This window comes from Brevibacillus parabrevis (genome assembly GCF_003710905.1).
In the GTDB taxonomy this organism is placed as follows: Bacteria; Bacillota; Bacilli; order Brevibacillales; family Brevibacillaceae; genus Brevibacillus; species Brevibacillus parabrevis.
Window position 1 is genome coordinate 510171 of sequence record NZ_RHHV01000012.1, and the last position, 56813, is coordinate 566983.

62 protein-coding genes (2 of these 62 cut by a window edge) are annotated in these 56813 nt (G+C 50.0%); 46 read left to right on the forward strand and 16 right to left on the reverse strand.

From position 1 onward, the window contains the following. From EDM60_RS18390 to EDM60_RS18435, 10 genes are all read left to right on the forward strand, one after another. A protein-coding gene (locus EDM60_RS18390) for a competence/damage-inducible protein A (RefSeq protein WP_122965254.1) crosses the window boundary here: on the forward strand, positions 1-703 show its 3' portion. The gene continues 542 nt to the left of window position 1, outside the view; only the last 703 of its 1245 coding nucleotides appear in the window; its start codon lies off the left edge, out of view; it ends in the stop codon at positions 701-703. A 7-nt stretch (positions 704-710) separates the two neighbouring features. Continuing rightward, positions 711-2300: a DEAD/DEAH box helicase gene (locus tag EDM60_RS18395; RefSeq protein ID WP_122965255.1), complete on the forward strand. Its 1590-nt coding sequence runs from the start codon at positions 711-713 to the stop codon at positions 2298-2300. Between the two features lie 166 nt (positions 2301-2466). Beyond that, positions 2467-3525 carry a recombinase RecA gene (recA, locus tag EDM60_RS18400; RefSeq protein ID WP_122965256.1) on the forward strand — a complete coding sequence of 353 codons (1059 nt, stop codon included), beginning with the start codon at positions 2467-2469 and terminating at the stop codon, positions 3523-3525. A gap of 117 nt (positions 3526-3642) precedes the next feature. Further along, entirely contained in the window at positions 3643-4290 is a 648-nt protein-coding gene (locus tag EDM60_RS18405) for a regulatory protein RecX (RefSeq protein ID WP_122965257.1), read from the forward strand. Positions 4291-4567: 277 nt separating this feature from the next. Further along, positions 4568-6109, forward strand: coding sequence for a ribonuclease Y (rny, locus tag EDM60_RS18410; RefSeq protein WP_122965258.1), 1542 nt, complete (start codon positions 4568-4570; stop codon positions 6107-6109). A gap of 73 nt (positions 6110-6182) precedes the next feature. After that, positions 6183-6977 (forward strand): TIGR00282 family metallophosphoesterase, encoded by a 795-nt coding sequence (locus tag EDM60_RS18415; protein WP_122965259.1) that lies wholly within the window; start codon positions 6183-6185, stop codon positions 6975-6977. A 118-nt stretch (positions 6978-7095) separates the two neighbouring features. Beyond that, on the forward strand, positions 7096-7356 hold the full coding sequence (gene spoVS / locus EDM60_RS18420; protein ID WP_003385776.1) for a stage V sporulation protein SpoVS: 261 nt from the start codon (positions 7096-7098) through the stop codon (positions 7354-7356). 93 nt (positions 7357-7449) lie between these two features. Beyond that, on the forward strand, positions 7450-8388 hold the full coding sequence (locus tag EDM60_RS18425; protein ID WP_122965260.1) for a dipeptidase: 939 nt from the start codon (positions 7450-7452) through the stop codon (positions 8386-8388). A gap of 191 nt (positions 8389-8579) precedes the next feature. Next, positions 8580-10358, forward strand: a complete 1779-nt coding sequence (locus EDM60_RS18430) for a 2-oxoacid:acceptor oxidoreductase subunit alpha (RefSeq protein ID WP_122965261.1) — start codon at positions 8580-8582, stop codon at positions 10356-10358. After that, positions 10330-11196: a 2-oxoacid:ferredoxin oxidoreductase subunit beta gene (locus EDM60_RS18435; RefSeq protein WP_122965262.1), complete on the forward strand. Its 867-nt coding sequence runs from the start codon at positions 10330-10332 to the stop codon at positions 11194-11196. The genes EDM60_RS18430 and EDM60_RS18435 overlap by 29 nt, the downstream gene beginning before the upstream one ends. Positions 11197-11245: 49 nt before the next feature. Here the strand turns inward: EDM60_RS18435 and EDM60_RS18440 are convergent, their stop codons facing one another. Then, positions 11246-12283, reverse strand: coding sequence for a YkvI family membrane protein (locus tag EDM60_RS18440; RefSeq protein ID WP_122965263.1), 1038 nt, complete (start codon positions 12281-12283; stop codon positions 11246-11248). Positions 12284-12336: 53 nt separating this feature from the next. Here EDM60_RS18440 and EDM60_RS18445 point away from each other — a divergent pair, with 53 nt between their 5' ends. From EDM60_RS18445 to EDM60_RS18460, 4 genes are all read left to right on the forward strand, one after another. Continuing rightward, positions 12337-13086 (forward strand): MBL fold metallo-hydrolase, encoded by a 750-nt coding sequence (locus EDM60_RS18445; protein ID WP_122965264.1) that lies wholly within the window; start codon positions 12337-12339, stop codon positions 13084-13086. A gap of 35 nt (positions 13087-13121) precedes the next feature. Further along, complete coding sequence (mnmM, locus tag EDM60_RS18450) at positions 13122-13682, forward strand: tRNA 5-(aminomethyl)-2-thiouridylate-methyltransferase MnmM (RefSeq protein ID WP_063227550.1); 561 nt, start codon at positions 13122-13124, stop codon at positions 13680-13682. A 163-nt stretch (positions 13683-13845) separates the two neighbouring features. Beyond that, complete coding sequence (locus EDM60_RS18455; RefSeq protein ID WP_122965265.1) at positions 13846-14946, forward strand: YheC/YheD family endospore coat-associated protein; 1101 nt, start codon at positions 13846-13848, stop codon at positions 14944-14946. Positions 14947-15074: 128 nt separating this feature from the next. Beyond that, positions 15075-15422, forward strand: a complete 348-nt coding sequence (locus EDM60_RS18460; RefSeq protein WP_122965266.1) for a DUF3139 domain-containing protein — start codon at positions 15075-15077, stop codon at positions 15420-15422. A 64-nt stretch (positions 15423-15486) separates the two neighbouring features. Here EDM60_RS18460 and cbpB read toward each other — a convergent pair whose 3' ends face one another. The 4 genes from cbpB to EDM60_RS18480 form a co-directional block, all read right to left on the reverse strand. Continuing rightward, complete coding sequence (gene cbpB / locus EDM60_RS18465) at positions 15487-15960, reverse strand: cyclic-di-AMP-binding protein CbpB (RefSeq protein ID WP_122965267.1); 474 nt, start codon at positions 15958-15960, stop codon at positions 15487-15489. A gap of 220 nt (positions 15961-16180) precedes the next feature. Further along, on the reverse strand, positions 16181-17320 hold the full coding sequence (locus tag EDM60_RS18470) for an acyltransferase (protein WP_122965268.1): 1140 nt from the start codon (positions 17318-17320) through the stop codon (positions 16181-16183). Positions 17321-17374: 54 nt separating this feature from the next. Further along, positions 17375-18217 carry a lipoate--protein ligase family protein gene (locus EDM60_RS18475; protein ID WP_122965269.1) on the reverse strand — a complete coding sequence of 281 codons (843 nt, stop codon included), beginning with the start codon at positions 18215-18217 and terminating at the stop codon, positions 17375-17377. A gap of 163 nt (positions 18218-18380) precedes the next feature. After that, positions 18381-19607: an S-layer homology domain-containing protein gene (locus EDM60_RS18480; RefSeq protein WP_122965270.1), complete on the reverse strand. Its 1227-nt coding sequence runs from the start codon at positions 19605-19607 to the stop codon at positions 18381-18383. Positions 19608-20066: 459 nt separating this feature from the next. Here EDM60_RS18480 and miaB point away from each other — a divergent pair, with 459 nt between their 5' ends. The 10 genes from miaB (at position 20067) to hfq (ending at position 31798) form a co-directional block, all read left to right on the forward strand. Then, positions 20067-21578, forward strand: coding sequence for a tRNA (N6-isopentenyl adenosine(37)-C2)-methylthiotransferase MiaB (miaB, locus tag EDM60_RS18485; RefSeq protein WP_122965271.1), 1512 nt, complete (start codon positions 20067-20069; stop codon positions 21576-21578). A gap of 3 nt (positions 21579-21581) precedes the next feature. After that, positions 21582-22025 carry a YlbF/YmcA family competence regulator gene (locus tag EDM60_RS18490; protein ID WP_063227542.1) on the forward strand — a complete coding sequence of 148 codons (444 nt, stop codon included), beginning with the start codon at positions 21582-21584 and terminating at the stop codon, positions 22023-22025. Positions 22026-22160: 135 nt separating this feature from the next. Beyond that, on the forward strand, positions 22161-22721 hold the full coding sequence (gene cotE / locus EDM60_RS18495) for an outer spore coat protein CotE (RefSeq protein WP_063227541.1): 561 nt from the start codon (positions 22161-22163) through the stop codon (positions 22719-22721). Between the two features lie 122 nt (positions 22722-22843). Continuing rightward, complete coding sequence (locus EDM60_RS18500) at positions 22844-24130, forward strand: putative amidoligase domain-containing protein (protein WP_122965272.1); 1287 nt, start codon at positions 22844-22846, stop codon at positions 24128-24130. 85 nt (positions 24131-24215) lie between these two features. Next, the gene (mutS, locus tag EDM60_RS18505) at positions 24216-26789 is read left to right on the forward strand and encodes a DNA mismatch repair protein MutS (protein WP_122965273.1); all 2574 of its coding nucleotides are present in this window, start codon (positions 24216-24218) and stop codon (positions 26787-26789) included. Positions 26790-26813: 24 nt separating this feature from the next. Continuing rightward, positions 26814-28970, forward strand: a complete 2157-nt coding sequence (mutL, locus tag EDM60_RS18510; RefSeq protein ID WP_122965274.1) for a DNA mismatch repair endonuclease MutL — start codon at positions 26814-26816, stop codon at positions 28968-28970. Between the two features lie 142 nt (positions 28971-29112). Next, positions 29113-29532: a hypothetical protein gene (locus tag EDM60_RS18515; RefSeq protein ID WP_122965275.1), complete on the forward strand. Its 420-nt coding sequence runs from the start codon at positions 29113-29115 to the stop codon at positions 29530-29532. Positions 29533-29787: 255 nt separating this feature from the next. Continuing rightward, entirely contained in the window at positions 29788-30573 is a 786-nt protein-coding gene (locus EDM60_RS18520; protein WP_122965276.1) for a class I SAM-dependent methyltransferase, read from the forward strand. After that, positions 30570-31529 carry a tRNA (adenosine(37)-N6)-dimethylallyltransferase MiaA gene (gene miaA, locus EDM60_RS18525; protein ID WP_122965277.1) on the forward strand — a complete coding sequence of 320 codons (960 nt, stop codon included), beginning with the start codon at positions 30570-30572 and terminating at the stop codon, positions 31527-31529. The genes EDM60_RS18520 and miaA overlap by 4 nt, the downstream gene beginning before the upstream one ends. 29 nt (positions 31530-31558) lie before the next feature. Then, the gene (gene hfq / locus EDM60_RS18530; protein ID WP_063227534.1) at positions 31559-31798 is read left to right on the forward strand and encodes an RNA chaperone Hfq; all 240 of its coding nucleotides are present in this window, start codon (positions 31559-31561) and stop codon (positions 31796-31798) included. Between the two features lie 145 nt (positions 31799-31943). Here hfq and EDM60_RS29205 read toward each other — a convergent pair whose 3' ends face one another. From EDM60_RS29205 to EDM60_RS18545, 3 genes are all read right to left on the reverse strand, one after another. Further along, positions 31944-32963: a vWA domain-containing protein gene (locus EDM60_RS29205; RefSeq protein WP_122965278.1), complete on the reverse strand. Its 1020-nt coding sequence runs from the start codon at positions 32961-32963 to the stop codon at positions 31944-31946. Between the two features lie 74 nt (positions 32964-33037). After that, positions 33038-34159 (reverse strand): AAA family ATPase, encoded by a 1122-nt coding sequence (locus EDM60_RS29210; protein WP_122965482.1) that lies wholly within the window; start codon positions 34157-34159, stop codon positions 33038-33040. 222 nt (positions 34160-34381) lie between these two features. Next, the gene (locus tag EDM60_RS18545) at positions 34382-34861 is read right to left on the reverse strand and encodes a DUF6530 family protein (protein ID WP_122965279.1); all 480 of its coding nucleotides are present in this window, start codon (positions 34859-34861) and stop codon (positions 34382-34384) included. Positions 34862-35133: 272 nt separating this feature from the next. Between EDM60_RS18545 and EDM60_RS18550 the strand changes: the two genes are divergently transcribed. After that, positions 35134-35490, forward strand: a complete 357-nt coding sequence (locus tag EDM60_RS18550) for a GIY-YIG nuclease family protein (RefSeq protein WP_122965280.1) — start codon at positions 35134-35136, stop codon at positions 35488-35490. A gap of 146 nt (positions 35491-35636) precedes the next feature. Here EDM60_RS18550 and EDM60_RS18555 read toward each other — a convergent pair whose 3' ends face one another. The 3 genes from EDM60_RS18555 to EDM60_RS18565 form a co-directional block, all read right to left on the reverse strand. Then, on the reverse strand, positions 35637-36062 hold the full coding sequence (locus tag EDM60_RS18555) for a VOC family protein (RefSeq protein WP_122965281.1): 426 nt from the start codon (positions 36060-36062) through the stop codon (positions 35637-35639). A gap of 192 nt (positions 36063-36254) precedes the next feature. Further along, on the reverse strand, positions 36255-37481 hold the full coding sequence (locus tag EDM60_RS18560) for a multidrug effflux MFS transporter (RefSeq protein ID WP_122965483.1): 1227 nt from the start codon (positions 37479-37481) through the stop codon (positions 36255-36257). Between the two features lie 48 nt (positions 37482-37529). After that, a complete protein-coding gene (locus tag EDM60_RS18565; protein ID WP_122965282.1) occupies positions 37530-38000 on the reverse strand; it encodes a MarR family winged helix-turn-helix transcriptional regulator in 471 nt (156 codons plus the stop codon). 201 nt (positions 38001-38201) lie between these two features. Between EDM60_RS18565 and infC the strand changes: the two genes are divergently transcribed. Together infC and EDM60_RS18575 are read left to right on the forward strand one after the other, a co-directional pair. Continuing rightward, the gene (gene infC, locus EDM60_RS18570) at positions 38202-38687 is read left to right on the forward strand and encodes a translation initiation factor IF-3 (protein ID WP_063227528.1); all 486 of its coding nucleotides are present in this window, start codon (positions 38202-38204) and stop codon (positions 38685-38687) included. Positions 38688-38704: 17 nt separating this feature from the next. Beyond that, positions 38705-39487, forward strand: coding sequence for a DUF4184 family protein (locus tag EDM60_RS18575; RefSeq protein WP_122965283.1), 783 nt, complete (start codon positions 38705-38707; stop codon positions 39485-39487). A gap of 76 nt (positions 39488-39563) precedes the next feature. Here EDM60_RS18575 and EDM60_RS18580 read toward each other — a convergent pair whose 3' ends face one another. Then, positions 39564-40514: an AAA family ATPase gene (locus tag EDM60_RS18580; protein ID WP_122965284.1), complete on the reverse strand. Its 951-nt coding sequence runs from the start codon at positions 40512-40514 to the stop codon at positions 39564-39566. A 225-nt stretch (positions 40515-40739) separates the two neighbouring features. Between EDM60_RS18580 and EDM60_RS18585 the strand changes: the two genes are divergently transcribed. The 5 genes from EDM60_RS18585 to glnA all read left to right on the forward strand — a co-directional run bounded on the left by EDM60_RS18585 (position 40740) and on the right by glnA (position 46129). Then, the gene (locus tag EDM60_RS18585; protein WP_122965285.1) at positions 40740-41357 is read left to right on the forward strand and encodes a hypothetical protein; all 618 of its coding nucleotides are present in this window, start codon (positions 40740-40742) and stop codon (positions 41355-41357) included. 162 nt (positions 41358-41519) lie between these two features. Then, on the forward strand, positions 41520-42812 hold the full coding sequence (hflX, locus tag EDM60_RS18590; protein ID WP_122965286.1) for a GTPase HflX: 1293 nt from the start codon (positions 41520-41522) through the stop codon (positions 42810-42812). An 8-nt stretch (positions 42813-42820) separates the two neighbouring features. After that, positions 42821-44098: a methionine gamma-lyase family protein gene (locus EDM60_RS18595; RefSeq protein ID WP_122965287.1), complete on the forward strand. Its 1278-nt coding sequence runs from the start codon at positions 42821-42823 to the stop codon at positions 44096-44098. Between the two features lie 251 nt (positions 44099-44349). Continuing rightward, positions 44350-44760, forward strand: coding sequence for a MerR family transcriptional regulator (locus tag EDM60_RS18600; RefSeq protein ID WP_122965288.1), 411 nt, complete (start codon positions 44350-44352; stop codon positions 44758-44760). A 34-nt stretch (positions 44761-44794) separates the two neighbouring features. Beyond that, entirely contained in the window at positions 44795-46129 is a 1335-nt protein-coding gene (gene glnA / locus EDM60_RS18605) for a type I glutamate--ammonia ligase (protein ID WP_122965289.1), read from the forward strand. A gap of 40 nt (positions 46130-46169) precedes the next feature. On the opposite strand, the gene EDM60_RS18610 is transcribed toward glnA, so the two are convergent. Next, entirely contained in the window at positions 46170-47375 is a 1206-nt protein-coding gene (locus EDM60_RS18610) for a site-specific integrase (RefSeq protein WP_122965290.1), read from the reverse strand. Positions 47376-47427: 52 nt separating this feature from the next. Then, positions 47428-47607: a helix-turn-helix domain-containing protein gene (locus EDM60_RS18615; protein ID WP_307723382.1), complete on the reverse strand. Its 180-nt coding sequence runs from the start codon at positions 47605-47607 to the stop codon at positions 47428-47430. Between the two features lie 267 nt (positions 47608-47874). On the opposite strand from EDM60_RS18615, the gene EDM60_RS18620 reads away from it, so the two are divergent. The 4 genes from EDM60_RS18620 (at position 47875) to EDM60_RS28740 (ending at position 50807) form a co-directional block, all read left to right on the forward strand. Then, positions 47875-48672: a helix-turn-helix domain-containing protein gene (locus EDM60_RS18620; RefSeq protein WP_167470330.1), complete on the forward strand. Its 798-nt coding sequence runs from the start codon at positions 47875-47877 to the stop codon at positions 48670-48672. A 321-nt stretch (positions 48673-48993) separates the two neighbouring features. Further along, positions 48994-50220 (forward strand): helix-turn-helix domain-containing protein, encoded by a 1227-nt coding sequence (locus tag EDM60_RS18625; RefSeq protein WP_122965292.1) that lies wholly within the window; start codon positions 48994-48996, stop codon positions 50218-50220. Between the two features lie 25 nt (positions 50221-50245). Next, on the forward strand, positions 50246-50443 hold the full coding sequence (locus EDM60_RS18630; RefSeq protein ID WP_122965293.1) for a hypothetical protein: 198 nt from the start codon (positions 50246-50248) through the stop codon (positions 50441-50443). A 208-nt stretch (positions 50444-50651) separates the two neighbouring features. Next, a complete protein-coding gene (locus EDM60_RS28740) occupies positions 50652-50807 on the forward strand; it encodes a hypothetical protein (protein ID WP_167470331.1) in 156 nt (51 codons plus the stop codon). A 12-nt stretch (positions 50808-50819) separates the two neighbouring features. Here EDM60_RS28740 and EDM60_RS18635 read toward each other — a convergent pair whose 3' ends face one another. Further along, positions 50820-51194, reverse strand: a complete 375-nt coding sequence (locus EDM60_RS18635; RefSeq protein ID WP_167470332.1) for a helix-turn-helix domain-containing protein — start codon at positions 51192-51194, stop codon at positions 50820-50822. Between the two features lie 220 nt (positions 51195-51414). Here EDM60_RS18635 and EDM60_RS18640 point away from each other — a divergent pair, with 220 nt between their 5' ends. From EDM60_RS18640 to EDM60_RS18665, 6 genes are read left to right on the forward strand one after another with little or no spacing between them, the layout of a single operon-like run. After that, positions 51415-51675 carry a helix-turn-helix transcriptional regulator gene (locus tag EDM60_RS18640; RefSeq protein WP_233454187.1) on the forward strand — a complete coding sequence of 87 codons (261 nt, stop codon included), beginning with the start codon at positions 51415-51417 and terminating at the stop codon, positions 51673-51675. After that, positions 51602-51919 carry a DNA-entry nuclease gene (locus tag EDM60_RS18645; protein ID WP_233454188.1) on the forward strand — a complete coding sequence of 106 codons (318 nt, stop codon included), beginning with the start codon at positions 51602-51604 and terminating at the stop codon, positions 51917-51919. The genes EDM60_RS18640 and EDM60_RS18645 overlap by 74 nt, the downstream gene beginning before the upstream one ends. 26 nt (positions 51920-51945) lie before the next feature. Beyond that, positions 51946-52215 (forward strand): group-specific protein, encoded by a 270-nt coding sequence (locus EDM60_RS18650; protein ID WP_122965485.1) that lies wholly within the window; start codon positions 51946-51948, stop codon positions 52213-52215. A gap of 49 nt (positions 52216-52264) precedes the next feature. Continuing rightward, entirely contained in the window at positions 52265-52534 is a 270-nt protein-coding gene (locus tag EDM60_RS18655; protein WP_122965297.1) for a hypothetical protein, read from the forward strand. A 36-nt stretch (positions 52535-52570) separates the two neighbouring features. Then, entirely contained in the window at positions 52571-52876 is a 306-nt protein-coding gene (locus EDM60_RS18660) for a DNA-entry nuclease (protein ID WP_233454189.1), read from the forward strand. After that, the gene (locus EDM60_RS18665; RefSeq protein ID WP_122965298.1) at positions 52873-53370 is read left to right on the forward strand and encodes a hypothetical protein; all 498 of its coding nucleotides are present in this window, start codon (positions 52873-52875) and stop codon (positions 53368-53370) included. Before EDM60_RS18660 ends, EDM60_RS18665 begins: the two co-directional genes overlap by 4 nt. 246 nt (positions 53371-53616) lie before the next feature. On the opposite strand, the gene EDM60_RS18670 is transcribed toward EDM60_RS18665, so the two are convergent. Continuing rightward, positions 53617-53949, reverse strand: coding sequence for a hypothetical protein (locus tag EDM60_RS18670; RefSeq protein WP_122965299.1), 333 nt, complete (start codon positions 53947-53949; stop codon positions 53617-53619). Positions 53950-54123: 174 nt separating this feature from the next. Between EDM60_RS18670 and EDM60_RS18675 the strand changes: the two genes are divergently transcribed. The 4 genes in view from EDM60_RS18675 to EDM60_RS18690 are tightly spaced (at most 4 nt apart) and all read left to right on the forward strand, a layout consistent with a single transcriptional unit that may run on beyond the window. Next, the gene (locus EDM60_RS18675) at positions 54124-54633 is read left to right on the forward strand and encodes a hypothetical protein (RefSeq protein ID WP_122965300.1); all 510 of its coding nucleotides are present in this window, start codon (positions 54124-54126) and stop codon (positions 54631-54633) included. After that, positions 54630-55826 (forward strand): DUF2800 domain-containing protein, encoded by a 1197-nt coding sequence (locus EDM60_RS18680; protein ID WP_122965301.1) that lies wholly within the window; start codon positions 54630-54632, stop codon positions 55824-55826. The genes EDM60_RS18675 and EDM60_RS18680 overlap by 4 nt, the downstream gene beginning before the upstream one ends. After that, positions 55819-56634: a DUF2815 family protein gene (locus EDM60_RS18685; RefSeq protein ID WP_122965302.1), complete on the forward strand. Its 816-nt coding sequence runs from the start codon at positions 55819-55821 to the stop codon at positions 56632-56634. The genes EDM60_RS18680 and EDM60_RS18685 overlap by 8 nt, the downstream gene beginning before the upstream one ends. A gap of 4 nt (positions 56635-56638) precedes the next feature. Then, positions 56639-56813, forward strand: the 5' portion of a protein-coding gene (locus EDM60_RS18690) for a DNA polymerase (protein WP_122965303.1). Its footprint extends 1799 nt past the window's final position; 175 of the gene's 1974 nt are visible here — the first part of the coding sequence; its start codon is at positions 56639-56641; its stop codon lies beyond the right edge, outside the window.

Here is a 56813-nt window from a genome sequence, read left to right on the forward strand (position 1 = left end):
TGTGCTGCGCTTCTACGGGATCGGTGAGTCTGCTCTGGAGGAGCGGTTGCTGGATCTGATTGAAAAACAGGACAACCCGACGATTGCTCCGTATGCAAAAGAATTTGAAGTAACGCTGCGGATTACGGCGAGGGCCTCAACGGCAGAAGAAGGAGAAGCCTTGATTTTGCCGGTCGAGGAGGAGATTCGCAAGCGCGTTGGCGAGTACGTGTACGGGATGGGGGAGGATTCTTCCCTGCACGATGTATTGGTAAGCGAACTGAAAAAGCGAAACGAGACCATCGCATGTGCAGAGAGCTGTACAGGCGGCACGATCGCTTCGCTCATTACTTCCGTTCCTGGCAGTTCGTCTGTTTTCCAAGGAGGCATCGTTTGCTATACAAACGATGTGAAAAACCAGCTGCTCGACGTGCCTGAAGAAGTGTTGTCCACAGACGGCGCAGTCAGCCGCCAGACAGCGCAGCTGCTTGCGGAGAATGTACGAGCCAAGCTGGGAGCCACATACGGAGTTTCCGTGACGGGTGTGGCTGGTCCCGATCCATCGGAAGGCAAGCCTGTAGGTCTTGTCTACGTAGGGATTGCGGGTGAAGGGATGCCAACAGTAGTCAAAGAGCTTCGCCTTGCAGGCAGAAGAAAGGCGATTGTTGGGCGTGCCGCCAAATTTGCGCTATTTTATGCGCTGCAAATGCAAAAAGAAAGGTGACGTTTTCATGACGATGTTTTCTGATTTTCCTTTACATAAATCCATTTTGCAGGCGATCCACGATATGGGCTTCGAAGAGCCATCGCCGATTCAGGCAGCCTGCATTCCGAAAGTGCTGGACGGAGGAGACTTGATCGGTCAAGCACAGACCGGAACGGGAAAAACAGCGGCTTTCGGGATTCCGCTTGTAGAAAAAATTACACCAGCCAATCGCGTACAAGCGATTGTGTTGACCCCGACTCGCGAGTTGGCCATCCAGGTTGCCGGAGAGCTTTTGCGCATCTCCAAGTACAACAAAGTGCGCACACTGCCAATCTACGGCGGACAGTCCATCGGTCACCAGATTCGCGCTCTGCGCCAAGGCGTACAGATCGTGGTGGGAACCCCTGGACGCGTCATGGACCATTTGCGTCGCAAAACGCTGAAGCTGGAGAATGTACATACGCTCATTCTCGATGAAGCGGACGAAATGCTGGACATGGGCTTCATCGAAGATATCGAAACAATCATCAATCATATGCCGGAAGAGCGCCAGACGTTGCTCTTCTCTGCAACGATGCCGCCTGAAATCAAGCGTTTGGCTACCCGTTACATGAAACAGCCGCAAACGATCGCTGTCAGCCGCGAAGAAGTGACAGCGCCGTTGATCGAGCAAGTGTACTACAAAGTGTTCGACCGAAACAAAGTGGAGAGCCTGTGTCGCATTCTCGACAGCGAAGATGTAGAGCTTGGCATCATCTTTTGTCGTACCAAACGCGGCGTAGATGAGCTGTCCGAAGTGCTGCAATCCCGCGGATACTTGGCAGATGGCTTGCACGGTGACCTGTCCCAGGCACAGCGCGACAAAGTGATGAACTCTTTCCGTGAAGGCTCGATTGAATTTTTGATCGCAACAGACGTAGCAGCGCGCGGGATCGACGTAGGCAACGTCTCGCACGTAATCAACTACGACATTCCGCAAGACTCCGAAAGCTACGTGCACCGGATCGGCCGTACAGGCCGTGCAGGACGCAAAGGAATCGCCATGACATTGGTGACGCCGCGCGAAGTCAGACAGATGATGTTCATCCAGAAGCAGACAAAAGCGCAAGTGCTGTCCCGCAACGTACCGTCGCTTGAGGAAGTGGCGGAGCGCAAGCAAGAACAGCTTCGCGAGCAGCTGACAAGCCTTTTGGAGAGCGATGCGATCGCGGATATGTACCAAAAGGTCGCGGAATCGCTCGTCGCTCAATACCCGGCCGAGAAAGTCGCGGCTGCTGCATTGCATCTGGCTTTCCATTCCGAGGCAGGCCAAATGCAGGAGGCAGAAGCGTACAACTTCGGAGAGACGGGTGCTGCAAAAGGCATGGTTCGCTTCTTCCTGAACGTAGGCCGCAATGCGAACATGAAGCCGCAAGATTTGGTGCGCGAGATTTCCGAGTCGGTAGGCATTCCTGGCAAATCGGTTGGCCGCATCGACATTTTCGAGAACTTCACGTTCGTGGAAGTGCCGGAAGAAGTGGCGGCATTCGTTTACGAGTCGCTGCGCCAAACCCGCATCAACGGCAAACGCATCAACCTGGAGCCGGCAAAGCCGCGCGGTGCAAAACGCTCCTAATTGCTCAGGTGAAAAACAGACAGCCATTTCTCTGGAACTATCCAGAAAATGGCTGTTTTTTACAATGCGAATATTTGTTCGCAAAAAACACTTGGCAAACGGTTCTATCTCGATGTATGATGAAGACAAGCAAAAGAGATGCGAAAAGTGAAAGGGTGTGTACCATTTGTCAGATCGTCGCGCAGCTTTGGAGAGTGCATTGCGTCAAATAGAAAAGCAGTTCGGAAAAGGTTCCATCATGAAGTTGGGAGAGGTGTCCAACGTTCAGATTTCGACCGTTTCCAGTGGTGCGTTAGCGTTGGATATCGCATTGGGTGTAGGTGGATTCCCACGTGGCCGTATCGTCGAGATTTATGGTCCTGAGTCTTCCGGTAAAACAACCGTAGCGCTCCATGCAATCGCAGAAGTACAACGTCAAGGTGGACAAGCGGCTTTCATCGACGCCGAGCATGCACTGGACCCTGTCTATGCAGCCAAGCTGGGCGTGAACATCGATGAGTTGCTGCTTTCCCAGCCGGATACAGGGGAGCAAGCATTGGAAATTGCTGAAGCGCTGGTGCGCTCCGGTGCAGTAGATATCATCGTCGTGGACTCTGTAGCAGCACTGGTTCCAAAAGCAGAGATTGAAGGCGAGATGGGAGATTCCCACGTAGGTTTGCAAGCCCGCCTGATGTCGCAAGCTTTGCGCAAACTGTCCGGTGCGATCAACAAGTCCAAGACAATCGCGATCTTCATCAACCAGCTGCGTGAAAAAGTAGGCGTGATGTTCGGTAACCCAGAGACAACTCCAGGTGGACGCGCTCTGAAATTCTACGCCAGCGTGCGTCTGGATGTTCGTAAAGCAGAATCGATCAAAGTCGGTAACGACATCCTTGGCAGCAAGACCAAGATCAAAGTCGTGAAAAACAAAGTAGCGCCACCGTTCAAAGTCGCTGAAGTGGACATCATGTACGGGGAAGGGATCTCCAAAGAGGGCAGCATCCTCGATATCGGTTCCGAAATCGATGTGGTACAAAAAAGTGGTGCTTGGTACTCCTTCAACGAGGAGCGCCTCGGCCAAGGACGGGAAAACTCGAAAGTCTTCCTCAAAGAAAACCCGCATATTGCTTCCCAAATCGAGACAAAGGTTCGCGAGTATTTCAGCCTCAATCCAGGCTCTGTTCCTGAAGCAGAACCAGTCGTCGATCCTGAGCAAGACGAAGAGCCAGCATTTGACCTTGAGTAATGGAGCATAAGTGAACAGCCTGTCGATGAGACAGGCTGTTTTCTGTGACAGACGTCCCGAGGCTTTTCTATGTTCTATTAGATTGAACAACAAAGCCGAAGAAAGGAGTGGGCCAAAATGAAGAGCGGCCAAATCACTGCCGTTCACCGCGACAACAAGCAAAAGCAGCGGTATCACATTGATTTGGATGGGGAGTATGCGTTTACGGTACATGAAGACATACTGGTAAAGTACAACCTATTTAAAGGCACCGATGTGGACGAGTCGTTTTATTGTGAAGTGCTGGTGGCGGAAGAGCGGCACAAGGCGTATTTGGGCGCCCTGAAATACTTGGGGATGCGCCCGCGCACCCGCAGTCAGCTGCAAGCGTATTTGCTGGACAAAGGCTTTGATGCAAAAGTTGCCGATGAAATTTGCCAGCGTTGCGAAGATCACGGATACATAGACGATGAAGCATTTGCCAAGCAGTGGGTGGAAGAACGGCTGCGCCTGAAGCCGCGAAGCTCCTACATGCTGCGCATGGAACTGGCGCAGCGCGGGGTAGACAAGGCGATTGCCGAAGATGCCGTGCAAGGCGTTTCAAGAGAGGCTGAACTGGAGGCTGCCCGCGCTTTGATAGAGAAGAAAGCGCGACGGATCACAGGAGCGCCGAATCCTGACGAGGAGCGAAAACTACTCGCCATGCTGATGCGCAAGGGCTTCTCGCATTCCATCGTCCAGCAAGTTCGCACAGAATTGCGTCAGAGAAGGGACGAAGAGCGCTGACTCTATTTGCATGATCTTGACAATTCTTGTTCACAAATAATAAAATAGGTTTGTATTTACTTGGTGTATCATAACTTTTGACGCTTTGCTCACTCGTTGCCTGTGAAACAACTGAACAACCGTGCGATAGCAGTACGGATTCAGCGGACCGAGTAAAATCGGTCTTGTTTTTTAGCGAATGCTCTATGTGAGAGCAAAACGAAAGCGGCACTCCATGAAAAACGAATGCTTGGAAAGCGGGGAGATCTTACAATAAGGAGGTGAAACGAAAAAGTCTATGGAGCCTATACTAACAGTTGTCATCGTGCTCGTCGCCCTGCTCATCGGCTTGGGTGCTGGCTACTTCATTCGAAAATCGATTGCGGAAGCAAAGATCTCCAGTGCGGAGGAAGCTGCACGCCAGATCGTCGAGGAAGCGAAACGGGACGCCGAAGCCGTTAAAAAGGAAAAGGTGCTGGAAGCCAAGGATGAAGTGTTCAAACTTCGTTCCGAAGCAGAAACCGAGTTGCGCGAAAGACGCAACGAGATCCAGCGTCAGGAACGGCGCATTCTTCAAAAAGAAGAAACGCTGGACCGCAAGATGGAACAGTTGGAGCGCAAAGAGGAAGAATTGGCTGAGCGCGACCGCGCCATCGCAGAACTGCAAAGCAAGGTAGAGCACTTATATAAAGAACAAGTTTCCGAGTTGGAACGCATTTCCGGATTGACGCAGGATGAGGCGAAAAATATCATTCTGACTGACGTGGAAAATACCGTTCGCCACGAAATGGCCGTGATGATCAAAGAGATAGAGACGCAGGCCAAAGAAGAGGCGGACAAGCGCGCTCGCGAAATTATTACCACCTCCATTCAGCGCTGTGCAGCTGATCACGTAGCAGAGACAACCGTTTCTGTGGTGACGTTGCCAAACGATGAGATGAAGGGACGGATTATCGGACGGGAAGGACGAAACATCCGTGCTTTGGAGACGTTGACGGGAATCGATCTGATCATCGACGACACTCCGGAAGCAGTCATCCTGTCTGGCTTTGATCCGATCCGTCGGGAAATCGCCAAGACAGCGCTCGACAAGCTCGTTGCAGACGGACGCATCCACCCGGCCCGCATTGAGGAAATGGTGGAAAAAGCGCGCCGCGAAGTAGACGAGCGTATCCGTGAATACGGAGAACAAGCAACATTTGAAACTGGCGTACATGGCCTGCATCCGGATCTGATCAAGATTTTGGGACGACTGCGTTATCGTACCAGCTATGGTCAGAACGTGCTGAAGCACTCGATGGAAGTGGCTCATCTCGCTGGCTTGATGGCAGCAGAACTGAAAGAAGACGTGAAGCTGGCCAAACGTGCAGGTCTTCTGCACGATATCGGAAAAGCGATTGACCATGAAGTGGAAGGCTCACACGTGGAAATCGGTGTGGAGCTGGCCAAGAAGTACAACGAGCATCATGTTGTTGTCAACAGTATTGCTTCTCATCACGGTGATACCGAACCAACTTCCGTCATTGCCATGCTCGTGGGAGCGGCAGATGCTCTGTCTGCTGCACGTCCAGGCGCACGCCGTGAGACATTGGAAACTTATATCAGACGTTTGGAGAAACTCGAAGAAATCTCTGAGTCGTTCGATGGCGTAGAAAAGTCTTATGCGATTCAAGCGGGACGCGAAATTCGCGTAATGGTTCAACCTGACAAGATTGATGATGCGGAAGCTACCCGTCTGGCACGGGAGATCACAAAACGAATTGAAAATGAACTGGACTACCCGGGACATATCAAAGTAACGGTCATCCGTGAAACACGGGCAGTCGAGTATGCAAAGTAAAGTGGCTAATGGCCACTTTACTTTTTTTCTAAACGCTTGCAGTTGTGTATACTAGCAATGAGGTGAATGTCAGATGAAGCTGTTGTTTATCGGAGATATTATGGGATCGCCCGGCAGAGAAATCGTGAAAACGTACCTGCCGCTTTTGAAAAGAAAATACGGACCAACCTTTATCGTCGCCAATGGCGAAAATGCGGCACACGGTCGCGGGATTACAGAAAAAATTACGAAAGAGCTGTTCGAATGGGGAGTCCAGGCGATTACGCTCGGAAACCATACGTGGGATCAACGAGAAATTTTTGACTTTATCGATGATGAGCCGCGAATGATTCGTCCGGCGAATTTTCCGGCAGGAACGCCTGGAAAAGGCATTACATACATCAAGCAGCCAGAAGGAGAGCTGGCGGTAATCAATTTGATGGGCAGGACGTTCCTTCCTCCGCTCGATTGCCCGTTTCAGATGGCAGACAAACTGGTTGAGCAAGCGCGCAAACGCACCAAATTGATTTTTGTCGATTTTCACGCCGAGGCGACATCAGAGAAGCAAGCCATGTCCTGGTACCTCGACGGGCGGGTTAGCGCGGTTGTAGGTACGCATACGCACGTGCAGACGGCTGACGAACGGGTTTTGCCGCAAGGAACAGGCTTTTTGTGCGACGTGGGCATGTGCGGCCCAAGCAACGGCATTCTCGGGATGGAGCGGGAAGCCGTGATCAAGAAATTTTTGACCCAGCTGCCTGTCCGTTTCGAAGTGGCGCCTGATCCGGCGCAGTTGAACGCTGTCCTGATTACGCTGGATAAAGCCACGGGTCACGCGAAGAAATTGCAGCGAATCAGAATTGACGTAGACCACCCGTTTATGGAATAATAAACATAAGATTAGAATTTTTTGAATCTTTCTAGCGAGTTAGCAGGAATTTTTAGGGGTTATGCGAATATCATTCTAATGATGACAGGATTCCTATCAGACGGGAGGTTCAAAAAGGATGGAAGTATTAAAAGTTTCAGCAAAGTCTAACCCCAATTCCGTTGCTGGTGCCCTTGCCGGCGTTCTTAGAGAACGCGGTGCAGCTGAAATCCAAGCCATTGGCGCTGGGGCGCTTAATCAAGCTGTGAAGGCCGTAGCAATCGCACGAGGGTTCGTAGCGCCGAGTGGAGTTGACCTCATATGTATTCCAGCCTTTACCGACATCGTGATTGATGGAGAAGAGCGTACTGCAATCAAACTAATCGTAGAACCCAGATAATAAAACTGCAAACGTATCGCCTGCCTGTTTGTTCGAAGAATGAACAGGTTTTTTCGTGTGCAAATATGCGGTTACATAGAAGGAGAGAGAATCATGAACGTATTCGATGCGCATTGCGATGTATTGTGCAAGCTGTGGAAAGAGCCGGAGCGTGACTTCTATAAAGAAGACGATTTTTTGCAGGCTGGTTTTCCCGCTCTCGTGAAAGGGAATGTAGATATACAGGTGCTTGCCTGTTTTGTTCCTACTCATGTGCCTTATGGCCGCCGTTTTCATACGATACTAGAAATGATCGATATATTTTATGAAAAGGTGGCGAGTGAACAATTCCGCCCGATTTACACGAAAGCTGATTTGGACGAGCGCGTATTAAAGGGGGAGAAAGGGGCTATTCTGTTTGTAGAAGGAGCACACGCCCTGGAGGAAAGCCTCGTACAGCTTCGCACATGGTATCGCCTTGGTGTTCGCGGAATGACATTGACCTGGAACCACGGCAACTGTGTGGCAGATGGCAGCGGGGAACCGAACCCGGGTGGACTCACCGCATTTGGTCGACAAGTAATAGAAGAAATGAATCGGCTCGGGATGATCGTCGACGTTTCCCACTTGGCCGATCCGGGGTTTTGGGACGTGATGGAGATTTCCAAAGCACCTGTCATCGCTTCCCACTCCAATGCGCGACAAATTTGCCGCCATCCGCGCAACTTGACGGACGAGCAGATTTGCGCCTTGATTGCCAAGGATGGAGTCATGGGGCTGACGTTTGTCGACTTTTTCACGGTGGAAGAGAAGCGGACGGCATGGATTGATGACTTGCTGCGCCATTTGGATCACGTATGCGGGCTGGGCGGAGTCGATCATGTTGCGTTTGGTTCCGACTTTGACGGCATCACGAACACCTTTGGCGACCTGTCTTCCTCAGCAGCGTATTCCCAATTACTAGAAGCTCTGCTTAGACGTTACAAAGAGGCGGAAGTATTGAAATTTGTGCGAGGAAATTGGTTGCGTGTTTTCGGAAACGTGCTACAATAATACATGAGGATATTAATGTACCAAGTTCAACATTAAAATTCAGGTCAAAAGTAAGTTGAGTAAAAGCACTTGCAATTTGACAGGGACAGGACTACAATTGTTACTGTCTATGCACAGAATTGTCACATCTTATCAATCTTTTCGGGTAAGATGGGCAGCTTTCTCACAGTCACTGAAAGGGTGGAATCTGAATGATTAGTCAACTTTCCTGGAAAGTTGGAGGACAGCAAGGGGAGGGTATCGAGAGTACTGGTGAGATTTTCTCGATGGCGATGAACCGGATGGGTTACCATCTGTACAGCTACCGTCACTTCTCTTCCCGTATTAAGGGTGGACACACGAACAACAAAATTCGCGTGAGCACAACACCAATGCGTGCGATCTCTGACGATCTGGACATTCTCGTAGCGTTTGACCAGGAGACGATCGATTTCAATGCGCATGAGCTGCGCGAAGGCGGCATCATTATCGCGGATGCTAAATTCAATCCAAAGTTGCCGGACGGGTTGAAGCCAGTTCGCTTCTTCACTGTACCACTAACTGAGATTGCTGATGAACTGGGAACTTCCCTGATGAAAAACATGGTGTCGATTGGTGCGTCCAGTGCAATCCTCGGCATTCCAGTGGAAAGTTACCGTGTTATCGTTGAAGATATGTTCCTCCGCAAAGGCGAAAAAGTGGTTGAAAAGAACATGGATGCCATTCGTCGCGGATTTGATTTCGTAAATGAACTGACTGGCGGTCAACTGCCTGAATTCCAAATGGAAAAAGCAGATCCGCAAAAACAACTGTTCCTGATCGGTAACGATGCGATCGCTCTGGGTGCTGTAGCAGCAGGCTGCCGCTTCATGCCAGCTTACCCGATCACACCTGCTTCCGAAGTAATGGAATACTTGATCAAAAAGCTGCCAAAATTGGGCGGAACCGTTATCCAAACGGAAGACGAGATCGCTGCGATTACAATGGCAATCGGTGCTAACTACGGTGGTGCCCGTTCCTTGACTGCTTCTGCAGGTCCTGGTCTGGCTCTGATGATGGAAGCAATCGGTCTGGCTGGTATCACAGAAACACCAGTTGTGATCGTGAACACCCAACGTGGTGGCCCATCTACAGGTATGCCTACCAAAATCGAGCAATCCGACGTGAATGCGATGATTTATGGTACTCACGGTGACATTCCAAAAGTCGTTATCACGCCAAGCACAGTAGAAGAGTGCTTCTACGATGCCGTTGAAGCTTTCAACATTGCCGAAGAATATCAGCTGCCAGTTATTTTGATGACTGACCTGACTCTTTCCTTGGGCAAACAAACCGTTACTCCATTTGACTACAGCCAAGTAGAAATCCGCCGCGGAAAACTGCTTGCTGGACAAGAATTGCCAGAAAAAGAGCAAAACGACCTGTTCAAACGTTATGAAGTAACCGAAGACGGCGTTTCTCCACGCGTAATTCCTGGTCAAAAATACGGTCTGCACCACGTAACAGGTGTTGAGCATGATCAAACGGGTCGTCCGTCCGAGAATGCTGCTAACCGTGTTCAACAAATGGATAAACGTATGCGCAAGCTGGAAGGCGTACTGAAAACTTTCAAAAACCCTGTAACTGTCGATGCACCTCACGCTGAAGCGGATGTTCTGGTAGTAGGTATCAACTCTACCATCGGTACGATTCAAGAAGCAAAAGGCCGTCTGGAAAAAGAGGGAGTGAAAGTAAACCACGCGCAAATCCGTTTGCTGCACCCATTCCCAACTGAACAAATCAAAGCACTTGTGGACAAAGCGAAGAAAGTCGTTGTTGTTGAGCACAACATCCAAGCGCAAGTTACAAACCTGCTCAAACAACACGTTGGAAACGCGGAAAAAATCCAATCTGTGCTCAAATATGACGGTAACCCATTCCTGCCGAAGGAAATCTATGCTGAAGTGAAGGAGCTGGTAAAACATGGCGACTATGAAAGAGTTTCGAAATAACGTAAAGCCTAACTGGTGCCCAGGCTGTGGAGACTTCTCCATCCAGGCGGCTATTCAACGCGCCGCAGCAAACGTAGGTCTGGAACCTGAAAATCTGGCGGTTATTTCTGGTATCGGGTGTTCCGGGCGCATTTCCGGTTACATCAACTGCTATGGTTTCCACGGTATTCACGGACGTTCCCTGCCAATCGCACAAGGTGTGAAAATGGCAAACCGCGAGCTGACTGTTATCGCAGCCGGTGGTGACGGGGATGGATTTGCAATCGGTATGGGCCACACTGTACACGCGATCCGTCGTAACATGAACGTTACGTACATCGTAATGGACAACCAAATTTACGGTCTGACAAAAGGTCAAACCTCCCCGCGTTCCGCGACTGGTTTCGTGACCAAGTCTACACCGCAAGGCTCTATCGAGTCTTCCATCACTCCAGTTGAACTGGCGCTGTCTGTTGGTGCGACTTTCGTTGCTCAATCTTTCTCCAGCGACCTGAAAGGTTTGACTGATCTGATCGAAAAAGGTATCCAACACGAAGGCTTCTCCCTGATCAACGTATTCAGCCCTTGTGTAACCTATAACAAAGTAAACACCTATGACTGGTTCAAAGAGAACATCGTGCCTGTAGACACAATCGAAGGCTACGATCCTCATGACCGGATCAAGGCTATGTCTACTTCCATGCAATACAAAGGTCTGATCACTGGTCTGATCTACCAAAACACCGAGCAAAAACCTTACGAAGCTCTCGTAAAAGGCTTCAAAGAAGAAGGCTTGGCAAACCAAGACATTCGTCTTTCCCAAGAAGACTTCGACAAACTGGTTGCAGAATTTGCATAAGGTTTCGATGAAAAAACCTCTCCGAAAAACGGAGAGGTTTTTTGCGTTATTACCAGGCGCGATCCCGCCATTGTCTGTAGACGAGCATCACCAGGAAAAACAGGACAAGCTGCCCAAACAGCGGGTACAAAAAGCGCAGCAGCGAGCTGAAGCCGATAAAGCTGACCAGGTAGCAAATCAGTAAAATGCCGAGAAGAATTGTCGGGCCACGCAACCGGGTAACTTGGCGGATTTGCTGGGCCAGGCCGAAGACGTTGGCTACGAGAGTCGAGAAAATTTCCGCGTAGACCAGCAGCGAGAACAAAAAGGGGATTCCTTTGCCCAGTCCTTTTAGCAAGGCAATCATCGGCATTTCCGCCTCCTGGATACCCGGCATTTTTACCGACAGCGAGCAATAGGCGAGCAATAGGAGCAGGCCGATTCCCAGTCCACCGATGATTCCGCCGGCGATCAGTGGCTTTTCGCTCGTACTATGTCTGCCGATTGGCACAAGAACTGCTTGTGTAAGCGTGACATTTAAGGCAACATAATAGAGAGGAGAGCTGATCCAGGCCAAGGGGCGTACGGCTTCTACCGTGACGCCTGTAAACAGCCACGGCTTCGAATAGAGAAACACGAGCAGCGTAAACAAAATCAGCATCGGTACAAAGATGCTGTTTACTTGATGGATGGCAAACAACCCTTTGCGGGTCACGAAGAAAATCAAGATCATGCTAAGCCAAATGCCGATTTGCGGAGACAAGCGAAACGACTCCCAGAAAATAGCGCCAGTAGCCGCTAACATGACGGATGTAGTTCCTAGCAACACCGTCAATAGCAACGTGTTGAAAACCGTGCCAAAAGGGTGCCCAAACAAATATGTGCTGACTTCTTGATAGGAATCGGCCTGGATGCGATAGGAAATCAGCATGACACGGATTCCGGCCCATACAAATAAACTTGTGGCGATGACAATGCCGATCAAGCCTTGCGTTCCGTATTGAACAAAGAACTCGACAATTTCTTTGCCAGAAGCAAAACCAGCCCCTACGACGGTACCGATATACGTAAAAGCGATTTGCCATGAGGCTCTCCATGTTCCTTGCATCTCAGACCTCCTGTCCCACCTTATTCCATCCTATGAATGGGAGTGAACCGAATATGCGCGTAACCGTACTTGGCTACCAATCTCCTTACCCAGGCCCTCAGGGTGCCACTCCAGGCTATTTGATCGAAACAGACGAAGTGAAGCTGCTCCTGGATTGCGGAAGCGGGGTGCTTTCCCAGTTAGGCGTTCATTTGCCTGTTTACGAAGTGGACGCCTTGCTATTGTCTCACTATCATCACGACCATGTGGCAGATGTCGGTGTGTTGCAGTACGGCTTGATGGTTCATCAACTGTTCGGACAGCGGCCTGCTGACAAGCCGCTCCCCATCTACGCTCCAGACAAGCCAGAGGGACAGACAAAAACGTTGACGTACCGGGACGCAACCCGCTTTTTTCCGGTTCACGCGGAGACCAGCCTGTCCATTGGAGATGCGCACATCTCCTTTTTGCGTACCGACCATGGAGACGGCGACCCTTGCTATGCGATGCGCCTTGTGGCAAACGGCAAGACGCTGGTGTATGGCGCAGACAGCGGGCCTGGAACCAACTGGAGCGGTTTTGTCGATGGGGCAGACCTGTTCATTTGCGAAGGGACTTATTTGGATCATAATCTGCCTTCCAGGCCAAACGGGCATTTGTCCGTTCGCCAGGCAGCGGAGTTGGCGCAAGCGCACCACTGTCGTTCTTTGCTGATCACCCATCTGTTTCACGGGTATCCGGAGAGCGACGTACTGGCGCAGGCAGAGGCGTTTGTGGCAGGTCCCGTCTATGCGGCCCGGATTGGATTGAAAATCGAACTATAAGCGGCGTGTGCGACACAAAGAGAGGAGAGAGGGCAGTGTTTCCAAATGTATTAGAGGTAGCACGAAAACTGATTCGCGAGCGAGTACAACCGGGAGAAACGGTGATTGACGCCACGATGGGCAACGGAAATGACACCATGTTTCTGGCGCAGCTCGTCCAGGAGACCGGGAAAGTCATCGCTTTTGATATTCAGCCACAGGCGATTGCCAAAACGAAAGAGCGATTGGAGCGCGAAGGCTTGGCAGAGCGCGTCGAGCTGAAGCTGGCCAGTCACGAGGAGATCGACCGACTGGACGGGCAAGCAGGTGCGATCATGTTCAATCTCGGTTATTTGCCAGGCGGCGACAAAGAAATTACGACGCAAGCGACGAGCACGATTCGAGCGATCCAGTCTGGTCTGCAAGTGCTTCGACCAGGGGGAGTCATGACCGTCATGATCTACTGGGGCCACACAGCAGGCGAAGTCGAGAAGGAAGCCGTCGAGTCTTTTTGCCAGGAACTCAGCCAGCTTGAGTTTCTCGTGCTGAAATACCAGTACGTCAACCAGCAAAACCAGGCTCCCTTTTTGCTGGCGATCGAACGCCGGGGGCAATGAGTTCATTTCCCTTTCCCGGGCAAGCGCATATTCCGACAGATTACGGAACGGGTACGAGAAATTTGTCTGGAGCTGGAATAGGCTTGCTGTTCGCAAAATAGGCACGCCCCTGCCGTTTTTCACACATACCTTATGGTGAGGAATGGAGCAAGGGGGATCTTTTGTGAACAGAATCGGCATTATGTTGGATTGGGGCATTATGCAGAAAGGGATCAAAGGAGACAAGTCTTACGAGCGTCTGCCGTACTATGTGGAAATCGGCAAAGAGCTCGGATTGGAGCCTGTCTTTTTTCACCCCAGGCATGTCCTTGCAGGCGATGAACGGGTGCAGGGCTATTTTTGGAACGGACACAGACTCGTTTCCCGATTGGTCCATATACCGAAAGTGATCCATAATCGCGTCCTGACAGGGGATCAAAAGGCCCGTGCCGTCATCTCCAGACTGAGCAGGAAAAAGACGGTCTTTAACGGCCTCGTTGTCCGTGACAAGCGCAAGGTCCACCAGATGCTTTGGAAAAATGAGCAGATTCGTCCATACTTGCCTAACACGGTTCCCTATTCAGGAGAACAGCTTCGCCAGTTTCTCGATAAATACCAAGTTGTCTACGTCAAGCCGTCGATTGGCTCTGTCGGCATCGGAGTAGCCAGAATCGAGCGACACGGCAGCGACTACCACTTTATCGCTTCGAAAAAACGCAAAGTGATGTCACGCCCCGAACTGTTGGCGGCTGTCCGCCGTTGGGTCGGCAACAAGCGCTTTCTCATCCAGCGCGGGATTCCGCTGGCGCGTTACGGAGGAAAAACGTTTGACATCCGTGTATCGGTGCAAAAAAACAGGGAGCGGGACTGGACAGTGAGCGGTATGGTTGCCAAAGTGGCCAACAGCAAAAACAAGCTGAGCAACCTTTCACGGGGCGGAAGAGCGGTTCCTTTTTCGGAGGCTGTGTCGACCCTGTTCACGCCTGAACAACAAGCGCAGACGGTCCAGCGAATCAATGACGCGGCAGTAGCGATCGCGAAACAGTACGGGCGTCATTTTCCTTCTCTGGCCGACCTTGGCATGGACATGGGGATCGACGAGAAAGGCAATCCGTATTTGATCGAGGTCAATGTGCGCGATCAGCGCTATTCCTTTTTCAAAGCAGGGGAAAAAGCGATGTTCAAGCAGACGTATCGTCATCCGATGGAGTATGCATTGACATTGATCGAGGAGCAAAAGCTCAGAAAAAAACATGCGGCCCAATACTTGCGGCTGCACGGTTGACGCTGGAAAGCAGACCATTGCGAGAGCAACGTCTGCTTTTTCATTTTGGCGGGAAAAGCAAGACACGTATTGACGAAAGAGAGCAGCTATGTATAATCTTGGGAAAAAGAGAAAGCGAGAAGCTGTGAATGAAACGCTACGTGTGGTGGATTGTGCTGGTCGTTGTGCTCTTGCTCGTGCTGACGCCTTTTGTTTATGTCGAATACAACAAGTACGCCTACGCCGAGCGCGTGAAAACATATTTGGTAGAGGAAGCGCATTACAAGCCAGAGCAGATCAAGTCGGTAACAGGGGTATGGAGCAAGAAGCTGCCGAGCTTTTTAGCGGAAGTCGTCTTTGCGGACGAGCCGGAAGTGACCTACATCTATTTCGCTCACAACGATGTGATGCAGTACGGTTATGTGCTCACAGACGAAGGGAAAAAGCGGGGATGGGAAGAGAAGGATCTGAAGCACGATCACCGCAAACAGGAATGACGGGAAAAGCTGATGGAGAACGAAAAGGACGGCGGCGCTGGCCCCCGTCTTTTTGCATGCAACGTCAAGCTTTCTCTTGTGCCGACTGCTGTTCGGCCAATGGGTACGGCAAGTTGCGGAAATGGCGATAAACCAGAGCCAAAATCGATTTGCGCGTTAAAATTCCTTGGAAGTAATGCTCCTTGTCTTCAATACAGACAAACGGGTGATTAATCGAGACTTCCAAAGCCTTTAAAAATTCATCCGTATCATTCAGACGCGGCACTTTCGTGTCCATGACATCATCGACGGTATGCTCGGAGATTTTTTCAAGCTCGAAGCGTTCGAGTCCAAGCGATTTGTTGATAATCATGTTTGTGCTGATCAAACCGTGCAAACGGTATTGGTGATCCAGTACCGGAACAGCCGAGTAACCGGATTTGATGAGGACGAGCAGGGCGTGCTCAAGTGAGTTCCCCAATTGCACATGAGCGACCTTAGTGGAAGCGATAATAAGCTCTTTAATGGGAGTATGTAACAATGGAATTTCCTGATTCATCAGATCGACCACCTTTTCTGTCGTCTACGGCAGCCAATGCGCTGCCAGTGATCCTCTTCTATGATACCGTAAGTGCGGTGCCAGCGGTAGATCTACACAAAAAAAGCCCGGCAGTTTGCCAGGCAAAGAATCGAGGTGTGGAACAATTGTCCCTGATTCTAGTATGCAAGAAGGAGCCTTTGATTACATTAGGAGTTTGGAGGAAAGCAAACGCGGGGCGCTATGCTTTGTAAACTTCCGTCTTGTAAAGCGGCTTGGATGTCGCCTTGCCTTTTCCCCGCATCCAGTGCGAGACGAGGGTATGCTCGTACAGGAAAATACAGAGCGGTGGCGTCACGACGAACATCGCCAGCATAATCCAGGGCGTGGACCAATCCAGCCGGAAAATGACATAGCTCTCAAGCAAAAACAAGATCAGCGGATGGACGAGATAGATCGCCATGTTTTGCCGGGCCATGTCCGATAGCCATTGCCCGAACTTGGGCAGCTTTCCGAGATAGCGGGAAAGCGAGTAAAAGCTGATCAGAAAGCTTGTCGTATAGAGCAAATAGAGCGGATTGAAGATGTTCAGGCTCTCGTAATACGACTTCGAGCCGCTCACGAAATCGTTTGCAATACAGAGCGCGGTGATCAGCGTGACGATACAGGCAGGCACTTGCAAACGCCATGTCCAGGCTCGCCATTTTTCCAGGTTCAGGCCAGCGTATGCACCGAGGGCGAACGTGAAGATGTACATATGCACGTAGTTTTGTCCAGCCACATACGTATGCTGGAAAAAAGTCAAAAGCGGTGAAGCTGCCCAGTCGATTTCCCAGAGCGGGTGGATGAACAAGTAGTTGTAAATCCCGTACAAGCCGATTTGTCCAACAAAAAGCACAACGAGCGTGCGAAAGCGCAAAAATCGCTCAAACCATGGCTTGATCAGGCAAAACAGCAGACACAGCTGCAAGTAAAGCGGGATGTAGTACAGATGGTAAAAGGCGCTGCCGGTAAAAAGGCTGTCCAAAAACGGAACAGCCAACACGCTCGGATCAACCGTCTGGAGCTTGAAACAGGTGAAGATCGCCGTCCAGATCACGTACGGCACAATGATGACCCGAAAACGCTTTTTCCAGAAGACAGCCCAGTTCATCTCCCGTTGCTGATACCAGTAAAACAGCAGCATGCCCGTCGCAAAAATAAACAGAGAGCGCCCGAAGCGCAACAAAATGAGCAGAACGGTTTCGATTTCGCCATTCCAAGGATAGTCTTGCTGGTTTTCCACAAAAAAACCGAGAATGTGAATCGCAAGTACAGAGAGTGCTCCAAAAACAAAAAGGGCATTCAGATCCTGAAACGTCCCCTTTCGATCGCTATTCATAAATCCTCCCAAAGTCTCACCGGCTACACCACCTGATTTTCCAGATGGAAAAGCTTATTTAGGCAAACGCCATTGGGGTATAGCCAGTTCTTTTGCGGTAAAGGAGAAAAGCTGCAAGCGCTGGGACAGATGATGCTCCGATTCGGCCAGCAACGACTCCTCTACGGAAAAAGGAACAGAGATGACAGGCCACTGGGAACGAATCGCAGCGAACAAACGCGCTTTTACATCGTCGACAGTAGTCGGCTTCCCGGTCAGTCCGGCAATGCTGCCTACCGTCGAGCCAACGATGCCAGGAATCGGCTTGTGCGCTTCCATCTCATCCAGTCCGGCCAGCGCATAAAAACGCTCCATCCATTCCCCGCGCGGTCTTTCCTCTATATTAATGCAAATCTGCAAAATCGATCCGTAGCGGGTACGGCGCTGCGCCATTCCCCCGATTTTTTTCCCGTGCAAGGAAAAATCGTACTCTCCGGCACAGTAAGATCCGACGACCTCGCCAAATTCCAGCTCGCCGTAGTCGCGCAGCCCAACTTGAAGCATGTCGGCTACAAAAGCAAAGAAAGCATCGATGGAGATTGCCGTATCGGGCAAGAGCCAGGCGATGTTGAGCACACCAGCATCCAGCGGTACACAGGCGCCGCCGGAAGATCGCAGCACACAGCCGAAGCCATCCTGACCGAACTGGTGCAGAGCTTGCTCCAGATGGGGGAGTCTGGCGTCTCTGCGCCCCAGATACAAAGCCTGATCGTATACCCAAAGGTGGATGATCGGTACAGCAGATTCCCGTTGCATACCAGCCGCCAAAGCCTCGTCGCGATACAACGGTTCAAGCGGTTGCCCTTGATAAATTCCTGAATCCATCCAGTGGAAAGGCTGATTGACAGAAAATGACATGAAAAAGGCTCCTCACAGGACAAGAATAGCTATCATTATACAACTGAACCGTGTACATTTCTAGGTTTTCGCCCCCCTTTTTTCTGGATGGGAAAAGCTTGCAGACAAGCCTGAGAAAAACAACACCCGACAAGCAGAGAGGCGCGTGTCGGGTGTATGGGGGTTACTTCACTTCTTTCAGTTGGAAATTGTCCAGGTAAGTCATTTTGCGAGGAGCTTCTTCTGCCGCATCCTCTTGCATGTACAGACCAAGCTGTGTTCCTTCTTGCTTGATTTGTTGCTGTCCGAACAAATACTGATCGTTCGCATAAATCGAAACCGTGTTGCCTTTGACAGCTACCTTCAGGCGGTTGGACGATTTTAGCTTGTAGGAACCGGATGCGATGACATCGATGTCGTCTTTGTTGGCGTCTGACACTTTGCCGAGAACGACGCGATCTTTTTGGACGAACACGACATTGGCTTTTCCGTCTTTTCCGTTGAAGAAAAGTCCGGCCAATCCATTCGTACCCGATACGTTTACATCGATGCTCAGCTCGTAATTTTCCGGTTTGGCGGATTCATTCCAGCTGAGCGGCAGGAAGTAGTGGTCGACGTCGTCATCGTCGGAAACAGCCGTTGCTTGCTTGCTGATGACGCCCCAGCTTCCGGTAGCCTTTTTCGTATCCCAGTTTTTCAGATCTGTGCTGGAAAAAGAGTCGCTGATGTTGATCGGTTCAGGCTTTGGCGGTTCCGGGTTCGGGAAGACGACTTTTGTTTCGTCGTCGCGGTCCAGGATGGCCCGGTACAGCAAGGAAGCAGCTTCTGCGCGAGTGATCGGGTCTTGCGGGCGGAAGTAGCTGTTGTAGCCTTTCATCAAATCAGTTTGCAGGGCGATGGCGATGTACGGACGCAGGGCGGAAGAAATTTCGTTTTGATCCCGGAAGTTCTTCAACTGATCCAGGTCCGCCTTGTATTTTTTGTCATAGCCAAGCAGTCGAACGAGAGCCACCGCAATATCTTCGCGGACGGCGGATTGATCCGGTTTGTACGTGTAGGTGGAACCGGATTTGTAGCCAGTCAAGTAAGGCTTTGCGTACTCGACGTAATAAAACGCCCAGTGGGAACGGGGAACATCTTTAAACGTTGGACTGACGGAGTTTTTCTGGATGTTGACATCAGCTGCCGCAATCATGATTTTGGCAAACTCTGCGCGGGTTACCTGATTGTTGGGACGGAAAGTCCGGTCGTCATATCCTTTGATGATCCCTTTTGCTGCCATTTCGGTGATTTCCTTGTACGCCCAGTGACTGCGGGGAACGTCCGAGAATGAAGTCGAAGCGGCACCGACAAAAGGGATGGCAGTCAGGAACATCAACACCGACAGAAGTAAGGCGAATGCTCGTTTCATGCTGACCTCCTCAATTTTGCTCGTGTTTTTTGGTAGCTGCCTTCTTCGACGACGTCTGGGCGAGGAATGTTGCAAGGGACAAAGTCAATTCGGGAAAATTAGGAAAAAAGACGGAGGCCGTCCGCGGAAACGGCAGGAGCGCGGGGAAGCTTCTTAGGGAAAAGGTCAGGGAATCGTCAGGCAAAAAGGCTGGGTCATTACTGTCGAATAGGCAGAAGGCAGCTTGCACCATCTTGTCTTTTATACAGTGAGCAGCTTTTCGTTTCGCGAATAGCGAATGCCCGGCAAACTTGCATGTTTAATCATCGAAAAGCTGCTGTTGAAAAGCGTCCTTTTCAAAACGATTCCGTTCGTTTCGTACATATTTTGCCTCATTATGCATTGGCTTTTGTATGCACCAAAATGCTATAATTCTTTATTGGTTACTTATAAAGAAAATACTAGCTGAGGTGATACATGATGACGGAATCGAAAGTGGCGACTCCGGACTTAAAATCCGCCAAGTCACCGAAAACAACGGCGGACTTTGCGAAATACTTTCAGCCCCCGTCCTTGAAAGATGCGAAAAAGCGGGGAAAAGAAGAAATCCAGGTGCTTTACGATTTCGCGATCCCGGAAGACATGCAAGGAATCGGAAAAGGAAAGCGTTATCACGTTCGCACATACGGCTGTCAGATGAACGAGCATGACTCCGAGACGATCTCCGGCATTTTGCAGCAGATGGGCTACACTTCCACAGACGATGTGGAAGCGGCGGATGTCATCTTGTTCAATACCTGTGCCATCCGCGAAAATGCGGAGGATAAAGTGTTTGGCGAGCTGGGACATATGAAACGGCTCAAGCATAACAACCCGAACCTGATTCTCGGCGTTTGCGGCTGTATGTCCCAGGAAGAGAAGGTCGTCAACAAAATCTTGAAAAGCTACCAGCAAGTCGATTTGATCTTTGGGACGCATAACATTCACCGCTTGCCGCAGCTGATGCGCGATGCCATGTTCAGCAAGGAAATGGTGATCGAGGTATGGTCCAAGGAAGGCGACATCGTCGAGAACATGCCGAAGCAGCGGGAAGGAAACACCAAGGCATGGGTCAACATCATGTACGGCTGTGACAAGTTCTGTACGTACTGCATCGTGCCGTATACGCGAGGAAAAGAGCGGAGCCGCCGTCCGGAAGACGTCATCGCGGAAGTCCGCGACCTCGCCCGCCAAGGCTTCAAGGAAATTATGCTGCTCGGCCAAAACGTCAACGCCTACGGAAAAGACTTTGAAGACATCGAGTATGGCTTCGGCGATCTTTTGGACGAGATTCGCAAAATCGACATTCCGCGCATTCGCTTCACGACGAGCCATCCCCGCGATTTTGACGACCACCTGATTGAAGTGTTGGCAAAAGGCGGAAACTTGGTGGAGCAAATTCATTTGCCAGTCCAATCCGGTTCGTCGGAGATTTTGAAGCGCATGGCTCGCAAATACACGCGGGAGCACTATTTGGAGCTTGTACGCAAAATCAAGGCTGCGATTCCGAATGTATCCCTTTCTTCAGATATTATTGTAGGCTTCCCGGGCGAGACCGACGAGCAGTTCGAAGAGACGATCTCGATGGTCGAAGAAGTCCGGTATGAATTTGCCTATACCTTCATCTATTCCCCGCGCGAGGGCACTCCGGCTGCTGTCATGGAAGACAACGTGCCGATGGAAGTGAAAAAAGCGCGCCTCTACCGTCTGAACGAAGTGCTGGCTCGGATCGGCCTGGAAGAGAACAAAAAGCTGCAGGATCAGGTTCTGGAAGTGCTGGTAGAAGGCGAGTCGAAAAACAACCCGAACGTATTGGCTGGCCGCACGCGCACGAACAAGCTCGTGCACTTCACGGCAGACAAGTCTTTGATTGGTCAATATGTGCATGTCAAAATTACAGATGCGAAAACGTGGACGCTTCATGGCGAACTCGTAACCAAAGTCGAGGTGTAGAAGATGGAACAAACAAACCTGTACACACAAAAAGAAATTTTGGACAAAGCGCGCGAACTGGCTGCCATGATCTCCCGCACGAATGAAGTCGATTTCTTCAAGCGTGCCGAGCTGCAAATCAAGCACAATGAACGCGTGCAGGACTTGATCGACAAGCTGAAGCAAAAACAAAAGCAGATGGTCATGTTCGAATCGATCAATAAAAAGGAACTGGTGGAAAAGGTAGAAGCCGAGTACAACCAGCTGCAAGAAGAGCTGGATGCGATTCCGCTCGTCACCGAATTTAAGCAATCGCAGGTCGATGTGAACGATCTGTTGCAAATGGTGACGAATGTCATCACGAACACCGTTTCCGAGCGTATTATTTTGGATACAGGCGGAAATCCGCTGACAGGCGAAACTGGCGGCGGACCGGAAAAGAAACATAGTGGCGGTTGCTGCTCGTAAGGTAGCATCCAACGCGCAAAACGTTGCTACGCGTGAGTTCCCAAACGAGGCACCCAATTTCAGGTGGGTGTTTGCACCCTAGCCGAATGCCCTGCATACAAATGTACAGAAACGTTGTATGGAGGAGGTAACGAAATGTCGGGTACAGACAAAGATCTACAGTGCCGGGAACTCATCGCGAAAGCTGTCTGCGGTAAAGGCCATAAATTCTCTACTACCACCCACACCATCATACCGTCGCAAACTCCTTCGACGATCCTCGGATGCTGGATTATAAACACGAACTTCCAGGCAGAGAAAGTCGGAGACGCGGTTGAAGTATCTGGTACGTATGACGTCAACCTGTGGTTCTCGTTTGCCAATAACACGCAAACCGAAGTCAAGCGGGAAACTGTCAAGTTCTCCGTACTCGTTCCGCTTACGTTCTTCGACAAAAACTGCAGAGGCGATCTGGAAATTGTCGCTCGCGCCGTGGAACAGCCGAAGTGCGTAAAAGCCGAGTTGAGTGCTGGAGGTACCATCACAGTCAGGGTTGAAAGCGAATTTGCCGTTGAAATCATTGGAGAAACCAAAGTCTGCGTAGTGGTATGCAATAACTGCGATGACAAGGACTTCACGCTGATTGGCGACTATGAAGAAAACAGTGATGAATTCGACGACTTTGATTCAGCCAGCATGCTCGATGAGCTTGACTAAAGAGGAGAGATATCTCCTCTTTTTCTTTTTTTATCGGGAAAAAGCGGTATAGGCTAGGCTCTCACTCTTCTCTGGGCGCAATCATATGATAACGAAGAATACAGCATGGGAGAGTGGGAAGCATGGTACGCACGCGAGGAAGGGCATGGGAGGGACTGCAGGAGAGCGCTGTTTCGCAGCCAATGACGGCAAACGCCAAAGAGGCTGTCGCCTTTTTGCACCGTCCCGAGATCGGGCGCTGGCTGTTGAAAACGAGTGGTCTGCCTGTGGCGTCCGGGCGCACGACACCGCCTGGATGGCGGACCTACAAGCTTTGCCTGTACCAGGACCTGGTGCTCGATGTCGCGCGGAGCCTGGAACACCCGCAATGGCTGCTTTATCGCCTGGAAGAGCCGGACTTTGAGCCAGTTCCGTTTCCCTCTTCCGATCCGGAGGTGCAAGTCGTAAAAGCGCTGGCCGTGCGCAGCTTGTATGCGGTCGGTGCCGAAGCGGGGCAAGTGACCGTCATGGCAGCGTCTTCTCATCGGGCGAAGGTCGTTCGCGTGGAACCGGATTGGCCTGCGCAAAAGGCAGACGCTTACATGCAGCGTGCGCGAGAGTGGTGGCGGGAGCGCATGAGCAAGCAGCCGCAAGAGCTGAACAAAATGGGAGCGGACCCGGAGTTTTCCTTGCGCCGGGCGACAGGCGAGATGGCGCTCGCCTCTGATTTTTTGAAAATCAACGGGACAGTTGGTTGCGACACGACCCGCTATCGGGAAGATTTGGCTCTGCATCAGCATCCTGTAGCCGAATTGCGCCCCGCCCCAACGGAAGACCCTGACGAGCTGTTTCTGCATATTTACGAAGCGTTGCGGCTCGCAGGGAAAAAAATCCCGCACAAAGATGTGGAGTGGCTGGCGGGCGGGATGCCTTTTTCCGGCTATCCGATTGGCGGACACATTCACTTCGGCGGGATGACGCCTACGTTTTCTTTGCGGCGCAAGCTCGATGCGTACTTGGCGTTGCCGCTCGTGCTGATTGAAGATCCGGGCTGCATCGAGCGCAGGCATCGCTACGGTTTTTTGGGCGATGTGCGGGAAAAGTCGTACGGCTTCGAATACCGGACGCTGCCAAGCTGGCTGGTGCACCCGGTCGTCGCGCGTGGAGTTTTGCATCTGGCCAAACTGGTCATGATGAGCCATGCCGAGCTGAAAGCGACCCCGCATTTGCAGTTGCCGCTGGTCAAGGCTTACTATCGCGGCGACAAAGAAACGTTGGAGCCGTACGTCAAGCAAATCCGCGAAGAATTGCGAGAGTTGCCTGGCTACGCGCTTTCGCGAATACACTTAGAGCAATATTTTGACTTGCTGCTGCGAGGCGAGACATGGCTTTGCGATTTCGACCTGAGAAGTGCCTGGAATCTTCTGTGAATTTTTTGCCGCGAATCGAGCATCAACATCATGGGAGGAACATGGTATAATAGCGTCGAGATTGGAAGGCTAGGAGAAGAAAAAAATGGCGCAATATACCCCGATGATTCAGCAGTATCTGGCTATCAAAAAAGACTATCCGGATACTTTCTTATTTTTTCGCTTAGGCGACTTTTACGAACTGTTTTTTGACGATGCTATTCTCGCGTCCCGCGAGCTGGAAATTACGCTCACCGGACGCGAGGGTGGTGGCGATGAACGGATTCCGATGTGTGGCGTGCCGCATCATTCTGCGGATGGGTACATAGCGGAACTGTTGAAAAAAGGTCACAAGGTAGCGGTATGCGAACAGGTGGAAGACCCGAAAGAAGCCAAAGGGGTCGTTCGCCGCGAAGTGACCCGTGTCATTACGCCCGGCACGATGATGGAGGGCAAATGGCTTACCGACAAGGAAAACAACTACATGGCTGCCTTGGCAGCGCTGGACGGCCGCGTCGGAATTGCCGCATGCGACATGAGTACAGGAGAAATGTACGTCACATCCGTGCTCGGCCAGATGGAGGCGGCCCTGGATGAGGCTCTGCAATACCGTCCGAAAGAACTGGTGTTCTGCGGTGTCGAAGCTTTGCCCAAGACAGCTTTGCCGACGACGGTTGTAGAGAGTCACCAGCTGGATGCTTTTGCGGTGGACAACCAGTATCCCGAAACAGGGAAAGAGCTGGATGTCTCCATGCGCTCGGCCGTCAACGCGCTGCTCTACTACATCGGCACGACGCAGAAGCGCAGTCTCGCGCACATGCGGCTCTTGAAGCGCTACGACAGCAAGCAATATTTGCAAATGGACGGCTTTTCCCGAAGAAATCTGGAGCTGACCGAAACGATCCGCGACAAGACGAAAAAAGGTTCTCTCTTGTGGCTGTTGGACCGGACGCAAACCGCGATGGGCGGACGGCTTTTGCGCAGATGGATCGAGCGGCCGCTGCTCGGACGCGCGGAACTGGATGCCAGACTGGAAGCGGTAGAGGCGCTGAAAGCCGATTTGTTGCTGCGCTCCGATTTGCGGACTTGCCTGGACAACGTGTACGATCTGGAGCGGCTGGCTGGGCGGATTTCCTATGGGAACGCCAATGCCCGCGACCTGATTCAGCTGCGATTGTCACTCACGGCAGTTCCTGAGCTGAAAGCGTACTTGGAGCAGACAAAAGCGCCCGTGTTGCAGGAGCTTTCCCGCGGCATGGATGAGTGCGCAGACCTCGTCAGCTTTTTGCAGTCGGCGCTCGTCGACGATCCGCCGATCTCCGTGAGGGAAGGCGGAATGATTCGCACAGGCTACGATGAATATTTGGACAAGCTGCACTCGGCGAGCCGCGACGGAAAAACGTGGATTGCCCAATTGGAGCAAAGCGAACGGGAAGCGACAGGGATTCGCTCGCTGAAAGTCGGATTCAACAAAGTGTTCGGCTATTACATCGAGGTATCCAAGTCCAACATTGCCAACGTGCCAGCGGGCCGTTACGAGCGCAAGCAAACGCTCGCCAACGCAGAGCGCTACATCACCCCCGAGTTGAAAGAGCGGGAAGCGCTCATTCTCGAAGCAGAGGAAAAAATGATTGAGCTGGAGTACCAGCTGTTTGCCGCCGTCCGCAGCGAAATCGCCAAGCACATTCCGAGATTGCAAAGCCTTGCCGAACGGATTGCCTCTGTAGACGTTCTCCAGGCTTTCGCTACGGTCAGTGACGAGCGCGGATTCGTGCGCCCGCAGCTTGTCGATGACGGGGAATACGTGATCGTGGACGGCCGCCATCCCGTTGTGGAAGCCGTATTGGAGCGGGAGAAATACGTGGCGAACGACGTGAGGATGAACCAGGACGAGCGTCAAGTGCTGCTGATCACGGGACCGAACATGGCTGGTAAAAGCACGTATATGCGCCAAATCGCCCTCATTACGGTCATGGCGCAAATCGGTTGTTTCGTCCCGGCAAAAGAAGCGAAGCTGTCGATTGTCGATCAGATTTTTACCCGGATCGGAGCGGCTGACGACCTCGTCGGCGGTCACAGTACGTTCATGGTCGAGATGCTGGAGACGAGACATGCCTTGCAAAAGGCGACAGCAAAAAGCTTGATCTTGCTCGATGAGATCGGTCGCGGGACTTCTACGTACGATGGCATGGCGCTGGCACAGGCGGTCATCGAGTACATTTGCCAGCGGATCGGTGCCAAGACGCTGTTTTCCACGCACTATCACGAGCTGACGGGCCTTGCCGAGACGATGAAAGGCGTCGTCAACGTGAACGCCCGCTGCGAGGAGCGAGACGGCAAGCTGTTGTTCCTGCACAAGATCGAAGAAGGCCGGGCAGATAAAAGCTACGGGATTCACGTGGCGGAGCTGGCGGAAATGCCTGGATGGGTCATCGAGCGGGCACGCAGCATTTTGGCAGGGCTGGAAGCAACCAGTTCGGCTGCTTCCGACATGCAGATGTCGCTAGAGTCGCTCTGGTCCGCGCCAGTTGCCGCTGTGCGCGAGGAGCCTGTGTCGCTTTTGTCGTCGGAGGAAGAAGAGATTTTGCGCGATTTGCGTGAGATCGACCTGAATCAGACGACACCGATGGATGCGATGATGAAGCTGTTCGCGTGGAAACAACAGTTGAAGAAAAAATAAGCTTCGGGCGGAGGGGAGGATCGCATGGGAACGATTCGAGTGCTTGATGAGCAGCTCGCCAATATGATCGCGGCGGGTGAAGTGGTGGAACGTCCGGCATCTGTCGTCAAAGAGCTGGTCGAGAACGCGATTGACGCCAAAGCCACTTCGATTGAGATTCATGTGGAGGAAGGCGGTCTGGAGCTGATCCGCATTGTCGACAACGGACACGGCATGGATCGGGACGATTGCTTGCTGGCATTGGAACGCCATGCGACGAGCAAGATCAGCACCCAGCGCGACTTGTTCCGGATTCGCACACTCGGCTTTCGCGGCGAAGCTTTGCCGAGTATTGCCGCAGTGTCTCGGATGGAGCTGACGAGCAACCGATCGAGCCGCGAGATCGGTACGCGGCTGCTGGTCGAAGGCGGCGCAGTCAGCGAAGTGGCAGACGCGGCAGCAGTGCAAGGGACGGAAATATGTGTCCGCAGCCTGTTTTTCAATACACCTGCCCGGTTGAAATACATGAAGTCTATTGCCACAGAAGTTGGGCATATCTCGGATTACGTCAATCGGCTCGCTTTGACTCACCCGTCGATTTCCTTTCTTTTGACGCACAACGGGAAAAATTTGCTGCAAACGACGGGGGATGGCAAGCTGCTGCACGTCATGGCGGCGATTTACGGTGTGCAGATTGCCAAGCTTCTCATTCCGATTTCGGGGGAAACGCTCGATTTCCGCTGGAACGGATTTTTGTCCAAGACGGAGGTAACGCGAGCAAACCGCTCCTACCTTTCTACACTGGTCAACGGTCGCTACGTTCGCAGCTATTCGCTCAACAACGCGATCATGCGCGGCTATCACACGCTTTTGCCGATCGGCCGCTTCCCGATCGTCGCGCTGCAAATCGAGATGGACCCGACGCTTGTCGATGTCAATGTCCACCCTGCCAAGCTGGAGGCGCGGTTCAGCAAAGAGGACGAGCTGTGTACGGCAATCGAGCAATCCGTCAAAACGACGCTCCGGCAAGGTTTGGGCATCGTCCGACCGATGGAGACACCGCAAAAGGCGAAAATCACCACGCAAGTCGTCCAGCCGCAGTTTGACTTGACGTTTGCCAAGCCAGCCGCGGAGACGCAGACGCGCTCACTTGTGGAAGCCAGCCCGCGCCTGCAAGAGTGGATGGCGCGGCAAGAGCAAAGCCAGCCGTTGCCGTTGCAAAAAGAAGCGGCAAGCGAGCTTTTGCCGCTTGCCCAAAGCAGGAAGGTTCAGGAAGCTTCCGAAGCTTATCCGCGTGCAGAGCAAGAGCAAGGGCTGGCGAGTTCTGCTCCAGAAGCAGAGAAAACAGGACAAGAGCAGGCACAACAAGAGCAGGCCGCCGCTTCAGGGAGCGTGTTCGAGAAGGTCGCGCCCGTATCTGTTGCCACCGCTCCTTCTGCTTTCCTTGAAGGAACGAGTGGTTCTGCTAGTCCTTCTGCTTCGCTTGAAGGGAAGACTGGTTCTGCCGCTCCACTTGAAGGCATGGCTGCTCCACTTGCTCAACCTGATGCAGAGCAAGCGAGCGAGCCAGAGCAGAACGCCGCACCTGTAGCGGAGGAGCGCGTGCAATCGGCTGTTCCGGTCATGTATCCGGTCGGACAAGTGCATGGAACGTACATCGTCGCCCAAAACGATGAAGGGATGTACTTGATCGACCAGCACGCCGCCCAGGAGCGCATCTTCTACGAGTATTTCATGGCCAAGCTGGCGGAAGAAGGTGTGGCCAGCCAGATGATGCTGTTTCCGCACACGGTCGAGTTCACGACCGCGGAGGCGGCCAGACTGGAAAAACGGCTGTCGCTTCTGCAATCGTTCGGCTTGGAAGTAGAAGCTTTTGGCGGGCGCACGTTCATCGTCAGGGCGCACCCGCATTGGTTCCCGGAAGGAGCCGAGCTGGAAGTTATCGAAGAGCTGATTCAGTTCGTACTGGAGGCGGGAGAGCAAGGGCAGGCCCATCCTGTGCAAATGCGGGAAAAGGCTGCGATCATGATGTCGTGCAAAGCATCGATCAAAGCCAATCGCTTTTTGACCCACGCCGAAATGGAGAGCCTGCTGAATCAGCTGCGCGAGACGAGCAGCCCGTTTACGTGTCCGCACGGCAGGCCGATTGTAATTCACTTTACTGGCTATGATTTGGAGAAAATGTTCAAGCGCGTCATGTAGTGCGAACACGCATTTTGCTAATACCGCCCCTCGGATGAACGCCGATGAACGACGACCGATTCGGCGGGGCGTCGGCTGTCCTGGCGGATGGAGATGTAGTCGTGATTGGCGGCGGAATGGTGGCGACAGGCGAGCGGTACGTGTGAAAAACGATGAATGGTCGAGTCTTGCCCAGATGGACGAGGTTCGCTATGGTCCGGGCGCAGCGATTTTGCCGGATGGACGGGTGCTGCTTGCAGGAGGTCAAACATCGAAAAGCGAAAAAGCCACCTTGTTCTACCAGCCACAGTTGCAAATCCGGCTGCTGTTCAGCGAAGCTGCCCGTTTGCAGGTCGACCGACAGGACGTTTTGCAAAATCTCTCCTACTCGATTGATGGGGGAGCTGACCAGGCTTTTGGCGAAGAGGATCGTGTTGTCGTATCGGAGGAGCACCTCGACATTACGCTGGATACTGTGCCGAAAGGATCGAACATTCGAATCAAACTCACAGCAGGCATTTTCGCCGATGAAGCCGGAAACGAAAACGAAGAAGCGATTACGGACAGCCTCGTGTACAACTAAAATCACCAGCTCGCCAATCGTTGAAAAGGCGATCGCCACCAAACAGGCCCAATCCGCTATGGGCCTGTTTGGCTTACGTACATTCATTCTTTGTAAAAAAATTCACAAGCTCGCAACGGACGAAGGAAAACATGATATGATAAGAAAAGAGAGGGAGTTTGGCTCAGATTCTATTTGACCGCCAAATTAATCCTGCTTACAATAAAAGAGTTTCCGTCCTGAAGAGGCGTAGACGTACGGAAAGGAAACAGATACGTGATTGTGACGACGGGACTTGAGCCTGCCGAGGAAACCTTGCGACACGCTGTACATTTGGCTCAGACATTCGGCGTACAGGCAGTCAGACGAGGCGACCTTTCTCTCAGTCAGCTGCGAAAACGGCATGGCGACGACGAGGTACTGGTTGTTTCAGCGCAAGGAGCGCGTCTGGAGGTACCGGGGAAAAAGCCTTTCTTTTTTCACCCGAACACTTCCGCTTTTCGTATAAAGCGGCTGTTGCGCGGCGATACTGATACTATGCTTGTTGCTTGCCAAATTCAGCCAGGTGATGAAGTGTTGGATGCTACGCTTGGATTGGGTGCTGACGCGATTGTGTTTTCCCATGCGACAGGAGCTAACGGGAAAGTAGTCGGTATCGAATCGGAACGGGTGCTGGCCATCATGGTCGAAGACGGGCTCAAGCACTGGACATCTGACTCGGAACAGCTGGAGACAGCCATGCGTCGCATTGAAGTGCGGTGCGGGAACCATTTGGAAGTCATGCAGGGATTGCCGAGCCGCTCTTTCGATGTCGTTTATTTCGATCCGATGTTTGAAATGACGGTGGAAAGCTCGGCAGGCATCGCTGGGGTACGGGAGTTTGCCAACCCGCAGCCATTGACAGAAGAAGCGATTGCAGAAGCACTTCGCGTAGCAAGAAGGCGCGTGGTGATGAAGGAAGGGAAAACAGGCAAAATCCACGAGCGCTTTGGTTTCACGCCATTTCGCTCTCGCGGCCAGCAGGTCGTGTACAGTTACAAAGAGACAGGTGGAGGGGAGTGACTTTGCAAGAGAGAGAAAAGCTAGTCGTCATTGTTGGACCGACAGCCGTCGGCAAGACCCAACTCAGTCTGGAATTGGCCCAGCAGTTCAACGGCGAGATTATTTCCGGGGATTCCATGCAAGTGTATCGCGGCATGGACATCGGGACGGCGAAGGCGGAGCCAGCCGAATTGGCACTGGTGCCGCATCATCTCATCGATATCAAAAATCCGGACGAAGAATATTCTGTCGCGATGTTTCAGGAAAGCGCTACCCAACTGATCAGCTCGATCAATGGGCGAGGCGGCCTTCCGTTTATCGTAGGCGGTACGGGTCTCTACATAGAATCGGTTACCCATCGTTTTCAATTTTCACAAGCCACGCAAGATCCAGAGCTGCGGGAAAGGTTGCAGCGTTTGGCGGATACAGAAGGCGTGGATGCGCTGCACGCGAGACTGGCCGACGTCGATCCTGTAACGGCTGAGCGATTGCACCCGAACGATGTAAAGCGGGTGATTCGCGCTTTGGAGATTTATGAGAGTACGGGCTACAAAATGTCCGACTTTCAGCTTCGAGCACAGCACTCCCCATACGAACTGGTGATGATCGGACTCACGATGGATCGCGCCATGTTGTATGAACGGATCAATCGTCGCGTCGAGCTGATGATCGAAGCGGGGCTGATCGAGGAAGTGCGCGGACTTCTGGACAAAGGCTACGACGCCTCGCTGGTGTCGATGCAAGGCTTGGGCTACAAAGAATTGATTCCTTATCTGTACGGTGAAATTACGTTGGAAAAGGCGATCAATGACATCAAGCAGCGGACGCGCCATTTTGCCAAACGACAGCTGTCGTGGTTCCGCCGTATGCCGGAAATCCAGTGGTTTGACATGACCGATCCGGCTTGTCAAGCGAACTCAGTGGAAACTATCAAGCAGATATTGGCAGGAAAGTTTCAACAATTGCCGAATATATAACATACAAGTCCTTTTAGGGGGTAGTGTACATGAAACAGACGATCAACATTCAAGATACGTTCTTGAATCATTTGCGGAAAGAAAACATCGCGGTTACCATTTACCTTGTGAACGGATTTCAATTGCGCGGGTATATTAAAGCGTTCGATAATTTCACGATTGTGATTGATAGCGAAGGCAAGCAACAATTAGTATACAAGCATGCGATCTCCACTTTCACTCCGCAACGCCCAGTTTCACTGATGTCTCAAGACAACAACCAGCAATAAGTCGTGAAATGCTCTGCCCACCAGCCAGGACCCTAGAGGTTCTGGTTTTTTCTTTTTGCCAAGCTTTTCTTTGCAAAAGCGCAACACAAACAAAGGCTCCCCGCTTATACGCGGAAAGCCTTTGTCAGCTGAGTTTTCAGGCAAGTTACAAATACCGGGCAATCATTCGAACCAGCTTTGCAGGAAACTCGTGTAAATTTGTCATATCCAAAAAGCGTTCCTTTCCGTAAATTTCACTAATGACCTCCTTGTCTTGGCCGATGGCCGCTGCAAGGAAGGCGACTCCTTTTCGTTCGTACTCCTGGATCGTTTGCTGCATATCGGCAACCGCATGACTTCCGGTATAGTCGTCCAGCGCTTTCGGTTGTCCGTCGCTGATGCTGATCAACAATTTGGTCTGTTGCGGGCAGACGACTAGCCGTTCCGCCATAATGCGCAGTGCCATTCCGTCGCGATTATTGCTTCTGGCTTGAATCCGCATCAGCCGGAAGCGGTCAGTGGCGTCCGTTTTGTCCAGGTCGACATAGGCGAAGACGGACATTTGCTCCAAGCGGGACACATCCGCCGTATCCCCGTAGATCAACACAGGAATGTGGCAAAGCTGACAAAATTCATAGACGGCGATGACCGCCCGTTTGGCCGCCTCCAGTCTCCCGAAGGCTGACATCGACGCGGATTCGTCCACCCGCAGACCCACGACAAGCGACGGCGATTCCGTTGGCGGGCGTTTCTTGGCAAAATATTTGTAGTCTTTGTAGGCAACGCTGTCCGCTTGAAATTTGCTGCCGTAGTAACGATTCCGCGCAAAGTCGGAAGTGACCTCATGCTCCAAGTAGGGAAGTGTCTTTCTGGCAAGCTGTTGTACGATGGGCATGAGTCCTTTGCTCAGGCGGACGTACTCCTGCTGGTTTTCCTGATCGTAGTCAGGGCGGTGCACGATGAGCTTCACTTTTCGATGAATCGAATCGGAAATGACCTCTCGTGCGGCCTGATTCAGCTTTTTGCGGAAATCGCGCTCCTGTTGCTTCGCTTCCTCTGAGGCAGACTCGGGGTTTGCCTGATGATAGCGAGGGGTGCCGTCTTCCCCCGGAGTGGAGCGCTCGATTTGAGCAGGATCGTCGGAGACTTGCGAAGAGTTGTTGTCACTGTCAGCCGATTTTTTCAAGGCGATTCCTGTTTGCTCCCGTGGCTGGTCTGTGTCAAAAGCAGCGTCGTCAATCTCCCCGGATGTCTTGATTTCTATGGCATCGTCCCAGTTTCGTTTTTTTTTAGCTCACCAGAAGCGGCTGCCTCCAAACGGGCAAACAATTCATGCTGGGCAAGTGCTTCTTCCAAAAGCTGAATTTCTTCCGGATCGGTCGTGATTTTGTAGATGACCTTGTGGTAAAGCGATGCTTTTGCAGAAATGCCGTTGGCAATCGCATCTGCCCAGTAAAAGAACGAACGCATTCCCGCCACACCCTTGATCGCATTGGCTCGTGCCGTTTTGTCCAATAGCAAAATGACATTCGCTAAGAGAGACAGCATTTCTTCATCTTGGAAGCCCGTTTTGGCCTTGACGCGCCCGATCATGACCTCTTTTGTCGGCAGATCCATCTTTTCCGTATGCTGGACCCTGTCGCGCAGTGCCTCGTTTAACGGTCTGGTTCCGGCATAGCTGCGGTTTGTCGTGATCACGGCGATGAAGTCCGGATGCCTGCGGATGATTTCCGTTGGAAGGTTGATGCTCCCATCCAGCTCCAGGGCAGAGTTTAGCGCCATTAACACCGCAGCATCGCGAATCACGTTCGGTTCCTGGATTTCCAAAAGATAGCCCTTTTGATAGGCTCTGACGATTTCAGAAGGGTAAAATCGGTATTCAATCGCTTCCCCATCGCTCTTTTCCGCGGCAAGCTTCCCTAATTGCTTCATCATTTTGGCGGCTTGCTCCCCGGAAATCCCCAATGCCTTCATCAAAATTTCCGTTCCGCTTGCCAATCCTTCGTTTTCATAGAGAGCTGTTAAGGCGGTTTGTTGCGCAGGCTGCAAATTGTTTAGGCGCTCAGAAGAAATCACCGGCAAAATAGCTCCAATAATATCTGATTTATCCATATCGGCAAAACAAGTGACTTTCGTGTACGGAAGCCCGAAATTCGCCGATAAAGCTTTTGCCAGTTGAGTCTTGCCAGAACCCGCATCGCCCTCCAGCAAAATGTTGGCGATCTTCATTTCCCCGCGATGCCAGTTGCGCCTGACTTCGTCACTAATGCGCCGCTCTTCTTCGCTGACTTGATGGGTAGGTGGCTTTTTCCACACGAGTGCTTTTTCTTCATCAGTCAACTGTCTATCAGGTGATAAATAATCGTGTCTGTTTTCTGTCATTCCATGTTCCTCCAAATTGTCGTCATGCGGCGTGCTGCTCTGCTTTGTGCCTTTTTTCAACAGCGACAAGCGGGAGCAGGCAAGTGGCATCGCCGATCATCCATGCTTCACTCGCGGCGTGTACCGCTTCTTCGAGGGAAAACGTGTCTTCGACTAGCCGGGTACGAATGTCCCGTTGACCAGCCTTCCGATGAAAACAGGGGTAACTGCGGCTAAACAAAGCTAATAGCCCATGTCTCTTAAAACTTTTGCCAATGAGCGCAGACGCTCGCCGATCAGTTCCCCGTCGTCGCTTAAAATTTGGCTGAACTGCTTGATGTCTTCATGGAGACTTTCGTTGTCTGTGCAGATTGCGACGTTCAACGCATCGCCTTGCAGGGCAATCCTGTCGATAACGGGCTTTTGCGGATCGTAAAAATGCTCATATCTGTATGCATCGTGAAAATGAGCCAACGACCGGCAAAGCAGCAGCGACAGATCAAGAACGCGATGGAGCGGGAGTTCCTCCGGTTGACTTGCCCCGTTTTCTCCCGCGCTTTTCCACACCTTGGCTGTGATAGCGGCTTTTTTATGGTCACTTTCCCGAGTCAAGCCGAGCGAGAGCGCTTGGACATCCGTGTTTCTGGCATGACGGCCGTCCACTCGATCGTAGTTTTCTGATACCACGACAGGCTTGTGTTCGGACGTAGCGGAGATTTTCATGTTCTTTTCCTCTTTCCTTTTCGAAATTACTGCAAAGTCTATCTGAGTTTTTCGCGAGAAGCAATACTTTTTTGTTATGATTGACAAACGTTTTGTTTTTATGTTTATTATTATATAAACTTAATATTAATTTGTTTGTTTTTTATCGAGCCATCCGCGCCCCTCTTTGGAAGAGAGGGAGCTTGAGGAAAGTATACAGGCAGAAAAACGGATGGAAGACTATTACAGGCTGCAGGTCAGGTGTAGCTCGTGAAAAGTGAGGAGAAACCAAGATGAATCGCAAAGACGAACTGAAACAGACGTTTAAGGAAGCGAAGACAGAGGCGGGCGTGTATCAAATCAAAAACACCCTTAATGAAAAAGTGTGGATTTGCAGTACCCGCAATCTTAAAACGATGAACGGAAAACTGTTCACGCTCAAACTCGGCTCGCATATGAACAAGCAGCTGCAAAGCGAGTGGGATGAGTACGGAGAAGAGGCGTTCGTTGCGGAAGTGTTGGAGGTTTTGAAAAAGAAGGAAGACGGATATTTTGATGAAAAGGATGAGCTGGAAAAACTGGAACAAAAATGGCTCGACAAGCTTCAGCCGTATGGAGAACGTGGCTATCATCAGGAGAAAAAGAAATAGGCGTGGGTCTAGTGGAGGGAATGCAAAGCTGTATGGATTGCAAACAAACGAGAGCGAGCCGAAACACGTTATTCTCGCGTTTCGACTCGCTCTGACGGCTGGCATGTCATGATCTACAGACAAAGAAACAGAACGGTCTTAGATGATTATTGTTCGCCTTTAGTGAAAATCTGGAAGGTGATGCCGAACTTGTCGCGCACGTTGCCGTAGGCAGGGCTGAAGAATGTTTCCTGCAAAGGCAGATGTACCTGCCCGTCCTCTTGAAGCGCTGCGAAAATGCGTTCTGCCTCGGCTTTATCCTCCAACGAAATGCAAATGGTCACTTGATCGCCTAACTGATAAGGTTGTCCAGGAAACGCGTCAGAAAACATCAATTCGCTGTCGCCAATTTGCAGTGTAGCATGACCCACAAGATTTTTGGCTTCTGGCGGGAGCGGGTACTCAGGGTCTTCCGGCATTTCGCCAAACGTCTGCTTGTAAAGCACTTGCGCACCCAACACTTTTTCGTAAAACGAGATGGCTTCGCTTGCATTTCCGTTCAGGACAAGATAAGGGATCAGACGCAAAGACATGGAGGAATCAGCTCCTTCGAATAGTGGTCTAGTCATGGCTGACGACAGGAGAGCAGACAGGTATTCTGGCTTCCAATGTCATCCATAAGCAAATGATACCACAAAAGAACATACGTTCGCAATAGTGTCAAAAAAAAACGAGGCCGCATACGCGAATCCTCGTTTTGTTGCGTCTACGCCGCATCTGAAAAGTTACGCGGCTTTTCGACGAATCATGAACAGATAGCAGACAATCGAGCCGATGGTGGCAAGCGCCATGACAATGCCCATCGGCACAGCAGTGCCTTCCCCTCCGATTCCGACCAGCGGAGCGACAATACCGCCGCTGATGAAGGAGAGCAGACCTTGCAAGGCAGACGCACTGCCTGCTGCTTTGCTCTGATTTTGCATGGCGAGCGAGAAGCCTGTCGCCCCGACGATACCGACGCTGGAAACGACGAAGAACAAAGGCACGAGCACGGCAACCAGCCCAGCGTCAAGCAAGATCATGGCGAGCAGCGTGATTCCGCCAAGCCCAGCCAGCAAAATGCCAGTGACAAACAGTTTTGTCTCTTTGACTTTTCCGGCAAGTCGTCCGGTAATTTGGCTGGCGATGATAATTCCTACCCCATTCATGGCGAAAATCATGCTGAAGCCTTGCGGAGAGACACCAAAAATTTTCTGGAACACAAAGGGCGATCCGGCGATATAAGCGAACATCGCGGCCGTGACCAGACCTTGCGACAAGGCGTAGCCCATGAAAACCCGATCTTTCACCAGCCCGCCAAAAGTGGCGAGCGTATTGCCGATTCCGGCTTTGGAACGGCGATTGACAGGCAACGTCTCCGGCAATCCGAGCAGGACGACGAGCAGCATGACGGCACCGATCAGACCAAGTGCGACAAACACGCCGTGCCAGGAGGTGAACTCCAGCAGCTGACCGCCGACGATAGGCGCGGCAATCGGCGCAATCCCGTTAATCAGCATCAGCAGGGCAAAAAACTTCGTCAGCTCTGTGCCCGAATACAAATCGCGTACAGTAGCGCGAGCGATGACGATCCCGGCAGAGCCAGCAAGTCCCTGCACAAAACGGAGGAAGATGAACGTATAGATCGAAGGAGCAACCGCGCACAAAAAAGAAGACAAGGCGTATAAAATAAGTCCGATCAAAAGCGGCATTCTGCGTCCGCGTACGTCGCTGATCGGTCCCGCGAAAAGCTGACCAACAGACAGTCCAATGAGGCAGGCGGTCAAACTGAGCTGCGCCATCGACGTACTGGTGGAAAGATCGTCAGCCAGAAGCGGCAAAGCAGGCAAATACATGTCCAGCGACAAAGGGCCAAACGCCGAAAGCGAGCCTAAAATGGTGGCGATCCACAGGCGGCGCGTCTTGTTTTCGGCAAGCGCCGATGAGTCCAGTTCTTTTGCTACATGGTTCAAAGGGATGTTCCAACCTTTCTGTTGTGGAATGAAAAGCAAACGCCCCTGCTACTCTTTGGCTTCTTCAGATGGTTGGGTGTTTTCCATATAAAAGGTCATCAAGTTGCTGTGCATTCTATCCAGCATGCCTTGCAGAACGATTTTTTCTTCATCAGTAAAATCTTCAAAGCATTTTAGTTCAAGAACGCGCAGTGCTTCCTTGACAGCTTTTGTCGCCAAACGACCTTTGTCTGTGAGAAAAACCCGCGAGATTCGCTGGTCGCGTTCGTCAGCACGACGTTCGACCAGACCGCATTTTTCCATGCGATTGATCATGACGGTAAGAGTAGCCGGTTTGACCTGGATTCGTCTGGCCAGCTCTTTCTGAATCAAGCCGTCTGTGTGGGCAAGACGCATGAGGAGGATGGGCTGTCCCGGATAGACGTCATAGTTTTGAATCAAGTATTCAACGTTCTTCTTGTGAAGCTTCATCACATGGCCCATTGCATGCGTCAAAGCAGCAGAATAATCAAATTCCACCAGAGTACCTCCGTTTGTTAGCTGGCTAACAGAATGTAAATGTAAATGATTCTCAATCCACTGTCAATACTGATCTATTATACAAAAACAAAGCGCGCTCGTCATGAGGTTGACCAAGAATGTTGCGAACAAAAGGAAGGAGAGGAGCAGCAAGCTGTAGAATGTAAGTTATTTGGAAATGAAAGGACAGGGTGAGCAAAGATGATTGTGAACGAACAAATAAAGGCGGCAGAAGTCAGCCTCACTGGAGTGGACGGAGAAGACCTCGGGATTGTCGCTACCAAAGTCGCGTTGCAAATGGCAAAAGAGCAAGGCGTCGACCTGGTGTGCCTCTCGCTGGCGACAAGTCCGCCTCCGTGCCAACTCGTAAACCGCACGAATCATAAAGAACAGCTCAATCGCGAAAAGGCCAAGCAGCGCAAGGCAGAAAAAGGCATGAAAGTAAAAGAGCTGCGCCTGAGCGCTTTTATCGAAGATCACGATTACGAGACGAAAAAGCGACAAGCCGAAAAAATATTGGCGGCAGGCGACGCCGTGCAATTGACCGTGCGCCTGGAGAAAAAAGAGAGCCAGGAAGCGAAAAAGCTCGTCGAGGGGCTGGTCAAAGAGCTGGCGCATTGCGGAAAACAAGATAAAGGGATTCAAGTGAGCGGCAAACAAGTTGTTGCCGTCCTGCTCCCCAAATAAACAAAGCGAGTGATTTCATGCCATTTACTTTTTCGCATCCGGCGATTGTGCTGCCGCTAAGAAAGTTTGCCTGGGTATCGTTCCCGGCGCTTGTGCTTGGCAGCATGGCTCCGGACTTTGAGTATTTTTTGCGGTTGGCGCCTTACAGCGTCTACAGCCATACGACACTCGGACTGTTTACCTTTGACTTGCCGCTCGTCATGCTGCTTTATTTGCTGTATCGGTTTGTCGTGGAGAAAGGCTTGCTGGCGGTTGTGCCCCTGTGGGTGGCAAAGGGCTTGGCTGGCGACAAGGGCTGGGACCAGGCGAATCGCGGGCGAGGGCGAAGCTTCTTTTTATCGTTTGTGATTTTCGCTTATTCCGCTTTGCTGGGGAGCTTCAGTCACGTCCTCTGGGATTCTTTTACCCATGACCGGGGAAGCATGGTGGAACGATTTGCCTTGCTACAACAACGCATTTCGCTTGCTGCTTGGGAGGTTCCCATCTACAAGCTGCTCCAGCACGGAGGCACGCTGGTGGGCGGACTGGCTATTGTGTACGTCATCTGGCGTTGCGGGCGTGAGCGGAGGGAGAGAAGTATCCAAGTCGAGCAGGCGGCAGCGCATGTGAAAGGGCTGTTTTGGATCGGCGTAGCGGCCGTGGGCATGGTTGTAGCTTGTTGGGATGCGCTTTTTGTCAAAGGCGTTTCGCCTGTCTTGTATCCGCTGCAGCATGTCGTTCCGTTCATCTCGGGGGCATTGCTCGGGGTGTGCCTTTTCGCTCCAGTGGTGAGTAGGTTCGGCTTGAAAAATAAAGCTTAGAAAAGAATGCTGGCAACGAAAAAATCCCTCCTTCTTGAGAGGGATTTCATTGTATGGATGGGGAGACGCGGCAGCCCTATATGGTGAAATCCTCGGATTTTAGCGTCAGTAAATCTTCTTTCGTTGGCTCATACACCTTCAACAAGCGCACAGCTTGCACCCGGATTGCTTTTTCGATGTTATTTCGAACAAATCGCGCATTGCTGAAGTTCTCGATGAAAGGATCGTTAAGAGCTGCCGTTACTCGCCGTCTCAATTTCTCACTGGCGTCCTTGCTCAGTTCGTATTCCTTGTTCTTTGACATTAGATGAGCAATTTCCATTAATTCATCTGCATCGTAGTCAGTAAACTTGATATGAACCGGAAAGCGGGAGGGCATTCCTGGATTGAGTTCAAGAAAAGAGTCCATCTCCTCGTTGTACCCGGCGATGATACAAACAAACTCATTGCCGTAATCTTCAAGTGATTTCGTCAGGCAGTCGATGGCTTCTTTTCCAAAATCTTTTTCGCCGCCGCGCGCCAACGAATAAGCTTCATCGATGAACAAGATGCCGCCAAGCGCTTTTTTGACCAAATCTCTTGTTTTCTGGGCCGTATGCCCGATAAATTCCCCCACAAGATCTGCGCGCTCGACCTCAATCAAGTGGCCTTTTGACAATACCCCCATTTCTTTAAAGATTTTGCCGAACAGTCGGGCGATCGTTGTTTTTCCTGTGCCAGGATTTCCTTTGAACACCATGTGGAATACTTGCTTTTCGATTTTCAGTCCATGCTTTTCCCGTTCTTTATTCATTTTGATGAGCGCATAAATTTCGTAAATCGTCTTTTTGGCTTCATGCAAGCCAATCAGGTTTTCCAACTCATCAAAGACAGAAGCCAAATTGGCACTTGCTGAAGCACGAACAATTTCAGCCAAAGTATTCGGTTGTTTAATACGCAACGGTCGATTGAAAACGACCTGAATACGATTGGAACTGCTGGACGATTCATGTACATCTGCTGCTGAACTCGCTCCTGCTTGCTTCACCCGTGTCACCTGCCTTGACCATCATACAAAAAGTATACTCAGGGAGCCGATAAAAGCTGCCTATTTTTCAAAAATGAAGGTGTTAATTTACATATTATGGAATTTTTGAAGGGTGTCACTGAGATGCTGCTCAAAGTGGTTTGCTTTTTCCGATGAAAAATGTAGAGAGTATTATGCAAATTTACATTGTATTGTAAAATATTCAAATCGAGGAGCTGATCGTTTGTGAGCGAGTTTACATCCGGCTTTTTAATGGAGCGCATCCATATGGGGAAAGTTGCAAAATACGCGCAAAGCAGATCTGTTATGAAGGAACTGAATCATAAATGGATCGTTTATTTGACAGAGGGTGATAACGACGCTGGAATAATGGACATGTCTCATGAATATCCAGTCATGTATTTTGACCATGAGGAAGATCATGGTTGGGGTTATCGCATATACGATCATGGAAAAATCATTGCCAGCCTGCGAATAAACTACGAATTAGAGGAAGGATTGCTTTGGGAAATGGCTCAGGAGAGATACCCTGAGGGAGATCTGATTGAGATTGTATACAAACAGGCAGGCGACGAACTGAGAGAGGAAATAAAAAACAATTTCGATGAGCTGATCTTGCAATCATTTGCCGAAGCCAATATCGGCAGCTTCGCCGTTTTTGGTTTTACACATGAACAACTAGAGACACTAAACGCTACTTTGACGCCTTCAGAAGTACGTTCTGGCAGCAATATATTTCAGATTGTAAATACCTTTAAAAGCGTTTTGCAATTAGAAGAGATGAGCTGGATCAACTATGATCATGTTGTCGAGGATGCTAATTACGATCTCATGTTTGACTGACTCTCGCCACCCTACTTGGATACAATGGCTTGAATATAAAGGGGAAGCCTCAAGTGGTAATTGAAAATTTGCTAATGGAAACAAGGCGGTCCATACCACACATCACACCCGTAACGAAATGGGCAAAATGTGGTATGATAAGAGAAGAAAGGGCGTGAATCGGTGAACGATCTGATCAAAACGAAAGAAACGGCGATCTTGGTCGGTTGCTTTTTGGATAACCGCGATGCAGAGCGAACACGTCTCTCCATGGAAGAATTGCATGAGTTGGCTGCCACTGCTGGCGTTGAGGTGCTCGATGTCGTGACGCAGAACCGGGATCGAATCGACTCGGCCTGGTATCTCGGGACGGGCAAAATTGATGAAATTGCCGAAAAGGCCCATGAGCTGGACATTGATGTGGTCATTTTCAACGACGAGCTGTCGCCGAGTCAGACGCGCAATCTCGACAGGATATTCGATTGCAAGGTCATCGACCGGACGCAGCTCATTCTGGATATATTTGCTGGACGGGCGCAGTCCCGCGAAGGGAAAATTCAAGTCGAGCTTGCCCAGTACAATTATTTGCTGCCACGTCTCGCAGGGCAAGGGAAGCAGCTCTCCCGGCTTGGCGGGGGAATCGGTACGCGCGGTCCCGGTGAAACCAAGCTGGAAAGCGACCGACGCCATATCCGCAAACGGATCAGCGAGCTGAAACAGCAGTTGGAAGACACCGTCCGCACGAGACAGCTGCATCGGGAGCGCCGCAAGAAAAACAAAGTGTTCCAGATTGCGCTGGTCGGGTATACAAACGCGGGAAAATCGACCATTCTCAATCAATTGACGCAAGCCAATACGCTGCAAGAAGATAAGCTGTTTGCCACATTGGACCCGACGACAAGACAGCTGGAGTTGCCAAGCGGCCTGGAAGTGCTCCTGACAGATACCGTTGGATTCATTCAGGACTTGCCGACGAGCTTGGTCGCTGCGTTCCGCTCTACGTTGGAAGGGGTAAAGGAAGCAGATTTGATTTTGCATGTGGTCGATAGCCACCATCCTGATTTTCAGGTGCACATGGAGGTTGTCGATAAAATTTTGCGCGAGTTGAAAGCGGAAGAAATTCCGCAACTCGTCGTATTCAACAAAGCGGACCTTTTGACAGAACGGTCTTACTTGCCGCATGCGGAGGATTCAATCCTCATTTCGGCCATGCGCAAGGAGGATCAGCAAAAGCTGCTGGCGAGACTGGAAGCTTTTGCGCTCGCTTCCTTCCATGAACTGAAGCTGCGTGTTCCGGTGGAGCGCGGAGATATTTTGTCCCTTTTGCATCGTGAAGGGGTTGAAATGGAACAGCAATTTAATGAAGAAGAGGAGTCATACCTGGTCACTGTACGCGTGAACCGGGACCATCCGATCTATGGGCGGATTGCTCCTTTTCTCCTGGATAAACCAGAGACTGTTGAAGAGAGTTGGTAAGATCACCTATGTTTCAATATTTTTCTCACGGGGAAAAGCTTCGTCCTCTCGTCCTGGAGGTAGAAGCGATGATCTCCGAAAGACATCGTCAAATTTCCGCGCTGGTGGACACCAATCAATTGAAGGTGCTGCGCTCTTTTCAAAAGCATGAGGTAAACGAATTTCACTTTTCGCCATCGACCGGATACGGATACGACGACTCCGGCCGGGCTACGCTGGAATCGATCTACGCAGACGTTTTTGGCGGCGAGGCGGCGCTGGTTAGACCGCACATCATTTCCGGAACGCATGCGATTGCCATCTCGCTGTTTGGGATTTTGCGTCCTGGCGACGATTTGCTCTACATCACGGGCAAGCCGTATGACACGTTGGAAGAGGTCGTAGGTGTGCGCGGCGAAGGCCAAGGTTCGCTGAAAGAATACGGGATCGGGTACAGCTATGTGCCTTTGACACCGGAGGGCGAAATCGATTTTGTCGCGGTGGCGCAGGCGATTACGCCCAAGACAAAAGTGATTGGCATTCAGCGCTCGCGCGGTTATGCGGATCGTCCGTCCTTTACGATCGCCAAAATCCGCGAGATGATCCGCATGGTCAAGGAAATCAATCCGGCGCTGATCGTGTTTGTAGACAACTGCTACGGTGAATTTACGGAAGAGCTGGAGCCGCTGCATGTCGGCGCAGACATTATGGCTGGCTCGCTCATCAAAAACCCGGGCGGCGGTCTGGTCAAGACTGGCGGATACATTGTCGGGCGGGAAGACCTTGTGCGTCTCGCTTCGTTCCGGATGGCAGCACCAGGGATTGGCGCAGAGGGTGGAGCTTCGCTGTACTCGCTGTTGGAAATGTTTCAAGGCTTTTTCCTGGCGCCGCACGTCGTGGGAGAAGCGCTGAAAGGCGCGGTGTTCTCCTCCGCCTTGCTGGAACGACTCGGCTTTCAGACCAATCCGCTCTGGCATGAACCGCGCACGGACCTCATTCAGTCTGTCGCTTTTGGCAGTGCGGAACGGCTGATTACTTTTTGCCAAGGGATTCAAAAAGCAGCTCCCGTCGATTCGCACGTCACGCCGTACCCGAGCGAAATGCCGGGGTATGCAGACCCGGTTATCATGGCGGCGGGAACGTTCATTCAAGGAGCGAGCATCGAGTTTTCCGCAGACGGTCCGATTCGCCCGCCATACTTGGGCTTTGTGCAAGGCGGTTTGACGTACTCGCATGTCAAAGTAGGGATTTTGACGGCGTTAAACGGCTTGCTGGACAAAGGATTGCTCGAATTGCCTGAGGCGTAAACGGTTTTTACAAAAGGAAAGACGGCATTCTCTCGGATGGGAGAAGCCGTCTTTTTGCTATTCGACTGTGCGCGGACGGTACTGCGAAAAACAACCATTGAGACAGGCATGTCGTGGGTTCCATACGGGGATAACGTGGATTTTTTCAAAAGAGGTCACTTTCTTGCGTAATATTTTCTAACATCCGTTGACAGTGTTTGTGCTTTTGCATAAAATAAAGCATAAGGAAAACGATAGAGGAGGGACAAGTCATGAGTGATGACCTTCGCCGGAATATGGCCCTCTTTCCAATTGGGATCGTCATGAAGCTGACTGATCTCACTGCGAGACAGATACGCTACTATGAGCAAAATGACCTGATTCAACCGGCTCGCACGGAAGGAAAGCAGCGGCTTTTCTCCTTCAATGATGTAGACCGACTGTTGGAGATCAAGGAACTGATTGAAAAAGGGCTCAACATTGCAGGGATCAAGCAAGTCTTGAAATTGCAAGAGTCTGTCATGGAACCGACGGAAATTTCTACAACGTCCGAAGTAAAGCGCAAGGACATGTCTGACAAGGAACTGCATCAGCTGCTAAGGCAACAAATCATGTATCGCAATGCAGCCCGCCCAGGCGAGGACGCATTGATTCGTGGAGAGCTTTCCCGCTTCTTCCACTGATATAAAGTTGTGAGAGAGACAGGAGGAGAGAAATGTGAGCAAGTACACAAGAGAAGACATTATGCGATTGGCCCAAGAAGAGGACGTGAGATACATCCGTCTGCAGTTTACCGACCTGCTGGGGATTATCAAAAACGTGGAGATTCCTTCTTCCCAACTGCCGAAAGCATTGGACAACAAAATGATGTTTGACGGTTCTTCTATCGAAGGTTTTGTTCGTATTGAGGAATCGGATATGTACCTGGTACCGGATTTGGATACTTGGGTTGTATTCCCGTGGGGTAACGAGCATGGGAAAGTTGCACGTCTGATCTGTGACATCTATATGCCAGATGGCTCTCCATTCGAGGGTGACCCTCGCTACATTTTGAAACGCGCGCTGAAAGAAGCAGAAGAAATGGGCTTCTCCGCGTTTAACGTGGGACCAGAACCTGAGTTCTTCCTGTTCAAGCTCAACGACAAAGGCGAACCTACGCTTGACCTGAACGATCAGGGTGGCTATTTTGACTTTGCTCCACTCGACCTCGGCGAAAACTGCCGTCGCGATATCGTTTTGACGCTGGAAAAAATGGGCTTTGAAATCGAAGCTTCTCACCACGAAGTGGCTCCAGGCCAACACGAGATCGACTTCAAATACGCAAATGCTTTGCAAGCAGCTGACCAAATCTTGACGTTCAAGCTGGTTGTCAAAACGATTGCGCAAAAACACGGCTTGCATGCGACATTCATGCCAAAACCGCTGTACGGCGTAGCGGGTTCCGGTATGCACGCGAACCAATCCTTGTTCCGTGGCAATGAAAATGCTTTTTATGACGAGACAGACGAAATGGGCTTGAGCCAAACAGCGAAGCATTACCTCGCAGGTATTTTGCAGCATGCTCGCGGTTTCACAGCGATCACCAACCCGTTGGTGAACTCCTACAAACGTCTGGTGCCTGGCTATGAAGCGCCTTGCTACGTGGCATGGTCCGCGAAGAACCGCTCTCCTTTGATCCGTATCCCTGCCTCCCGCGGCATGGGAACTCGCATCGAAGTGCGCAGCCCAGACCCGGCAACAAACCCATACCTCGCTTTGGCTGTCATGCTGAAAGCAGGCTTGGATGGTATCAAAAACAAAGTGACTGTGCCGCCAGCCATCGATCGCAACATCTACGTGATGACTGAGCAAGATCGCGAAGCAAACGGCATCGAAAACTTGCCAGCAACATTGAAAGAAGCAATCGAGTGCCTGAAAGCCGATCCAGTGATCTGCGAAGCGCTGGGCGAGCATGCACTGATGCACTTCATCGAAGCAAAAGAAATCGAGTGGGACATGTTCCGCACACGCGTTCACGACTGGGAGCGCGAGCAGTACATGGCTGCTTATTAATTGAGTTGAGCCCTTGCGCCTGTAAGCGTAGGGGCTCTTTTTATTTGGTGGGCAAATTTGATTTTTGCAGTGTTTTAATGTATTTGCCCACGATTTGCCCACTGTTTTTTTCTGAGTACACACTTTCCATGTAGCTTTCAAACTTGTCCATGTTATCTAATTCGATTTTCTTAGAGATGTGGGCGTAGACGTCGGAAGTAATTTGGATACTGCCATGACCTAGACGTTCTTGGATGTATTTCATATCTGCACCAGTTTCCATGAGCAATACTGCGTGTGTATGTCTTAATGAGTGGATAGGCATGGGGTTAATGTTCAATTTTTTTAGCGTTCGTGAAAAGGCGTTAAACAAAGAGGATTTTGGCATGAAGTTTCCATCTTTTCTGCACAATACTAGATTTAGTTCATGATGGTAGAGCTCCCCGAATCCTAATTTGTTTTGGTTCTGGTAGGATAAGTGATGCTTGAGGTCATTGACCAGTGATTGACTGATTTTAATAGTTCTATTCGAGTTAAATGTCTTCGTATCACCAAAAAGCTCGCTTTTGTTTTTTGCCCCGAAGTCGAGAGTCTTATCAATGCTAATCGTCATATTCTTGAAGTCTATGTCTGTCCACTGTAAAGCAGCAGCTTCACCTTTTCGCATACCTGTCTCAATTAATACTTTGAAGAATATCCAGTAGATGTAATCGTATCGGAGGGTTGCCTGTAAAAAACGAGGAATGTCACTTGTTTCCATGAATTTTATACCAGCTTTATTTTCCTCGCGTCCCTTTATGGTAACACCGCTGCAGGGGTTCTTGTCGATCTTACTCAAAGTCAAGGCTTTTTCCATTGCATTGTTTAGTGTTGTGTGGATCAATTCAATCGTTCGCTTACTGTAGTCATTTTCTGCAAGGTGATTAATAAATTTTTGATACATTATTGGCTTTAAGTCTCGCAGCATGATTTTTTTGAAATACGGAACAATATGATTTGTAATATTCCTGCTGTGCAACTGAAAGGTGTTTTTTCGCACTGTGTCTTTTTTGTATTCGTCTAACCAAATCATGAGAAAGTCTTGGAGGGGTATATCTTTTTGCTCGTACCCCTCCAGTAAGTTGTTTTCAAATTCAGCGGCCGCGATTTGTGCTTCTTTCTTAGTTGCGAAACCGCCTTTTGTTTTTTCTTTGTACTCCTGAGTGAAAGGATCATGGTATTTCAAACGGAACTCCCATTTTTTTCCTCTCTTTCTGAAGCTTGCCATGTAATCAACTCCTGTAATCGGATTCAAAAAAGCGCATCCCATTGGGTGCGTTTTATTTTTTGTCTGGTAGGTGTTCAATTATGTCTTCAATGCGGCAGTTTAAGTGATTGCACAACCTATCCAATATCTCCATCCCTACGTACTCATCTCTGCCCATTTTTGCCACTGTAGTCGAGTGAAGTCCAAGTTGTTCTCTCAGGTCTTTTTTCTTTACACCTTTATCAATCAGCATTTTCCAAAGTCGATTGTACGAAAATCCCAAGTCTATCACCCCTTTCTGCCTCTTTTACTTGCAATTATATAAACAAAAGTATGTTTATGCAAACAAAAAGAACACAAACGCATTGTAAATGTACACAAACATGTACTTGTTAGTGTTTTTTCGATACTAAAAATCACTAAAGTGATCTTTTTCATTGACTGACTGAGTTTTTTGAAATAATATGTGTACATGAAAGTGATTTTAAATATCACCAAAGTGATATATGGGGGGATTAAAGTGTTTGATTTAGTCACGCTGGAGTTCATGAAGAAATATAGTTACTTCACGTCTAAGGAGAATCTTGTGAGTGCAATAAATACTCAGTTGAAACAAATCAAAGAGAGGTTAACGCCATCGGTCCTGCGTGTTCTAGATATCATCCGAATGCGATCCAAGAAGGTATACGGCGTAGCTTATTTAAAAATTGAAACAATAATGACTTTAACGAAAGTAAGCCGGTCAAGTGTTGAAAGGGCGATTAGGAAGTTGGACCAGGTAGGGATATTAAAACGGGTTGCAACCAGCAGAAAAACGGGACTCCAAGGAGCAAACATTTACTATTTTTTACCTTTGAATGACGGGGTTGAGGTGATGGGGTTGGACAAGCCTAAAACACCTGAAAAATCAAAGGTTGAGGCTCCCCAACAGGAAACTAATACAGGGTTTTTTAATACTCCAAAAAGACCAAAAGAAACTAAGAAAAATAACGTAAACGGAACGCACCTCACGAAAGACAGCTCAGTAGTTCCTTCTTACATCCCGAAAGAATTCGCTAAGCTGATCCAGCAAGGATTTTCATGTGGAAGAGTAATTAAACAGTTCTGGAGCAAGGTGGTGATGTTTAAGCGGGTGACCGGATGGACTCGCAACGAAAACGTGTTGCCAATTGCTTCCGATGCCTGGGAGTACACCAAGAACGAGTACAAAAGGGATAAACGCGAATGGGGACTAGATCGATTCTTGAAATGTTTCTACGGAACGATGAAGCGGATCGAAGAGAAAAGGGTCGAGGAATATGCTGCGATGTGGACGTGACTATATAAAAAATTTTGCCGATACTATAATTTTTTGTTAAGGAAAATGTTATACTATTTGGGTTAAATTTACTTTTGTTAACAAGTGAACTAATAACTGGTTAAAGCAAAAAGCCAACGGGGTGTAGACAGTTGCACCTGTTTACACTCTTTACCACCAAGACTCACCCTTGGTGGCGGGCCGGAGCCACTTTCCGTCGACATAAACAATATTTTACAGCTTTGTGCAGCATTCAACAAGTGGCACGAATAGGAGCATTAGATATAACCTGCCATCGTGATTGGTGTAAGGCTTTTGCTTCTCAAAGGAGAGAAGTAACAAATGCCAAATAAAAGAAAATATTTCGGAGAACAATTGCGCGATTTACGGCACGCAAAGAAGTGGAGCCAGGAAGATTTAGCAGAAGCATTGGATGTTTCTCGTCAAACTATTGCAAATACCGAGAGAGGACAGAACGTTCCAAAGGTTAGGTTCGTAGAGCATGTGTTTCGACTATTTGAATCTGTTGAGATCGTCAAGGCATATGCTGCTATTCAAGAGGACAAACGAGAGTTAATAACTCTTGCAAATTTCGTAGCAGAGGCTGATTATTCAGTCGCTAAACAGATCATGAAGAAGGTTATTCGTGGGGCATTGAAGACGGATGATTTTGAAACTATGTTTCCCGCTATGTTTCAAATTGTGATGTGGGACATGAAGATTAAGAAAAAGGTTAACCCGAAGAAAAGCAGCTGGTTAATCAGAATAGCCGCGAATCTTGACCCAGACCCCGATCTTTTTATTGAACTGACAGATGAGCTTTATGCAATATCTGGCTCAACCAAGAACTACGAAGCATTTATTACTATTACCGAAGCGATTAAAGACAAGGTTTATCTGGACAATAAAAAACTATCTTATATGCTAGGACACCAAGCAAATGCATATTACTACACAGGTAATGAACACAAGGCTTATAAGAAAATGTCTAAAGCCATCGAAGTGATGAATGGAGAGGTTTATAAGCATACTCACCTTATCTACCATAAGCATGCAATGATCTGCTTGCAAAAGTTCAATTACGATGAAGCGTTAGAATGCGAGCTAAAGTGTTTAGAGATTCTGGAGCCGACGAGTGATTTCCTCAAATTTATCCATGCAGGTCTTGCACGCCTCTACTACATGACAGGAAGATACGAAGATGCACAAGTGTATTGGGAAGCTGCTTTTAAACGACTCGGAAAGAATGACTCAGAGAGAACACACTCCCTCAACGATATCATTATGATGGAAATCAGATTAGGTAATCTCGGAAGTGCCCGAGTAAAAATCAAGGAATGCGAAAACATTCTCCGCCTTGCAAAAAAGAGTAACTGGCGTCATTTCGCTGATGAAGACATGCTATTACGCCGTAACAAAGTAATGCTAAAGGCTGTTGAGACCGGAGAGTATGTAACAAGAGAAGTTGATAGTATTTTGCAGGAGCTTGAGAAAAGCCATTTGAAAGACGAATTGGTGCTTACGAAAAATTTTGTCCTAGAAAGAGCATTATTGTCAGTTAGAATATAGGTATCACGTTGTAGGAGGTTTGTTCATGAAGAAAAAGCTTATCTTCATCCCGAGTCTTGCATTGTTAATTGGACTATTCACTGCAAACGAGGTATCACTTGCTGGACCGCCAGATGGTTGGGGGATAGCTCCACATGCTGAAACAAAAGTGATCCAAACGGGAGATTCCCGGACAACAGACAGGTTGGTTTCTCCGCTTGGCGGCCCTCCTGATGGTTGGTAAATCTTAACCAGAAATGTAAAGCGACTTACAAATTTTGGAGAAAAAAGTTGTTGCACTTTACAGAAAAAAGAATTTGATTGTTATAAAATAACGGTAGGCACATACGCCTGTCGTTATTTTTTGTTATGGAACTGGAAACAGTTGCGGAATGTACAAGATACTCATACAATACATAAGAACTTATGTTCGATCTAAGGGGGAGAAATGTGTGATCACGATCAAGTCAACAAAATGGACTCCAGAAATTGTAGGGGTGTTACATAATCTTTTGAAAGAGGACCACAGTGAAGCCCTCCGAAATATCGAAGACATCGTTTTGCAAGCAAATCCAGATAAAAGAAAAAACGACCGATCTCCTCGTTGAGATTGGTCGTTTTTATTTCAACGCGTTTAATATTCCAATTACACGATCCAGGCTTTCGTCGTTGTCATCCATTTCCATCAGGATACGAACAGCCTCTTTCTTCTTTTCGTTTACATCTGGGTCGTTGAGGATTTTTTCGAAAGCATTTGCGACTTCTAGCTGCCCAGTTAATTTCAATAGATTTTCTAATGGATAGTCATAAGCAGCTGCCAGCTTTTGAAGAGTGTCCGTAGTTGGCTTTACCGGTTGTTTTGTACTTCGATTCTTATTTAGCTCTAAATCCCGGATGTATGTGAAGTTTAATCCAGTTAACTCAGCAACCTCTCTCAAAGAGAACTTATTCTCTTTTCTCAAGGCTTCTAAGGTTCTACCAAGTTCGTTTTGCATTGGATATTTACACCTCGTCATTGTAGTGTAGACACTACAAATTGTAGTATATACACGACGAAATAGGAAGAGATCATTTGTTCTTTTAAGGGAGTTTTTTAAAAATCTATTGACACATTGTGTTGTTAAACATACAATTTGACGTATGAACAACACAATGTGTCATGTTAAATCTACATATTGTTGCACCAAAGCAACTCCTAGGGGGTGAATGGCAAAAATGAAAAATACCATCAAATCGTTGCGTAGTCTTCCAGAGTATGATCTGTCTCAAGCAGAATTGGCAAAAGAGCTTGGTACAACAAGGGATCGGATCAGTGCGATAGAGAATGGCGCGGTTCCTGGGGGGAAATTGATGTTAAGAATTTGCACCTATTTCAACCGCGATATACGGGAAATTTTTTTTGATGAAAATGTTGTATGCACCACACAAACGTGTAAAAAAAAACAGCAAAAAGGGCGAGTTAAGAAAGCAAAATAGCGTCCAGTATGACGATCGAGGGAGAATGCTCTATCATCCAGACTTTCACCCAAACCAAGGTAAGCCATTTGACGATGATGAGACTGCTTACCTCTGTAAATTCTACGAAGCTGACTCTCTGAAATCCTTATCACTGGCCCTTGGTCGCCTAGAAAAATCACTGGAGTACAGGGTTGCTTACCTCAAGAAAGCAGGGCTTTTTGATTACTACCGTGGCAAGTGGGATCGTCAAATTAAAGCTTGAAGAAAGAAGTGAACGTTATGAAAAAACTGGTCTCCATTGATTTGGATGAAAAGGAAATACGAAATATGTGCCATGAACGAATCAATGAATTGGTGAAAGAAGTTGATGCAGAAAAGGTATTTTGGGATACGACAGAGCTTAAAAAACGGACGTGTATGTGTTGGAACACCATCCAGGATAAAGTTTTCTTTGATCCAAGATTCCCAAAATTTAAGGTAGGCGGGAAGTGGTATTTTCCTGCCAGAGAAACAAGAGAATTTTTAATTAAGTGGCTCTACGAACAACCTAAAAATTGATTTCTGATCGATGCGTGTTAATTATCGGACAGAGGGGAGGTGGGCAGGGATGCTCGACACAAACGTAAAGGAAATGCTGGACGGCGTGGACGAGGAGCAGCTGTCTATGATCGTCTCAGCCTTGCAAGAAACGGCCACACGATACGACCACCAAGGCATGATCATGGTAGCTCTTAAAATGCGAATCACAGCAGACAAGGTTCTGGCTATTAAGAAAGCCAGAGAGGTGACACAAGCTGAACAAATCCTTGGACGCTTTGCAGGCAAAGAAAAATCCACCTGCTGCGAACAGGTGGACCGTAAAAAAATAGGGTACTAATAGCTTATCACAGCTATTGGGGGGAGGACAAGCCTCATGATGCAAGCTGTAGCGGTTGCCGTTGTTGATGATGGTATTTCTTACGATTCTCACGGCCGTATGCACTACCACCCTGATTTTCATTTTAATCACGGTGCTCCATTCACCGAGGAGGAGCTGGAATACCTCTGCAAGTTCTACGAAGTCGATACAGCCCGTTCGCTTTCCTTTGCGCTTGGCCGGACGGAACGCACCCTGCGAACAAAAGTGGATCATTTAAAGAAAGCAGGGATGTATCAGGTCTATATTGATCGGTGGAACGCTCAATATGCGCTTGATTCCTGCATAGGTGATAAAAAATGAATTTCTATATCACACCCGAAGAATATGAACAGGCAGCCCGGGACGGAGTCAGGCCAGCGCTTTTGGAAGTGCGGATTCGCATGCTGGCATGGCCAAAAGATCGAGCGATTAAGACCCCACCACATAAGAAAAATCCACTCAAGGATTGGGTTGAGGTAGCGAAGCATCACGGAATTTGTTACAGCACGCTTCGCTATCGGGCGAATCGGCTAGGGTGGGAGCTAGAAAGAGCAGCGACACAGCCGCTACAAGATCGGAAAGCGCAAGCAAAACGTGCTTACGAGAGCAGCCGTAAATATCCCGAAAAATACTTGCGAATGGCCGAACAAAACGGCATCAAAGAGCGAACTTTCCATCGCCGAGTAAAATCTGGATGGGATATCGAAATAGCTGCGACACGACCACCAATGACAGCCCGTGAGTGTGGCCTTCTGAGTAAGGCGAAGAGCAAAAAATGGTTGAAGAGGCTCTTCTTGCAGAGAAAGGGGAGTTGAAACAGCGCAGACAGTTTTGAGGGCTTCGGCCCTGCGTGCAGCTGATTGAAAATTGTCAGTTGCACGGAGGTTCGAACCTCCAAATACATAGCGAGGTCATCGGGATCAGTCAGTGGAGCTGTACGGCTGGCAGAGAGGTTGGGCTGCTGGCGGCCTCGTGACTAAACAGAAGGAGGTGAATGAGAATGGATAGGCCAAAAGAAGCCACCGTAGGTACGGTGGCAGAAAAGATAGAGGCTAATGGGTTCAAAGCTGCCTTTTTATCACAGGATCATCTGGGTTCCCCGGTTTCTTCGGATATGCAAGGAAATCAGAAGCAATCCCATGTTGAAGAGCCAATTCATACAACCGAGCTTCATCTACATGCAACGTTGGAATCTGCTCTTTATGAATCTCGAGCTCGTACTCAAAATTTATAACTTTCCAGAGGTATTTATTGACGTAGTCTATTGCACGGAGTTTGGCGCTTTCCTTATCTGCCGAAATAACCCAAACGTGAGCTTTTGCACCGGCAATATCTTCACAGTTTTTATTTTCTGGCATCGGAACAACGTTAATCACAAGCATATATGGATTCATTGAATTTTCTCCTTTCTGGTTTGGTATGTCTGAACATCCATTTCGACAGAGAGTTGGAAATTCCTACAAAAATAGTAAAAGACCCAGCGCGGCAACGCTGAGTCCGAAACAAAACACAATTTGATTGCCTCCATTTTACATCCGAGGAGGCCCAAAAACAAGGAGGGACCACACATGTCCGTACAGATTCAAATTCACGGTGAAAACGCTGCCGAAGCCATTAAAGAGCTTTCCAGTCTGGCGTCGCACTTTATGCATGTTCCAGTAACTACTGCCTCCATTTCGGCTGAGCCAGTAGGTGCGCAACAGCAAGCACAACATCCACAAGCACAGCAGCCAACACAAGAGGCACATCCGCAAAATGCTGCTCCTTTTGCTCAGCAGCCTTATCAACCTGGCATCCCTGTAGCCCCACCTCCGGTGCAAGGAGCTTCGCAAGCAGTGCCACCCGCTCCGTTTCAGCCTCCTGTCGCATCGCCACAGCCCGGGGCTGTGCCAACATCGGCTCCAGCCTACACGATGGATCAGCTCGCAGTTGCAGCTACGCAGTTGGTTGACGCTGGTCGCCAGGCCGAAGTCGTTCAAATGCTGCAACAGTTTGGCGGGCCGCCTCTAATGGCCGTGCCAAAAGAGCACTACGGAGCGATTGCCACACAGTTGAGAGCTATGGGGGCGAAGATATGACGACCATAGCGCATGCAGAACGCCCGCACGCGCTACTTTCCGCCAGCGGTGCGCATCGCTGGTTGCACTGCACGCCGAGCGCCAGACTCGAAGCGACCTTGCCCGATACAACGAGCGAAGCGGCCAAAAAGGGCACGCTGGCGCATGAGATTGCGGAGCTGAAACTGCGAAAGCAATTTGTTGAGCCAATGGGGCCGCGAAAGTTCGCCAACGCGATGAAAAAGTTTAAGGCGGACCCTCTGTACGAGTCGGATATGGACACCCACACCACAGCTTACTTGGAGTACATTCAGTCCATCGTTCACGCTTTCAGTTCACCGCCTTATGTGGTGGTTGAAAAGAAAGTAGACCTTGGTGCCTTTGTGCCCGAATCTTTTGGCACGTCTGACTGCATCATCATAGGCGGCAAGCAGATGCACGTCATTGACTACAAAAACGGCCAGGGTGTACCTGTCTCGGCCGAGAACAATCCGCAAATGATGCTTTATGCTCTCGGTGCTTTGCAGGCGTACTCTATGTTCTACGAGATTGAGACTGTACATATTTCCATTGTACAGCCCAAAGTGTGGGACGAGCCGTCTTCGTGGTCCATCAGCGCGACTGATCTTCTGGCGTGGGGCGAGTCCATTAAGCCGATTGCAGCCAAGGCGTTTAATGGCGAAGGCGAATACGTTGTTGGCGACCATTGCGGCTTCTGCCGGGCACGGAATACATGCCGAGCACGGGTGGATCGGCTCATGTCGGTTGAGCAGTACGCGCCAATGAAGCCGCCACTTATAAGTTGGCAGGAAGTAGGGGAAGTGCTCCGGCGAGCTGAAGGGATCGTCAGCTGGTACAACGCGTTGAAGGAAGCGGCGCTGTCTGAAGTGCTCAAAGGCGGAGAAGTATCCGGCTGGAAGGCTGTCGAAGGACGAGGCTCCAGACAGTATGCCGATATCGATGTGGCGTTTGCTGCGCTCAAAGAATCTGGTATCGATGAGGCACTACTGTACGAGAGAAAGCCACTGACTGTCGCAGCACTCGAGAAGGTGCTGGGAAAAGCAGAGTACAGAAAGCTGCTCGAAGAGCCGGGACTGGTGAGAGCAGAAGCGGGCAAGCCGACACTCGCCCCAATAAGCGATAAACGTGAAGCGATTAAACGAATAAGCGCAGCTGATGATTTTAAATCTGAGGAGGAATCGAGAAATGAATAACCAAGACCCGAAACGCGTTGTAACCGGAAAAGTGAGACTGAGCTACGTTCACCTGTTCACACCACGAGCTGGTTTGAGTGGAGGCGAGCCAAAATTCAGCGTCACCCTGTTGATCCCGAAATCTGATGTGGCTACGAAACAGCGCATCGACGCGGCAATCAGCGCGGCGGTGCAAGAAGCCGTAGGCTCGAAGTGGAACGGCGTTCGTCCGCCAGTCATCGCAACACCTATCCATGATGGTGATGGTGTCAAAGTTGACGGAACTCCTTTTCCAGAGGAATGCCGGGGGCATTGGGTAATGACAGCATCCTCCAAGGCGGACCGCAAGCCGGATGTCGTTGACATTAATTTGAATCCGATCATTAACCAGTCAGAAATCTATTCTGGAATTTACGCTCGTGCATCTGTTCGCTTCTTTGGTTACCTCAGCCAAGGGAAAAAGGGGATTGGCTGCGGACTGGGCAACGTGCAAAAGCTTGAAGACGGTCAGCCTCTTGGCGGAGGTGGGGCTTCAGCCGCATCGGATTTCGGAAGCCCGGCAGATTCAGCTCCAACTGTGCCAGCGTATCAGCCACCAGCATACCCTCAACAGGGATACGGGGCTCCAGCGCAACCGCAAGGCGGATGGCAGGTGCAAACTCCGCAGGGATGGGCCAACGCAGCTCCTTCACAAGTATACGGACACCCTACTCCGCAGGCGTATCCTCCCGCGCAGCAGGGGTTTGGTCAACAACCGCCAGCAGCTCCCCCCGTCCAATTTGACCCGATCACTGGACGGCCGTTGAATGGCGGCATAATGGGGCTGTAGGGAAATGCGGCACCTCTCAATCGATATTGAGACATTTTCAAGCGTCAACATTAAAAAGGCGGGACTGTACAAATATGTGCAGTCCCCTGACTTTCAAATCCTCTTGTTCGCATACTCGTGGGATGGAGGCCCAGTGAACATTATTGATGTTGCCCAAGGTGAGTACATCCCTATGGACG

What these genes read in the sequence shown, in the direction of transcription:
- EDM60_RS18395 (WP_122965255.1), top strand. Translation starts at nt 711, where the DNA reads ATGACGATGTTTTCTGATTTTCCTTTACATAAATCCATTTTGCAGGCG.
- EDM60_RS18405 (WP_122965257.1), top strand. Translation starts at nt 3,643, where the DNA reads ATGAAGAGCGGCCAAATCACTGCCGTTCACCGCGACAACAAGCAAAAG.
- rny (WP_122965258.1), top strand. Translation starts at nt 4,568, where the DNA reads ATGGAGCCTATACTAACAGTTGTCATCGTGCTCGTCGCCCTGCTCATC.
- EDM60_RS18415 (WP_122965259.1), top strand. Translation starts at nt 6,183, where the DNA reads ATGAAGCTGTTGTTTATCGGAGATATTATGGGATCGCCCGGCAGAGAA.
- spoVS (WP_003385776.1), top strand. Translation starts at nt 7,096, where the DNA reads ATGGAAGTATTAAAAGTTTCAGCAAAGTCTAACCCCAATTCCGTTGCT.
- EDM60_RS18425 (WP_122965260.1), top strand. Translation starts at nt 7,450, where the DNA reads ATGAACGTATTCGATGCGCATTGCGATGTATTGTGCAAGCTGTGGAAA.
- EDM60_RS18430 (WP_122965261.1), top strand. Translation starts at nt 8,580, where the DNA reads ATGATTAGTCAACTTTCCTGGAAAGTTGGAGGACAGCAAGGGGAGGGT.
- EDM60_RS18435 (WP_122965262.1), top strand. Translation starts at nt 10,330, where the DNA reads ATGGCGACTATGAAAGAGTTTCGAAATAACGTAAAGCCTAACTGGTGC.
- EDM60_RS18440 (WP_122965263.1), bottom strand. Translation starts at nt 12,283, where the DNA reads ATGCAAGGAACATGGAGAGCCTCATGGCAAATCGCTTTTACGTATATC.
- EDM60_RS18445 (WP_122965264.1), top strand. Translation starts at nt 12,337, where the DNA reads ATGCGCGTAACCGTACTTGGCTACCAATCTCCTTACCCAGGCCCTCAG.
- EDM60_RS18460 (WP_122965266.1), top strand. Translation starts at nt 15,075, where the DNA reads ATGAAACGCTACGTGTGGTGGATTGTGCTGGTCGTTGTGCTCTTGCTC.
- cbpB (WP_122965267.1), bottom strand. Translation starts at nt 15,960, where the DNA reads ATGAATCAGGAAATTCCATTGTTACATACTCCCATTAAAGAGCTTATT.
- EDM60_RS18470 (WP_122965268.1), bottom strand. Translation starts at nt 17,320, where the DNA reads ATGAATAGCGATCGAAAGGGGACGTTTCAGGATCTGAATGCCCTTTTT.
- EDM60_RS18475 (WP_122965269.1), bottom strand. Translation starts at nt 18,217, where the DNA reads ATGTCATTTTCTGTCAATCAGCCTTTCCACTGGATGGATTCAGGAATT.
- EDM60_RS18480 (WP_122965270.1), bottom strand. Translation starts at nt 19,607, where the DNA reads ATGAAACGAGCATTCGCCTTACTTCTGTCGGTGTTGATGTTCCTGACT.
- miaB (WP_122965271.1), top strand. Translation starts at nt 20,067, where the DNA reads ATGACGGAATCGAAAGTGGCGACTCCGGACTTAAAATCCGCCAAGTCA.
- EDM60_RS18490 (WP_063227542.1), top strand. Translation starts at nt 21,582, where the DNA reads ATGGAACAAACAAACCTGTACACACAAAAAGAAATTTTGGACAAAGCG.
- cotE (WP_063227541.1), top strand. Translation starts at nt 22,161, where the DNA reads ATGTCGGGTACAGACAAAGATCTACAGTGCCGGGAACTCATCGCGAAA.
- EDM60_RS18500 (WP_122965272.1), top strand. Translation starts at nt 22,844, where the DNA reads ATGGTACGCACGCGAGGAAGGGCATGGGAGGGACTGCAGGAGAGCGCT.
- mutS (WP_122965273.1), top strand. Translation starts at nt 24,216, where the DNA reads ATGGCGCAATATACCCCGATGATTCAGCAGTATCTGGCTATCAAAAAA.
- mutL (WP_122965274.1), top strand. Translation starts at nt 26,814, where the DNA reads ATGGGAACGATTCGAGTGCTTGATGAGCAGCTCGCCAATATGATCGCG.
- hfq (WP_063227534.1), top strand. Translation starts at nt 31,559, where the DNA reads ATGAAACAGACGATCAACATTCAAGATACGTTCTTGAATCATTTGCGG.
- EDM60_RS29210 (WP_122965482.1), bottom strand. Translation starts at nt 34,159, where the DNA reads ATGACAGAAAACAGACACGATTATTTATCACCTGATAGACAGTTGACT.
- EDM60_RS18545 (WP_122965279.1), bottom strand. Translation starts at nt 34,861, where the DNA reads ATGAAAATCTCCGCTACGTCCGAACACAAGCCTGTCGTGGTATCAGAA.
- EDM60_RS18550 (WP_122965280.1), top strand. Translation starts at nt 35,134, where the DNA reads ATGAATCGCAAAGACGAACTGAAACAGACGTTTAAGGAAGCGAAGACA.
- EDM60_RS18555 (WP_122965281.1), bottom strand. Translation starts at nt 36,062, where the DNA reads ATGTCTTTGCGTCTGATCCCTTATCTTGTCCTGAACGGAAATGCAAGC.
- infC (WP_063227528.1), top strand. Translation starts at nt 38,202, where the DNA reads ATGATTGTGAACGAACAAATAAAGGCGGCAGAAGTCAGCCTCACTGGA.
- EDM60_RS18575 (WP_122965283.1), top strand. Translation starts at nt 38,705, where the DNA reads ATGCCATTTACTTTTTCGCATCCGGCGATTGTGCTGCCGCTAAGAAAG.
- EDM60_RS18595 (WP_122965287.1), top strand. Translation starts at nt 42,821, where the DNA reads ATGTTTCAATATTTTTCTCACGGGGAAAAGCTTCGTCCTCTCGTCCTG.
- EDM60_RS18600 (WP_122965288.1), top strand. Translation starts at nt 44,350, where the DNA reads ATGAGTGATGACCTTCGCCGGAATATGGCCCTCTTTCCAATTGGGATC.
- EDM60_RS18610 (WP_122965290.1), bottom strand. Translation starts at nt 47,375, where the DNA reads ATGGCAAGCTTCAGAAAGAGAGGAAAAAAATGGGAGTTCCGTTTGAAA.
- EDM60_RS18615 (WP_307723382.1), bottom strand. Translation starts at nt 47,607, where the DNA reads ATGCTGATTGATAAAGGTGTAAAGAAAAAAGACCTGAGAGAACAACTT.
- EDM60_RS18625 (WP_122965292.1), top strand. Translation starts at nt 48,994, where the DNA reads ATGCCAAATAAAAGAAAATATTTCGGAGAACAATTGCGCGATTTACGG.
- EDM60_RS18630 (WP_122965293.1), top strand. Translation starts at nt 50,246, where the DNA reads ATGAAGAAAAAGCTTATCTTCATCCCGAGTCTTGCATTGTTAATTGGA.
- EDM60_RS18635 (WP_167470332.1), bottom strand. Translation starts at nt 51,194, where the DNA reads ATGCAAAACGAACTTGGTAGAACCTTAGAAGCCTTGAGAAAAGAGAAT.
- EDM60_RS18640 (WP_233454187.1), top strand. Translation starts at nt 51,415, where the DNA reads ATGAAAAATACCATCAAATCGTTGCGTAGTCTTCCAGAGTATGATCTG.
- EDM60_RS18645 (WP_233454188.1), top strand. Translation starts at nt 51,602, where the DNA reads ATGAAAATGTTGTATGCACCACACAAACGTGTAAAAAAAAACAGCAAA.
- EDM60_RS18655 (WP_122965297.1), top strand. Translation starts at nt 52,265, where the DNA reads ATGCTCGACACAAACGTAAAGGAAATGCTGGACGGCGTGGACGAGGAG.
- EDM60_RS18660 (WP_233454189.1), top strand. Translation starts at nt 52,571, where the DNA reads ATGATGCAAGCTGTAGCGGTTGCCGTTGTTGATGATGGTATTTCTTAC.
- EDM60_RS18665 (WP_122965298.1), top strand. Translation starts at nt 52,873, where the DNA reads ATGAATTTCTATATCACACCCGAAGAATATGAACAGGCAGCCCGGGAC.
- EDM60_RS18670 (WP_122965299.1), bottom strand. Translation starts at nt 53,949, where the DNA reads ATGAATCCATATATGCTTGTGATTAACGTTGTTCCGATGCCAGAAAAT.
- EDM60_RS18675 (WP_122965300.1), top strand. Translation starts at nt 54,124, where the DNA reads ATGTCCGTACAGATTCAAATTCACGGTGAAAACGCTGCCGAAGCCATT.
- EDM60_RS18680 (WP_122965301.1), top strand. Translation starts at nt 54,630, where the DNA reads ATGACGACCATAGCGCATGCAGAACGCCCGCACGCGCTACTTTCCGCC.
- EDM60_RS18685 (WP_122965302.1), top strand. Translation starts at nt 55,819, where the DNA reads ATGAATAACCAAGACCCGAAACGCGTTGTAACCGGAAAAGTGAGACTG.